Here is a 57,671-nt window from a genome sequence, read left to right on the forward strand (position 1 = left end):
CACTTTAAATATTCGAAAACTTAGTTTACCATGTACCTAATCAATCATACATAAGGCGCTGTTATTTTCATCTGATTCGATTACAGCACATTAATTTACCCAAAAATTTACTTCATAATACAAAAAATATAAATTGTACTTTTTGTTATAGCTTATTCACCTAACGGTATTATGATTACTAATTAATATTATATAATTTTAACTTGACTCTGACAATATGTTATAAGACATAATTTTTTAAAGTAAACAATGAATAGACTCAACCTTTGGGTAGTAATCATGCCCTTATTGTTCTTTTTCTCTTGTGCACAGGAAAAAGAGGATGATAATATTACTATCAAAATTTCAACATTAGAACCAATTATAAAAGAAAATGGAGATGTGCTTTTAATAGGCGATAATCATGAAACTATTACTACCCATCCAAAATTTTATAGTTTTTTGGTCCAAACAAATGATCAGTACTCTGTCTATATAGCTGATAGTATTGCTGACAATTTATTTTTCTTTAAATGGAAAAGTTTTAATCCCATCCACTACTTTGAATATCGTGCAAAGTTCGAATCTCAAAAAGGGGAAACATTGGGTGATACGTATTATTTCAACATCAATGACCTTCCTCAAATGGAATTTGAAATGGAGGCGTTACCTGACTCTATCAATGTAAGAGATACGATCAAAATACAAGCAAAGAATGTTTATGATAGAGAAATAGAAGCCTACTGGAGAAGTCAGAATAATTTGGAATGGAAAAAAGCATTGGAAACCTACTTCGATTCTACCGACGTTCTTCATATTGTTTTATCTAAATGGGATTATCTAAATGACCACAGTTCTAAATACTTCAAAATTGAGCGTACCAATTTTCCTGATTCTACCACTGTATACCTTCCTAATGAAATCCATTATAAATACGCCAAAGTAACGGGTACTGATAAAAGAAGTGCATGCTATGGGGATACGGTCACCGTATTTGGTCACTACTTTAATGATAGTATGTCTATTATTAATGAAAAGTACCCTACGGTATTTGATGTCACTCCAAACTCTTTCAAATTTAAGATACGACAGTCAGACTTTACAGAAATCAAACCCCGATTGAAGGTTGATGATTTATACGAACTAGACATTCCTAGTATCAAAATTAAGACACCTCCTATCGATTCTGTTGTAGTCAACAATGAAGTGCCCTTTACAATAACGATTTTCAGTGAATATTTAAGAGAATACAATCCAAGGTATTCCCTATTCCTCAATGAACATCAAATATCCCTCTTTGATGTGATCAAAACACCTAATTCCATCACTATAGAATTACCGGAAAAGCCGTTTCCTAACCGCAAAATTGATGTTACCATCATGAATGACCTTTATTCTGAGGTCATTGCCAAAGATATTTATATCAACTCTGAATTCAATTATGAAAATAGTAACCCCGTGAGCTTGAGTAAAAGGTATGCTTCATTTCTTAAAGACGGAAAGGTATTTTTTAATTCAGGTTGGAACATCTATCAGTTTGATGATAAAGAAAAAAGCATAAAAACAGAAAAGGTCAATAATACTTCTACTGTCAGTGATCAACAATTGGTCAGTTATCACAATCAAAGATTGTATAAGTATACGGAAGGGCGAATTGATTATTTTAATTTCAATTTAGATGAGTGGCAAGATTTCATCAGTTTTGATTTTGATGAAACTTCTACCTTCAAAAGCTTTTTTGTTACTGATGACTACCTTTTCCTAGGTGATGGAAAAACTAACGGTGATAATAGTGTCATAAATTACAGTAATGACTTTTACATTTATGATTTCAACGATAAAACTTGGAGTAAACACACTACTACACCGCAGGAAGAAGACTTTGATGTGATTAAGACTTTTGTTGTAGAAGGTAAAGCCTATATACTTGGTTACAAAACGAAGCTCAACGGTTATGAAGCTGCTGTCAAAATTATTGACCTTACCACATTGGAAGTTAGTTGGGTTGAAAGCCACTTTGGAGTGTACCCTAATTATATCGTTGATAATGCCTTCTTAGACAATGACCGAATCCTGTTCCAATACGAGAGAAATGATAAGTTTTATGTCAGTTATTTCGACTTGAATACTCAAACTTTCCATTCTCTCTATGATTTTGATGCCATACGACTAAGTCCTTATGGTACTCGAAATATCACGATTTTCTCTTACGGAGAAAGTTATTTTCATCCCACTCAATATGGAAGACTATCCAGCAAACTGAAATAAACGTACTGACCAACTACTACAATGAATTTCAAACTATTATTTATACTTCTGATAAGTGGTCCGTTAGCCGTTTTTGGACAAACGTATACGCTTCAAGATAAAGATGTGACAATGGCCAATGGTGTCATTCAGTCTTGTACTTATTCTTTTGAAATAAAAGATATCATTATCCCCGAAATATTGAATAATGAAACGGTAACAGGTATTGCCAATTTACCGGAAAGGCAAGGTGTTTTTTATAACAAAGGTATCCAATCTGTTTCCTTTCCTACTTCACTCGTAAAAGTGGGTAATTATGCTTTTGAAGCTAATACCATTCAAGCACTTGATGACCTTTCTAGTATCATCTCTTTAGGTGAAGGAGCCTTTAAAGACAATCCTATTACATGGGTTTCTATTCCTGAGGGCCTCCGCTTGATTGGTAAAAATGCTTTTGATGATGGATGTTCTATTCAATTATTTGATCATTCTTCTTCAGGATTTGAGGGTTGGATGAATGAAGACCAGGAAGAAATAACTGTTTTACAGCAAACCTCTACATCAAAATGCTTTTATGCTCTATTCTCCTATACATTGACAGATGAAGATGTGGTCATGGAGGAAAATCAACTTGTGGAAGTACATGTTCCCAATGGTTTTAATTCGATTATTATTCCTGAGCAACTTGATCAACAGGAGGTACAGAAAATCGGTCATGAAGCATTGAATAATAAGAATATAATTTCAATTCATTTTCCTGAAAGTATTTTAGAGATTGGGGATTATAGTTTCTCCCACAACCACCTTTTGAAGGTCAATTTAAATGACAACATTACAAAAATTGGAGAGGGTGCATTTCTCAATAATCATCTAAAAAGTATCAATATCCCCACTGCCATTGATTCCATTGGGAGCCATGCTTTTTCAAACAATAAGCTGGAGTATTACATTCTACCTACTGAGCAAAGTAATACTAACTTTTACGGCTATCTGCCTTCTTCAAAAGAAAAGATTTACACTTCAGCTGACACCGTTTTTGATTTAACAAGTGACTTAAAGTGCATATTGGGACAAGTACTCACGGATGAAATGGTAGAAATGGAAGGCAATACGCTTAGGCGACTTTCTAGCGACTTTACTTTAGAAAACGGTTATATTTCAATTCCCGACTATCTTGATGGTACTTTGGTAGAACACATCAGTTCTTATACATTTCGTGATAAAAAAATAGAAGGTATACTGTTTCCCAAGGCATTACGTAGTATTGGAATGTATGCTTTTGAAAGGAATAACATTCGTTTTGTAGACTTGCCTGATAGCCTACGTATAGTAGATAAAAATGCTTTTTACAATAATGAAATTACAACGATATCATTTCCAGACAGCTTAAAAACAATTGGATACCACTCATTTAAATACAACAACATTACAGAAGTCCTACTACCTGATAGCCTTGAGTTGTTATCAGAAGCTGCCTTTGAATATAATAAAATCACAAAAGTAAAGCTTCCAAGAAATGAAAACCTGGAGTATGGTCGTTATGCTTTTCAGTACAATGAAATCACCGACTTGCTGATCCCTAAAGAATTCACTGCTGAAGGGAGTTCTCTATTTAGGTTTAATCAGATCCAAAATGTCATCATTGAAGAAGGCATAAAAGTTTTACCGTACAATTGCTTTGCATACAATCATCTTACCTCTGTTATTCTCCCAAAAACAATACAACAATTAGGTAGGGGGTGTTTTATGAAGAATGATAACATAACGGTACGACTCCCCAAAATTGAAGATGAAAATTTCTTTGGATGGCTCACACTTGAAGGAGATCAATTGGAAGGAGACGTAAGTACAGAAGAGTATTTAGAAAGTGAAATAAGTACAGTATATAAATACAGATTAAAGCCTGAAGATGTAGTATTGCAAAATGATACGATTGTAGACCTCAACTCCTCCAATTTATCAGGTATGAGGTACCTCATATTTCCTCAAACTATCAATGATCAACCCATAAGCGGTATTTTACTTCAAAACCGAAATTCCAGATATGACGAGTTCCTAGTCATTGAACTGGAAGAGGGATATGAATTTATTGGTGATTTTTTCAGAGGTCTAAATAAAATTGTACTTCCTAAAAGTCTTAAAAGGATAGAGAGAAGGGCTTTTGATTATTGTCATTTCAAAGAATTTAATGCTCCAGAAAACTTAGAGATGATTGGATATGAATCATTTAGGGGGAGTAGTTTAGAAAAAGTGATTTTCAATGAAAAACTAAGATCTATTGATCATTATGCATTCGAAAAAAATGAAATAAAAGAGGTGATTTTCCCTTCAAATTTGAAGTTTTTGGGTTATGGTGCTTTTAAAGAAAATAAAATTGAAAAAGTAACACTCAATGAAGGGATAGAAAACATTGAAGAACGTGCTTTTTATGATAACCAACTATCTAACCTTGAGTTACCAACTTCTATTAAATACATAGGAGTCAATGCTTTTGCAAAAAATAATATGAGTTCCTTTCAGCTACCCTCTAAAGAGGGTGATGATGATTTTGTGGAATGGTATCATGAAGATGGCGACTTTTGGAAAAATTACTTTTATAGTAAAGAAAGCCTCACAGTTGGTGTCAATGACAATATGAAAATTTATGCCATAAACTGGGTACAGCTTGATGAAGAAAATACAAAATTATATGATAATGGCAACCTGTTTGTTTCACTTGGGGCACATCGACCAGTCAGATATTATATTATTCCTCCAGTGATAGGAGACTCTACCCTTACTCATTTTCATTATAACATGAGTAATAGAAATATAAGAGGGGTAGTTTTTGAAGAAGGTATTGAGACTATTGAATCAAATGCATTTCAAAATAATGAAATAGACACTATTCAATTCCCTTCTACTTTGAAGCAAATTGGCTTAGAAACGTTTAAAAATAATCTAATTGAATCGGTGATTTTACCTCACTCCATCACTTCTATTGGTCGTGGTGCATTTATAGGAAATCATTTAGAATCCATGATATTACCTACGCCAACTGAAGACTCGTTGGTTTGGGTTGTTAATCAATCAGACACCTTGAAGAGCGACTTCGAGATCATTGATTTCTATGCTTCTTATTCATTGGACAAAGAGAGGGAAAGAGAAAATGTAGTTACCAATCTTGAAAACCCTTATGTTCATACTCGTATCTTCCCCAACCCTATGAGCGATGTGCTCACCATCAGCAACATCCCTATTGGAACTCAGATCAGTATTATCACCACTACAGGAAAGGTAATTTATAAGGAACAAACCACTACATCAAAGGTACAATTGTCTCCAACACTCCCTGCCGGAGTCTACCTTTTGCAATTACAATTGGATCATCAAGTGACTACTAAAAAAATTATTAAAAGATAATATGAAATACATTATTCAAACTCTATTGTTGTTTCTTATTATTCCTACCGGATATGCACAACAATCCATCACACTCACTTATCAAAATTGTATAGTTGAAAATGGAACACTTCACACGGTTTTTATTCCTAATGGTTACGATAAGGTAACTATCCCTTCTGCCATCAACGGTGAAGCCATCAAAAGAATTGAAAATGAAGAGAAGGGCGTATTTCAAGGAAAAGATATTACTGAAATCATTCTACCCGAAGGGCTGGAATATATTGGAAAGGAGAGTTTCAGAGACAATAACCTTTCTTCTGTTACGCTCCCTCAAACGATTCGTCATATTGGTTGGAAGGCTTTTGACGACAATCCTTTGAGTACAATTCCATTACCCGATCTTGAGGGTACGGGATACTATGAGTGGAGAAATGGTTATGGTAAAATAGTTACTGAAATAAAATATCATTATTACGAGCATTTTGCCACTACGGATTATATCATTCCAGAGGAAAACATAGTGATGGAAGGTAATACATTGGTCAATCTCAGCAAAACACTTCCTACTAGTACCACTGCAAAATATCTTGTTTTCCCAGAAAGCGTAAACGGTGTGGAAATACATTATATCAACACCTCAGAAAATGGTTTGCTGTTTAAAAATAAAGGTTTAATCAATGTACAATTACCAAAGTATTTGATAGAAATTGGTGCTGATGAATTTTCCGACAACACCATCAAACATCTTCAACTTCCTTCGGGTTTAAAAACGATTGGAAAAAATGCTTTTAGAAATAACCTTTTGCAAGAAGTAACACTTCCCTCTTCTTTGAGATTTGTAGGAGAGAGTGCCTTTTATGAAAACGAAATTCAAGAACTTCTTCTTCCCGAAAATGAAGAGGGATTACAATGGTCTACCCCTTCTCCTATCACTGATTTTGGTCCTTATTTCCACATCATAGAAAACTGGTATACGCTACAACCCAAAGATGTGGTAATGGAGAATAATACGATTGTAGAGGTCACTTCAATTTTGGTTTCTAACAATATCATTATTCCTGATTTTATTGGAACTGACACCGTAAAAGCTATTGGAGGTACTGACATAACAGGTGTTTTCAGAAATAAAAATATTGATCAGCTGCTATTATCTGACAGCATAGAAGTGATTGGCGAACATGCCTTTTCGGAAAATAACATTTCAGAGATTCAACTCCCTAAAAACCTAAAGGAAATTAAGGACTATGCTTTTGCTGACAATACTATTACAACAATTATTTTACCTGAGCATGTGAGAACACTTGGTCAGAAGTGTTTTATGGGTACACCTATTACCACTTTTCAACCTAACTCTACTTTAGAAGTACTCCATCAAAGTATATTCCGATGTGCTGAAGAACTTCATATCGACTTTTCGACAACAAGTATCACTACACTTGATTTACAGAATTCTCCATTCGAAGACCTTCATCGTTTTCCTATTCCGCTCCCTACTTTTGAAGAAAACCCCAACTTTAATGGATGGTATACAATTCAAAATGGGGAAGAAATAAAAGTTGAGGAGGCTGAAAATAACAGAGGTCTTTATCAAGCAAAATTCAAGCAAAGCCTAAATGCAGAAAATACGGTGGTGGTCAACGGAGAAATAATCAGTACAACTTTGGAAAGCATTGAGCACTTGGTAATCCCATCTGAAATCAACGGTCAGAAAATTACAAGAGTTGGAGATCGTGCATTTTATAATAAAAAAATTCAATCGTTGACGCTCAATGAAGAACTGACTTCTATTGGTAGTTATGGATTTGGTTGGAATGCTATTCAAGAAGTGGTTTGGTCAGAAAATCTGGTCGAAATCGGTGAACATGCTTTCGCATCAAACAACCTCACTACTTTAGCTCTACCTGAAAATATAATAACAATTGGAGAAGGTTCTTTTAGAAATAATGACCTCGTTCATATCACTTTAAATAATAAAATCACTTTCATTGGTAGAGAAGCATTTAACTGGAATCCTAGTCAAGAGTTTAAACTTCCAAAAAGTGATATCCCCCATTTTTCACATTGGAAAAGTATCTATAATACTTACAGTGCTGGAATTTATATTACACATTCATTTTCTTTAGAAGCGGTTTCAAGATATACTTTAAAGGAGGACGATATCACGGTAGAAGATGGTAAAATCACTTCTTGTGGCGACCTTCCTAAGGTTCACATTCTCTCGATTCCTCCTTACTTACATGGACAAAATATCACTGGTATTGCTGATAAAAGAAAGGGTGAAGGAGTATTTGAGGGTAAAGAAATTCGAGATTTTGAATACGCTGAGATTTTGACTTACATAGGAGATTTTGCGTTTTACAACAACCAACTTACTTCAATTAGACCCAACGAATATACGCACATAGGTCGAAACGCTTTTGCTTCCAATCTTATCTATAAGAGAGATGATTACCTACTTCCTACTTCCGTCAAATTTGTGGGGCATTATGCCTTTTATAATAATACAGGACTGAAAGTAAAACTAAATTCATCAGAGCATAATTACTACAATGACGAAGATGAAATAGTCACTGGCTATATAAAAGATAATCAATCGTATCGTATTGGAAATATAGTGCTTTCTATGGATCAAAAATGGCAAAAAGAAGTGGTGGTTTACCCAACAGAAGTCACCAATTTATTAACGATAAAAAACGCAGACGGTAAATCTTTCAGTGTCTACACCACTGAAGGTCGTTTACTAAAAGAGCAACAAACCATTACCAATTCACTTTACCAAGCTAATCTTTCCACATTAAAAAAAGGGTTATACATCCTCTACCTATTTGATGAAAAAGGAAATAAAAAGGCTTTCAAAATCATAAAAAAATAATGCAAACAAACATCTATTATCAACGACTGCTTTACAGCCTCAGTATGGTCTGTATGCTATGGTCCTGCAACATAAAAGAATATACTATTGATGGTGCAGTACAACTCCCTGATCGGATTATCATGGTTTCAAAGTTCAATCCAGGGTACTATGCTAATTCAACAGTTGATTCCATGATTTTTAAAGTAGTGGACTCTCTTGAAAACCCTGTAAAAAATTGTTACGTGGTCGTCGAGCAAAAACAGGGACATGCTCACCTACTCAATAGTTCTTTTAAAACCAATGAGGAAGGAATAGGTCATTTCGGTATCCGTTTCTCCGATCAGCTTGATACGCTTAGACTAATGTTGAGCATACCTCAGTATCTAAAAATGAAAGATATAGATTACGAGCTGTATTTTAGAACAAAGGGGAATATTAATAATTCAAAGATGAGTATTCTAGAAGGTAATTATCAAAATTATCATTCTAGTGCTCATTACAGAGGGGCACTTAGAGTGGTACTGAAAGACCAATATAATAATCCTATAGACCGTCAGAAAGTCTATTTCAAGACAAAAGGAAGTGATAAAATCATATCCGAAAAAACAACGGATGAAGAAGGAATAGCAAGTTTGAGTGGCTCTTCTTTCCATGGTAATTTTATTGAAGCTTTTAGTGATCATTCTGATACCGTCACTTTTACATTATTTGGTGGTCATTTCCCTAATCTTACATCTCATCTATCTGAAGGTAAAGTTGTTATCTCCTGGGATAAGTATGAGGGAGAAAATTTCAAATCGTTTACTATAAAAAGAAACGATGGGGTGGTGATTGCAGAAATCTTTGATCAGAACATTACAAGCGTCAAGGATACTTCACCTGTGGTAATAGGAAAAAAATATACTTATAATGCTACGCTTAACTTAAAAAATAAAGACAACGCTTTTACAAGTTATTGGGTTAAAGATCTGATTACTCCTACTGTAAGCCATCATGTGGGTAAAGTGTTTAAGTTGTATGATTATAAACACTTTTACAGCTTTGATAAAGACGCTCAAAAAATGCTCGTTTGGGATATTGATGAATTCAAAGTACATCAAGAATTCCAATTTAACAGGCAGATTGTAGATGCTTATCAGACTTCATTGAAAACGCAGTTTTTGGTCAGAACAGAAAATTCACTGCTGGTATATGATGCCGTGAGTAATTCAATTTTAAAAGAACTCAAATTCTCTGATTTTTTAGGTGAAAACCAAGGAACATTTGAATATGCTTATGGAGTGGCCTCTGGTGATGTATACGTTTTCTTTAAAGAAGAGAAAAGCCTTTTTGCCTACTATTATTATGATGCTCAATTGGGTACCTTTTCCGGTCGTAATATTTACGGAAAAGGTAATGAATATGTGGCAGAACTTTGTGCAGAGGACGATGAATACGTTTACCTCAAAATGGCTGGATATGAAAGCTATTCTTACAGGTTTTTGGGTACACTATTAACAGAGAAAAAAGGGAAGCTCAATTCTTCAAAATATAGTAAGTTTTTTAACAGCAATTCATTGTACCATCCTCAAATGAATAGAATCTATAATACCAATGGAGAGGTACATACACTCAATACTCTCACCCCAATTTATCATCAAGATTATTATGCTTCCTGTATTGGTGTAACTAAAGATCTACAAACACTACTTTTTGCCAATCGAAGCCAATTTTACTTTATCGATGTTCCTTCTTTCAACCTTAAATCACAGAAGGGTTGTTACGTCAGCGAGCACATCGATGGGGTCTTTTTTGATGAAAGTGGCTCTAATGTTATTGTTGTTTCAAATAGTGTCGCTTATAAAACTGGAGTATAATGAAAAATAAACAATATCTGTTGTCCCTCCTTTTGGCATTGAACTGCTTATTTTCATGCCAAAAAGAAATTGAAAATATCAATCAAAGTAATACGAATACGCTTTCATGGTACATTAGGCCAGATACGTATCAGAAGGTGGACAGTACTACAGCAATCCCTCTTATTGTCAAACTGTTTACCAAAGACACTTTACATGCTGTCAGCAATGCAGACATCACTTTTGAGTTACAAAGTGATAATGCGGAATTGGTAAGTAATACAGTGACTACAGACTCAAATGGTGTAGCTTCCAATGAAATTTACTTTCTCAATCCTTCAGACTCTGTAACTATTGAAATCCACTCTAAAGCTGCCTTTAGAACATTATTTAAAAGATTTGTGATTACAGAAAGCAGGTATTCTTCTTTAAAAAGCGTGTATCAAGATACCTTGATCTTAATGAAAAATACAGATTATGTAAATAATGGGTTGGGCATAGAAATAGAAGATCATTACGGAAAATTGGTCAAAAAAGAGAAAGTAAAATATGAAGTGATAGAAGGTGATGCATTACTGAATGGTGAAAAAACGATTTTTGCCACTACCACAGACAACGGTATTCCTCAAGATTTACACTTCACAACAGGAAGTCAAAATAGTGTGATTCGCGCCTCTGTTGACGATCAATTATTTATCGATTTCCAATTGATAATCGTTGACCCAATAGATGCACAGGTTCAATTCGATACCCAATACGATCATATCACATGGAGTGAAAATACTCAAAATCTTCCTTACTCTTTTGAATTGTTGTCAAATTATGATTCTTATAAAAATACCTTTGCTGACACATTGAAAATCAGTGGTGAGCAAAATTCTTTTACAAATACTGATATTATATACGGGAAAAATCACACCTATAGAGTGGATATTGTTCCTCACAATACCGGACTTCCAAAAATAGAAGGCATCAACAAAACCATTTCATCGTCCAATGTAATTAACATTAATGAAGGGATGCGTAGTTATTTGACTGATAGTGAAAGCGAAAGAATCTATGTTACTACTAAAAACAACAACAGTTTATACATTTATGACTTTCAAAGAAAACTGATTCACAAGCAGTATATTGGTGTAAATCTTCAAAGGATGTGTTTGTTTGACAACAAGTTATACATTGTCATTAGTGGAGAAGAAAAAATAGGTGTGCTGGATTTGGACTCCTACGCTATAGAATACATTGATTTTGAGAGACACCTCTCTACACATCGCCTTTTTGATGTTCAAATGCAAAGTAAAGGTGAATTGTATTTTTCAGCCTATTCTACAGAAAACTATGGTGCTCCTTTCATCGGTCGTCTCAATTTAGAAACAGGTATTGTAAAAAAATTCCCGGTCAACTATAGTAATGAAACACCTTATATCAAACTCGACAAAGAGGGAAAATTATATTACAGCCGTGGGACTAAAGACCTTCATATTCTCGATAAAGAAACAGATCAATTGGTGGATACAGGTATAGATATGAGTGCACACGCTATGCAGTTTTCAACATCTGGAAAATACATTGGCTACAGTAACGGTATTTACAACAGTAATGATTTTTCTGTTTACCACAACTTAGGTTATTACTCATGGCAGTTTTGTTTTTCGCCTGATGAAAAATACTTTTACCGATCTAACGATAGTAAGCACACTATTCAAAAACACCCTATGAATGCTTTAGGTGATGCTTCTAAAGTAGTTGATATCCAAATCAGTTATATAAATTTTAACCATATGACAATCAATAAATCAAATGATATTATGATTCTAGTCTCAAAAGATAAATTTGATTTTATCTATGGGTTTGATAAAATGTAGGTCAAATTACCTCCAATTCTGTATTTCATAGCAAAGTGATTTTTTCACAAAAAAGTAGCCCTTTCTCTCAAAAATGAATCTTGAGAGAAAGGGCTTATTTATAATGCAATAGTTCTTCTTAAACTCTATTTGACGAAATCGACAATCGTACTTTAAAGTTATTTTAATGAAGCCTCTGCATCAGAAGTTAAGGTAACTTCTAAAGCAAAACCAATCTGATTATCCTTATTTTTAGGTAAAACCACAGACAAGCCTTCTGCTGTCTGCTTCCACTTTAACTTATTATTATAACCCAAAAGTTTAACATCATTGATTTCTTCACCAGCAAAACTCTTAATCAGGGCCGTTTTTCCTCTTTCCAAAGCAATGGCATAAACCTTGTTTTCCTTCGCGGTAAACCAGAAATCAGTCTCCGCAAATTTCTCCTTAAACCCATACCCTTTTTCAGTTGGTGCTTCCTCTGATTCCTGATTGATTTTCCATTTATGTGTTCCATAAATGGCTTTTCCATTCACTGATGTCCACTTTCCTAATGCCTTCAAATTGGCTACATTTTGTGCTGGAATAGACCCATCACCTTTTGGACCAATATTCAGCATATAGTTTCCACCTCTAGAAGCAATCGCTGTCAGCCAGTAGATCAATTCGTAGGGTGATTTCCAATCGTTATCATATTCTTTGTAACCCCAAGAGTGATTGAAAGTACCCACTGTTTCCCATGGTTTACCTTCCATCTGCTCCACCGTTGGGATTTTGTTGTCTCCTGGAATTTTATAATCACCCAAACCATGCCCTACTCTATCCGTTACAATCACATTCGGGTTGATATCGTACACGGCTTTATAGAATTGAAAACTTTGGTATTTCGTTAGGAAGTGGGCGAAATCGTACCACATAAACTTGATATTGGGGAACCTTGTCAATAATTCTCTTACTTGAGGGAACGCCTTGTTGTAAAGGTAATCATCAAAAGTATTCGGTGATGGATCCCAAAGATTGGCTCCCATTGTTCTTCGTTTTTCTCCTTTGAAATCTGCTGGTTCTGGCCAAACTTCACCGGTATAGTCTAAGTAATTTTTGATGTTACAATCATTGGCATCATTCCAATCAATATTATGAGAATAATACACTCCAAAATCAATTTCATGTCTTTGACAAGCATCGTATAACTCTTGAATAATATCTCTCTTGAACGGAGTTGAAGCAATATCAAATGTACTATGTTTTGAATCAAATAAAGCAAAACCATCATGATGTTTCGAAGTAATGACTAAGTACTTCATTCCTGCATTTTTTAGTAATAATACATATTCATCTGCATCAAACATTACAGGATTGAATTGATCCACCAATTGAGAATATTCTTCTCTTGATATTTTTGCTCTTGCTTGAATCCACTCTGCCACACCTGGATCAGGACTTTTGATATCATCAATTTTTTGTCCTTTATACATTCCTCCAAGAATAGAATACAACCCCCAGTGAATAAACATTCCAAATTTATCTTCATTGAAATGTGCTATAGCATCCTTTTTAGATTGATTCATTTGCTCCCAGGTTTGGGCTTGCGTTTGGAATACTGCTAAAAATGCTAGTAGTGTAAATAATATTTTTTTCATTTTGTATCAATGTTTTGAAAATGGTTTCTATTGTGGTTCGATGGGCAGTCACATAGGACCTGCCCCTACAGGGATGATTCAATTGTTACTTCTACCGCGTAACCAATCTGATTGTTCTTGTTTTTAGGCAATACAATAGATAGACCTTCAGCCGTTTGTTTCCATTTTAGCTTTTTGGAATGCCCTAATAATTTTACCACTTTGATTTCTTCTCCTGCAAAACTTTTAATCAAAGCCTCTTTTCCTCTTTCTAAAGCAATGGCGTATACTTTATTACCTTTAGTAGTAAACCAGAAATCCGATGTAGTGAAATTTGCTGTAAATCCATGAGTAGCTCTGTGTCCAGTACCCAACATTTTTTGAGCATCTTCTCCTTCTCTACTTACTTTCCATTGTTTTGTTCCATAGATTGCTTTGCCGTTGACGCTCATCCACTTTCCTATTTCTTTCAAATTGTTGACACTTTCCGCAGGAATAGAGCCATCACCTTTTGGTCCAATATTCAACATATAATTACCTCCTCTCGAAGCAATTGCCGTTATCCAATAAATAAGCTCGTAAGGTGACTTAAAGTCTTTGTCATACTCCTTATACCCCCAAGAGTTATTGAAAGTACCCACCGTTTCCCAGTGCTTGCCTCCCATATCTTCAGGGTTAGGAATTTTGTTATCTCCTGGAATATTAAAATCACCCAAATCATGACCTACTCTATCTGTCACAATGATATTAGGGTTTAATTGATACACTAATTGATAAAATTTAAAGCTCTGATCTTTAGACAGAAAATGTGCAAAGTCATACCACATAAACTTCATATTCGGAAACATCTCCAACAGCTCTTTCACTTGAGGATAAGCCTTATTGACTAAATATTCATCAAAAGTATTTGGACTTGGGTCCCAAAGGTTGGCTCCCATTGGTCTTCTTTTCTTTCCCTGAAAGTCAGCAGGCTCAGGCCAAACTTCACCCGTCACATCACAGTAGGTTTTGATATTACAATCATGGGCATCATTCCAATCAATATTATGAGAATAGTATACACCAAAATCAACCCCTTGACGCTGGCAAGCATCATAAAGTTCTTTGACTAAATTTCTTTTGCTAGGCGTAGACCCCATATCAAAGTCACTTACTTTTGAGTCCCAAAGGGCAAAGCCATCATGATGCTTGGAGGTAATCACGACATATTTCATCCCTGCCTCTTTAATAAGAGCAACATATTCGTCTGCATTAAACTTAACAGGGTCAAACTGCTTCATCAATTGTTGGTATTCTGCTCTAGGTATTCTTGCTCTTGCCTGAATCCAACATGCATCATTAGGTTCAGGACTTACAATATCATCCATTTTTTGACCTTTGTACATTCCTCCCCAAACAGAGTAAATGCCCCAATGTATAAAAAGCCCAAACTTATCTTCATTAAAATGTTCAATTGCTTCTTTCTTCGAACTATTCATCTGTTGCCATGTTTGTGCCTGTACACCTGACACCATACAAACCAATAGCAGAAATAAAATTCTATTGTTAATCCATTTCATTATACTACGCTCTCTTTTAAAATAATGGTTGATAATTTTCCTTTATGATTGAAGTCGATTATCATTTTAATCACACTAAGATGCCTATCTTAAAAAAGAGAGGTTATACTTTAGCTTTCAAAGTATTGCTCTTATCTTATATTATAGCTTAATAGCGTACGATTACAATTGATTAAGACAGTTTGATAAATGAACGGAGTGATGCGTTCAACCTACCTTATATTTTACTTAACGGTAGTAAAAATTGTAATACATACTAAGTACAAATTCAAAATTATCTAATACTAATTCATTTTTGACTTTGTACTTAATTGGATAAAGGTTTATGTAATAGCAACTGATGTTTTTGAGGAGGTAAAGGGCAAGAAATTATTTTTTTTTGGGGAGGGAAACTAAATCATTCATCAACAATGAAGATATTAGATTATTTCGATGGTGAAAGGTAACTCTTGCTAGGCATATTTATCCTATTGCTTTTTGAAAACAATAGAATAAACATACTTTCTAGCATCAATCAATAAGCATGATTTTCTACCTATTCAATATTTAAAGTTGACTTAGGAATTTCATATTCCACCACTACCGATGCGTTTTTTGTACGGTGGGCATCATCAAGGAAATCAGATTTCCATTTTGCCCATATTTTCCATCTATCACCTGATGGAGCATTTTCTGCTGTCAATATCTTTTTATCATTATTATATTTAAAACCTTCCATTGTTACATTTTCAACAGTGACGGTATACGTCTCTGCATGATTGTTTACAGCACTAATAGATGGTCCTGTCAAGAATTTGTTATCAGGCCATAACTTTAAATCATTATAATATTCTTCTGGTACAAAGTGAATCGATTGATTTTTCACCTGAGCAGTTTTGCCAAAAATAGCGTGAATGTTTGTCACCTTCGAATCATTTGAGAAACGACCTGGTGTTTGATCCGGTGCATCATGTTTTACACCAGCTTGACCAATATTTACAGCGTAAGTACTACTTTTACTCACTACTCCATCCACTACAACTTTTCCATTTTTAGCAGAGTGTGGTCCCATCATTAAAGCACTTCTTCCGTTTTCATTGTAAATATTTTTCCCTGTAATATTAAAAACGCCAACATGAGGATTGTTCGCCCCTGTTTCCAATCTTAATGTGACTCCACCCAATGAATAAAGGTTTTCGAAATGTACACCATCGGCACCATGAATCTGTACTAAACCATAGCCAGGACTTGCGTTAAAGTGTCGACAATCACGTACCGTCCCTTTCGTAGCTCTTGAAATTTTCCATGATTTCGTATCCTCAATCGTAAATTTTTTATGTTGTTTTACTGGACTGATGACCATCCCACAATAAGTAGTAAAATTGTCTTTCACATCCATATCCTGCACTAAAAAGTTTTTGACCATGCTGATAATAATTGCTCTACAGCCCTCTCCCTTTTTACGTATACGATTGCTATAATCTACTACAAACCTTCCTTTTACTCCTCTAATACTTACATTTTCTATGTAAGCAGAAGGATTTTTAGCACTGAATTTAGCTGAAAAATTAAACAAACTAGCCTTTGTTCCTTCTGGCCAATAGGGTCTTAATACCGTACCGGACTCCACCAAAATATGGATATTGGATTTAAGGTATACATTTCCAAAAAGGTATTCTCCTTTAGGTATAACCAAGTTACCACCCCCTGACTTTGCTAATGCATCAATAGCATCTTGCACTGACTGACTCTGATTTAAATCGGGTTTATTGGGCTTTACTCCAAAATCTTTCACTAGGTTTTTGGTGAAACCTTTGGGGTTCATCGTTTCGGTATATTGTGCATAAGCACTGTGTATCGATAAAAATACTAATAGTAATAAAATAACTTTTTTCATACTTCTTGTTTCTTGTCCATAACGAATGGAACATTTTTAAATTAATCATCAAATCAGTTCAATAACAAGGTTTATTTCAATAAGTAGTCTTTAAAAAATTGATTGATGATTTCTATTGATGTTGCAAATTATTAGAAATACCAACCAAAGTTGTAGCTATGGGTAACATTTCCGTATTGGTATGTCCTATTCAAAACAACTTTACAGGTTCATTTGTAACTCATCTGTACACGTGGGTACTTTCTCTTTGCTATCCAGCACAAAATCACCTCAACTTATTTAATATTTAACCACATTTTCTATATTACAATACCTTAAAAACTAGCTATTTACCAAAATGTGCACATCAGGTGCCAAAATGTATAAGCGTTAAAGCCCACTCATCAGCGACCTTTGTATTGTAATCATTTGAATCACCTAAATAGTAATTATCATGGCTAATCAATTTGGTAAAAAAGGATGGACTCCAGAGAGAATCAATAACCTAGAAGGTAAAACTTTTGTAATTACAGGAGGAAATGGAGGTGCTGGTTTTGAAGCCACTAGAATTCTTCTGAGCAAAGGAGCTGAAGTTGTAATGCTTAACCGAAGTGCTGCAAAATCTGAAAAAGCAATTGATGACCTGAAAGTACTATTTGGTAATGAGGCGAAAGTCTCTTTCATTGTGATGGACTTGGCAAGTCTTGATTCTGTCAGAAAAGCTGCGGAAGAAGTTAACCAAACTATTCCTAAAATAGATGCTCTAATCTGTAACGCCGCAGTAGCACAAGTGGCAAAACAAGAAATTACAGTAGACGGCTTTGAAAGTCAGTTGGGAACTAACCATTATGGACATTTCCTTTTAAATAACTTACTCTTTGATAAGATCGAAGCCTCCAATGGTAGAATAGTAGTTGTGGCAAGTGAAGGTTATAAAATGGGCATTAAAACGATCCAATTTGATGATATGAACTGGGATAAAAACTACGAAGCAAATGCAGTATACTCTCAAAGTAAATTGGCTCAGATGATGTTTGCTTATGAATTACAAGATCATATCAAAAATGCGAATAAAAATGTTGGTGTTTATGTTTGTCATCCAGGTGCTTCTAAAACCTCACTGATCAAAAAAGATGCTCCATTGATCACCAGAATTTCATGGAAGATTTTGGCCGCATCACCTTTAGTTCAATCTGCTGAAAAAGGAGCTTATCCTGAACTGATGTGTGCCACTGAAGGGGATTTGAAACAAAATGCATTCTATGGTCCAACCGGTATGAACTATTGGACAGGGCCTGTTGGTGAATGCAAATTAGAACCTCATGCACTGGACAAAGAAGTCATGACAAAATTGTGGTCTTTATCAGAAAAAGAGACAAATTGTAAGTGGAACTTCTAAAAATAAAAACACAAATTAAAAATATAAAACAATGGATATCTTAAAAGCAGCGACAGACTGGGGACGAGCGGAATCGCTTTCTATTTCATTTTTCATCCTCTTAGGAATCCTTTTTTTAATCACAGGCTTTGGGTTCTGGCAAATGGGAAAAACTGAATTTGCACGAGCATTTATCTACCCCGTTTCCATTGCAGGAATATTCCTTTTGGCATCAGGGTTAGGATTATTTTTCTCCAATAAAGCGAGAGTAGGTGGTTTTGAAGCAGCTTACAATCAAGATGCCCCTTCTTTTGTAGCGTCAGAAATTGAACGAGTAGACAAAACTATTTCCACCTATAAAACGGCTGCTTTTAAAGTATTCCCAGCCATTGCAATATTGGGTGCTTTGATGATCATGTTTATGCAAAAACCAGTATGGCAAGCGACAGGTGTGGCAATAGTAGCCACTATGATGGTTTTTACTGTGATTGATAGTAATGCCAAGGCTCGACTAGAAGACTACAAAGTAGAACTAGACGCCTTCACTTCTAATCAAAAATAAGATGGAGAATATCGTTTTCAATAACATCACTGATTTCAATAAAGCTCAAAATTTGCCTGCACCAGAAAACCCGCTTTTTACGGTAGGCTGCAAAGTGTTGAGTGAAGAAGAAATTCAAAATTGCGTTTCTTCTCAAACAGAAGTGAGTTATACTAACCGTTTTTATATTATCAGTCTGAAAAATATCGTGTCGGGAGAATTTATTTACGGTAGAACAAAATACGATAGTGAAACAGGTACTATGTTCTTCTCTTCTCCTGATCAAACTTATACGCTTAAAGATATCATCGTCAGTTCTGAGTCTTGGTTTATTGCTTTCCACGAAGACTTTATTGCAGGAACTGAGATTAGAAAACGCATTAAAAATTACAACTTCTTTAATTATAATGTGAATGAAGCACTGCACCTTTCTCCCAAAGAAGAAAATACGATCAAGACCATCTTCAAAACCATTGAAACGGAATATCAGAATAATCAAGATGAGTTTAGTAAAGACATCATCTTGACACATATGGAAGCTTTACTGAGGTATGCAGACCGTTTTTATAAACGTCAATTTCTTAATCGAAAAGAAATCAATAAAGCCCTTTTCACTCGCTTTAAAGAAATATTAGATGACTATTTTGAATCAAATTTATTAGAAGAAAATGGCATCCCTACTGCAGAGTGGATCGCTGGAAAATTAGGGGTAAGTCACCGCTATATGAGAGATACTATTAAATCAGAAACGGGAAAAACGGCAGTAGATCAAATTAATCTATACTTGGTAGAAGAAGCAAAAAGTTTACTTCTTGCTCCAAATGCTTCCATTTCAGAAACTGCCTATAAATTGGGTTTTGAGTACCCTCAGTATTTTTCTCGTTTATTTAAGAAAAAAACAGGATTAAGCCCTAAAGAGTATATTGAATCTGCTAATATGAATTAGTACTTCTTTTTATAATGTATCAATCCAATGCCTATCAATAATTCACTATGTTGATAGGCATTATTGTTTTCAAGTTTATTGATTTAAAATTTCTAAAAAAGACCATTAGATTAAAACACTTTTCATTTTTATATGTAGATAAGCGAATAAGGCTTTTCTGTAAAAAAATAAACTGATTCATGTCTTAAGCTGAAAGCGTGACTTGTACTAGTTATTTATTTTTTTGTGTAAAAGTCCTTTGTTAAATAATTGTTTAGATTTGTTCTTTGTAAGCCAAACACGGCTGATCTAACAAACAACCAAAACTGAAAACATCTTATGTCAAATTGGTACGAAGCAATCAGTGAAAAAACTGATTACATTTTACAAGAAATATATAAACATCCTTTCATCAAAGATCTAATGGAGGGTACACTTTCGAAGGAAGTATTTAATTTTTATATCAATCAAGATTCTATCTATTTAGCAGAGTATAAAAAGATCTTGGCGGAAGTAGGAATAAGATGTGAAGACGATCAAGATACTCAGTTTTTCTTAGGCTCAGCCACGGGTATTATTCATGTTGAAGATGCTTTGCATGAGAACTTCTTAACAGGAGAAGAAAGAACAACTCAAGCCTCTCCTACTTGTGAATTGTACATCAGTTATTTATCGAGAATAGTACATACAAAATCATTGGAAGAAGGTTTAGCAGCTGTATTGCCTTGCTTTACAATTTATAAAGAAGTGGGGGATTATATCCTAGCCAATCAAAATAACGAAGGCGAAAACCCTTACCAAGATTGGATCAATACCTATGGTGGTGAAGCGTTTGCCAACTCAGTCAAAAAAGCGGTGGATATTACTAATAAATTGGCCAGTGAGGCTTCTCCTGAAAGAATTGAAAAGATGAATGAAGCCTTCGAAAAAGCTTCGAAATTAGAGTGGATGTTTTGGGACAGTGCATACAACAAAGAAGCATGGAAAGTATAAAAACAGCTTATAAAAGTGTATTGACGATTGCAGGAAGTGATTCAGGCGGTTGTGCAGGAATTCAAGCAGACATCAAAAGTATTTCTGCTTGTGGGGCCTATGCAGGGAGTGTGATAACGGCCACAACTGCTCAAAATACACAAGGGGTCACCGACATTCATGCACTTCCGGTTGCTCATCTCGAAAAGCAATTGGAAGCGGTATTTAGTGATATTGATTTTAGTGCAATCAAGATCGGTATGCTTCATTCTTGTGAAGTGATTGAAACGATTGCTTCAAAACTTACTGAATACAAGGTCAAAAACATTGTGCTTGACCCTGTAATGGTCGCTACTTCTGGTGATGTTTTAATTACAGAAGATGCGATTGAGTGTTTGAAAAAACTGTTTCCCCAGGTTACGGTTATCACTCCAAATCATAAAGAAGCAGAGTTATTGATTGGGCACACCATCGACCAAAGTAACGTGGAGTCTACAGCTAAAGAAATTGGGACGCAATTCAAAACTTCCGTCTTACTAAAAGGTGGTCATTTTGGTACTTCTGAAATGCATGATGTGCTTTATGAATTTCCGACAGGCAAAACAACTGTAATTAAAAACCCAAGAGTTGATACAAACAATACTCACGGTACAGGTTGTAGCTTATCTTCAAGCATTGCGACTTTTCTTGGAAAAGGAGATGACTTAGAAAATGCAGTGAAGAGAGGCTGTAGTTATGTCAACAATGCCATTAAGGAAGGAAAAGATAAAGTGCTGGGGAAAGGAAATGGTCCGATTAATCATTTTGGGATCTAAGTAATAGAAATTCTATTTTGTGCACCATAGTTCAGTCTATGGTGCATATTTATTTAATCGAAAGAGTAAATTCAATTATTGATTTGATCGAAAAACTAACCATGAAAAACAAAGTCGCATTGGTTCTCGAAGGAGGTGGTTCTAGAGGAATGTTTACTGCAGGAATCCTCGAATCATTTCTGATGCACAATATAAATTTTGATTCCGTGTTTGGGATCTCAGCAGGTGCATTATATGGGGCATCTTTTGCTTCAAAACAGCTAGAGCGTAATAAAAAATTGAACGCTTATAATGAAGACGAGCGATATGGTGGATTCAAACATTTACTGCTCAATGGCTCCTATATTTCATGGGATTTTATTATGGGTGATATTGCCCATCGCCTCCTTCCTTATGACTATGACACACTTCGTACTTCACCCGATTTTCATGTCGGAGTGAGTAATTGTAATACCGGAAAGGCTGAGTTTTTTGTCATCAATAAATTAGACAAACCGGATATTGTCAGCATTCTCACTGCAAGTGGTTCCCTGCCTTTTGTATCTCCGATTGTTAAATACAAAGGCGAAGAATATTTGGATGGAGGGTTGACGAATTCTATTCCCTACGATGTTGCTTTTGAAAATGGTGCTAACAAAATTGTGGTAGTGCTCACAAGACCTGAAGGCTATGTGAAATCTGACATGAAATTCACCTCCTTTTCAAAATGGTTTTATAGAAAACACCCTCATGTACACACCAATTTGGTCAACCGTGCACAGCAGTACAATGAGTCCATCATAAAGCTCAGAGAGCTCGAACAACAAGGAAAGGCATTTCTTATATACCCTGAAAAAGAACTGAATGTGGGTAGAATTGAACGAAAAGTGCATAAAACAGAAGCTATATATCATGAAGCGATTGAGTTTAGTGATCGTTTTATTCCTGAGATGAAACAATGGATGGAAAAGTAAAATCTCTTATTTCTCTTGCAACCAATTACCTTTTATCTTTATCATCCATTTCAATAATTGACCATTAAGAAAATGAACTCCATTAAAGAACTCTTTATAAATAAATACGGTTTATCAACAGAAAACTTTGACCTTTTCTATTCGAATATCACTGAAGTATCAAGGTCTAAAGGCGAAGAAATTATTAGTAAAGGTGAAATTCATCATTCAGTGTATTTTATTAAAAAAGGGGCTGTTAGAAGTTACTATATTAATGCAGATGGTAAAGAAATCACCTATTGGTTTGGTTTTGAAGGGGACGTTATCGCCTCCTTAGGTAACTTTGTAGAGTCGAAACCTTCTTTGGAAACCATAGAGTTATTGGAAGATGTTGTGCTATGGAAAATAGATAGAAGTAAACTTTTAGAACTATATAATACCAATATTGAATTAGCGAATTTCGGAAGACAACTGGCCGAAATCGGTTTGCTGGAAATGGAACAGCAAATACTATTGAACCAAGTGACGGATGCGAAGACGAGATACCTTTCATTGATTGAGAAGCATCCACAGATCCTTAATCGAGTGAAGTTGGGGCAAATTGCATCATATTTAGGAATTACTCAGGTGACGTTGAGCCGTATTAGGGCACAGAAATAAATAAGTCCTTGAACATAAATAAAGATAAGCAAGTGTCTCGTGCACCATAGTTAAAACTATGGGCAGGTGACACCGACTCCAACAACACTAAAGTGTTGCCTACGTTGCCAACCTTCAAGACTTTAGTCTTGGATAGGTTGCAGTATCACCTGCCCATGACTTCAGTCATGGTGCACGAGAATTCGATTGAACAAAATAAGATTGCCCCTACAATTTAACATATGTAAAAAGAATCCTCATTGACCTCCCCTACTTTTGTTCTGTAATCAAAAAATACAAAATACTATGGGTTGGATTTATTTATTATTATCCGGTTTGTTTGAAGTGGCTTTTACTACTTCAATGAAAATGTCAGAAGGGTTTTCCAATTGGAAAGGTATCGTTGGTTTCTTCGTTTTTGGTGCATTGAGTTTCGGGTTGTTGCTCAAATCTATGCAGAGTATTGAGATGGGAACGGCTTATGCTGTATGGGCTGGAATTGGGGCTAGTGGAACTATTCTTATGGGTTTCGTTTTGTTCGATAATCCTTTCAATTGGAGCAAACTTCTTTTTCTCTCACTTATCGTTATCGGAATAATAGGTATTAAACTCAGTCACTAAAATTATTACTATGAAAAATATCACAATCATTGGAGCAACAGGAGCTCTTGGTTCAAACATTACAAAAGAATTAATTAAAAAGGGAGTGCAGGTAAAAGTGGTGGCTAGAGATGTAGAAAAGGCGAAATCACTATTGCCCGAAAAAGCCGAAATTGTTTATGGAGATGTGGCTGATAAAAATAGTCTTAAAGACGCTTTGATCGGTACAGAAACTATTTATTTGAATCTAAATACCACTTCGTGGAATGAAAATGCTACTTTCTACCCCGAACGAGAAGGCATTATTAATGTGGTAGATGTCTGTAAGAAATTAGGAGTAAACCATATTATGCAAATTGTGGGGATCGATTCTTCTCATCCTGAATTTGCGACTACAGGTATGATTTACAAAACCAATTTGATCCGAAAACCTGCAATGGATCACCTGAAAAACTCAGGCTTGAAGTATACCTATTTCCATTGCTCTGTTTTCTTGGATTCTTTCCCTACTTTCATTCAAGGAGAAGAATTTGCCATCATTGGGCATCATCAATATCCGGTATTTTTCACCAATACAATCGACCTATCTAATAACATTTATAATGCTATTGGTAATGAGAAAGCCTACAATCAATCATTCAGCATTCAAGGTACAGAAGGAATCAGTTTTCCAGAAGCTGCTCAACGATTTGTGGATAATTACAACCCAAAAATTAAAGTAGTAGAATATCCTTTAGATATTATTCAACATATTGGTTTACCAAGCAAAGAGGATGAAGATTTTATGGAACATCTACTCACCTATGTTGAGCAATTAAAGGAAGAACAGGTTTCCGAACCAACCTGGGATTTATTGGGTAAACCACAACTTTCGATTGAGGATTTTGTGAAGACGCTTTAAAAACATACAACTCTCTAAGCTTTGAATAAAAGACTAGGGAGTTTTTCATTTATATATTACTTACATTATATAAATTAGATTCTCGTTATCTTCTCATCGATTGATCTACAAGAGTTAAGAGATACTACTTTCAAGATTTCATTTTCTTCATTCATCATCAATATATTTTCTCAAACATAGGTCTAATAGTATTGAATTTTGCTATACAATTTAGATATTAGGAAAAATATCTTTTTAACTAAAGTAAACTAAATTGAGCACACTAATGAAAAGCAAACATTGTCAGTTATGCGAACATAAAAATATGCATATACTTACTGGTACCACATGTAAACTAACTGAAAAGAAACCGAACTTCAATTATAAATGTAAAGACATTAAATGGGGAAAGAATTTAAAAAACTCAATCTCAAATTTGTACATCGACATTAAGAAAAATGATTTACAAACCAATCTAGTGTATTTAAATTTTGTTGTTTTCTTTACCTTATCATTAGTTGCATTTTATTATTGCTATTACCTTTTTGTAAAAAGCTATAATAATGATTTTGTCCTTTTTAGACTACCTCTTCTTGTTTTCGTTGCAGGTACTATTTTGTTGGGGTACTCTTTTAATCCCCTCTTACGCTATATAAGAGATAGGAACGACCTAAAAAGAAAGAAAAAAGAATTGGACCAACTTCTTGAATTATACAGAGTTGATTTTTCTATAGACGTCGATTATGAAAAGGATGCACATGGTAATAAGACTTTTCATTATGATTTGAAGGTCTTCTAGTTTGATAGCAAATAAACATTTAATATCTATTGTTATACACTAATCAATTTCCCTTTATGCAAAAAACAATCAATAACATAGCAGACTCGATTTCTAAAAAACTTGATGCACTTGATCTTCAAAACCATAATAGCACATTAAAAAAGTATTTAAAACCATGCTTTATTGGGGAACGTTCTGAGTCTAGTATAAGAAACATTTCTAAAATTGGAGGTTATCCTCATTTACCAAATGAATTTGAAATCCCAGAATTTGAAGGGCAAAATTTAAAATTCTTTTGTCAAATTAATTTTGCTGAAATTCAACACCTAGATACTTCTGGAATTTTACCCCAGAAAGGTCTACTTGTTATATTTATGTACTTAGAAAATGAAGAAGGCAAATTCACCATTCCCAATTTTAATACTCAACAATTAAGGTCATTTTACTTTGAAGATTTAAAAACAACTAAAACAAAAGAGGATCCATCTCTAAAATGTTCTACACTTAGAGAATGTATAATGAACTTTAAACAGTATATGGATATTCCTGAACCTATGGATTTTCATGTAAAAAATGATACTAATTATATAGAAGAAGACTTAACAATTAGATGGGAATTAATACCTGAAGAATTTGAAATAACTTCGCCATCTTTTAAGTTACTTGGATATCCTACTGACGATGCTATAAACACTTATCCAGAATGGTATTGTTTTGAAAAAAACATTAACCTGATGACTCCCGGTGATAAATCAGAGTTTTACTTAGATGCAGAACAGGAAAAAGATCAATATTGTCTACTCATGCAAATAGATTTAGAGGGTATGGATGCTCTAAATTGGGACGATGAATATTCTGATTTTGGAGGTATCAGCATTGGAATAAGAAAGACGGATCTTATCAATCATAAATTCAATAATTTACTATTTAAATATAGTATAAGCTAAAAGACTGATGAATACAGTTTCGGATCAGAAACTTGCAACCTCCTACAGATTAAAGTACCTTTGGGAATTTAGTTCAGCATTATTTCTATGTAAAAAATACAGGGAAATAATGGTGAGTTAGAGAGGATAAATGAAGTGTTATCTATCATTCCAAAATACTATAAATGGAGACATCAAAAAAGATTCCTGCTGTTATACTTAATGGGTTCTTGGGTTCGGGAAAAACGACCTTATTTAGAAACTTATTAGGCCAATCCAATACAAAAGACATTCCTGTTTGTGCCATCGTTAATGATATGAGCGAATTGGATGTTGATGGTGAATTATTGGGTACTACAGACGCTGTAGAAGAAAATAGCAGTATCATGGAGTCTATCCACAACTGCTTATTGAGTAGTGATAAAGGGATTGAAAAATTAGATCAAGCTATCGAAAGATTATTAGCAAAACATCAACCCAAGTTAATTATCATTGAAACATCAGGTAGTTGTCACCCAATGCCACTTGTGGAATACTTTAAGGAGCAAAATGAGGTGCAATTGATTGGAGTATTTGCCTTAATTGATAGTTTGATGCTCAGTCATGATTTTAATTATGGAGAGCAACTTATTCCTAGACTTCAACAAAACTTAAGTAACGGTAAGAGAGATACTGTTAATTTATTGGTGGAACAGGTGATGTTTTGTAGTCATCTTTTCTTGACAAAAAGTGATCGAATTGAGAAAGATAAGCTTCCACATATTGCGTCGTATATTCAACAAATCAACCCTTATGCCTCCACTCATTCACTTAGTTTTGGAAGGCTAGAGATCGAGGCTTTGTTTGATCTTCCAGAATACGACTACTTTAAAGTAGCTCAGCTTGTTCAAGAATTAAAACCTGTTTTGGAAGCCGAATCTAAAGATGACCGCCCCTACAATATGGCAACGAGAGTAATCAAAGATGATCGCCCTTTTCATCCTCAACGCCTTTGGAATATTTGTCATGAATACTTAGATCAAAGAATTTACAGAAGCAAAGGCTTTTTCTGGTTAGCAAGCAGAGATAAACATTCATTACTTTGGAATCAGGTTGCAGGTGGAATTAGCCTAGAAATCATTGGGTCTTGGCGATCTGGGATTTTAGAAGATCCAGATAATGGTCTTATAGAAGAAGAGATTATAAAACTAAAAGAAATCGTTGCCCAAGAAGCAGGACGTTTTGGCGACCGCCATTGTGACCTTACAGTCATCGGCGATGAATCACAAGTGGATCGATTTACTGATGCGTTAAAATCTTGTTTCCTTACAGATAAAGAAATTGAACTTTGGGAAAATGGATTTTCATTTGAAGACCCTTGGCCTAAAAATATTGTCAGAATTAAAAATGTATAAGTGCTATTCACTTAGCAATAGCATCTTATTTTAATAGAAATATACCTTCAAATTGGGTTGCAATGCTTTTTATCCTAGAAATCACTTTTTGGGGTTAAACATGAATTTATCACATGTATTAAGCATTGCAATTCAACTACTTACAAAAAACAAGACCCTTCGCTTTCTTCTAATAATACAATAATTGTAATTTTCACATATTAATGAAACAGTTGTACATATCTAATATTCAAGCAACTGATATTAAAAATATTACTACATTTACATTAACAATATTTAAATACTATTTTGCTATTTTAAACTGCTCAAAAGTCAATGGGACACAAAATTATGAATGAACTTTTTTAGTAAAAAAAAGGTTAGCTGTAATATTAAAGATGTAGTTACACATTATTAAGAAAACCTGAAACAGGTCAACAATCAATTATTCTATTACTTATCACTATTTTGGTACTTGTTCTTTACACTAGAAGAACAATATTTTAAATGTAAAATTATGTATAACAATAAATTATTCAAGAAGATTTTATTCTTATTATTAATTTTCACTCCGCTTTTTATCATTAATGCGAACGCTCGTGGTATCAATGTAAATGACATCGATGCTGATCATTACATTATTGATTTTACGCATTTCTTATTCTTCTCTACAATAGGAATTATTTTCACAAAGAAAAACTGTAGAGCAGTTTGGTTTTTACCAGCTGTATTTCTACTCAGTGTTTTCGGTGGTTATTTTGTTTCCTTAGATCATCTGTTCCTTGTTCCATACATTGAACAACTAATCATCTTGTCGTTAATCATACCGGGAGTTCTACTCTTTTTCCTCAATAAAGTTTCTGCCAATATGGTGGCCGCTGCACTTGTTTTAATCGGGTTTATTCAAGGTTATTCTGCCACACATGTAGAATCTCCTTTCTTAAATGAAACAGAATACGGTATCAGTTTCCTCGTATCGACACTTGGTATTCTTATGGTCGGTTACGCACTCGGAAACATCTTTATTGAAAACGATAAGAAAAGAGGTTTCAACTTACGTCTTGGAGGTACAATTGCACTTATCATTAACTCTATTCTTTGGTTAAATGCTGTCATTTAATTAATAGATTACTCTCCAAAATTTTAATCCCCAACTATACGGCTTTTGATCGTATAGTTGGGGATTTTTTGTTGAAACGCTACCTAGTTTAAAATCTTTGAAGCGAGAACGTGGATGTTTTAGTAATACGTCTGTATAAGATGCACAATATTAGTATCAATTAATCGGTTTCCTATACTGCGACGGTGTTTGCCCAAATTGTTTTTTAAATGATCTTCTGAAGTATTGAGGATCATTGAAGCCTACCTCATAGGCAATTTCAGAAATGTTTAAATCTGATGTTTTCAGAAGTTCTAAAGCTCTTTGGAAACGGATATTTCTGACAAACTCCACTGGAGGCATACCCGTTTCAGTTTTAATTTTTCTGTAGAATTGAATATTACTCATGTTCATTTCCTTCGCTAATTCTGGTACGGAGAACTCCACTTCGGTGATATTTTTCTCTACAATTTTTCGCACCTGATCTTCAAAAGAAAGATTGGCTTTTGAAGTTCTCTTAGAAGGTTTTTTCGGTTCGGCATTGAGTAAGCTTGTTCTTGCTTTTAACAATTGATTGACCCTTACTTCTATATGTTTTGGTGCGAAAGGTTTAGCAATAAATGAATCTGCCCCTGCCTCCAATGCTTTGATCCGCTCTTGTGTATCGGGATTTGGTGAAAGTAGGACGATTGGAATTTGTTTGGTTTGTTCTCCAGATTTAATTTTTTCTGAAAGTTGTAAACCATCTATCCCTTCTACGTACATTTCAGAAATAACTAATGACGGGAAGTACTTCAATACCTTTTCGTAAGCATCCAATCCATTTTCGGCAAAAATAATTTTATATTCTTGTTCTAAAATACTGCCTAAGTATTCACGAAGTTCTCTTGACTTTTCTACAATAAGAATAAGGTCTTCTTTTTCTGTTGTATCATCTTCTTTATTGAACGATTGTGTTTTAGGGAACTTCAATCGTTCAGTTTCAGAATAAAGTAACTTCGAGATAACATCTTGGTCTTTGACTTCCTTCTCAGTTGAAGAGTAATAATCGTTATCTGATGGAATAAGTACCGTGAACTTAGAACCCAATGAAGGTGTACTTTCCACTTCGATGATACCGTTCATCACTTCAATAATCGATTTGGTAAAAGCTAAACCTAAACCAGACCCCATATCTTTCTTTCCTTGTACCTTATAAAAGCGATCAAAAATGGTTTCGAGATCCTCATTATGAATACCTACACCTGAGTCCTTCACTTCTACCTTTAAGTAATTCTTCGACTTCTTCTGAGGTACTTTTCCTTTATAATTCAACAGTTGTTGTTGTACATCTTCATGTGAAATTGTAGAAACATTTACCCACACGCCACCACTGTCCACGTTGTATTTAAAGGCATTGGAAAGCAGGTTATACATTACCGCTTCAAACATAAAGCGATCTATAAACACACTTTTCTGAAGTTTTTCATCAATGGATATGTTATAACTGACCTTTTTTCGCTTTGCGGTATGTTTGAAAGCTTCGGTAATTTCTTTGACAACCAAATCAGTCGTTTCTTCTTTTATATTCAATTTCAGCTGACCATGCTGACTCTTGGTCAAAAACATAATTTGATCCGTCAACCTTAACAACCTTTGTGCATTTCTGTATGCTACCGTTAGAGTACCTTGATACTTTTCCTCTACAACACAATTCTGAGCAATTTGCTCAATAGGCCCTAACACCAATGTAAGTGGAGTTCTTAATTCGTGAGATAAATTGGTGAAGAAGTTTACTTTTCTTTCATATTCAATTTTCTCTTCAAGTACTTTTAGGTGTTCGTATTTTTCCTGATTGGCTTGAATATCTTTCTTTCTTCTCCATCGCATAATCACCACTGTTGCTCCTACAAAGAAGCATAAGTAAAAAATAAATGCGATGGGCGATTTGTACCATACCGGAACAATTTTAATCTGTAATGTCTTGACCTGATCACTCCATACTCCATCCACATTAGAAGCCATCAAAGTGAATTCGTAGTTCCCTGGCATTAAACCATTGTACGTGACAATATGATTGTTGTCTGTTGTTTCAATCCAATCCTTGTCCAATCCATCAAGCTTATATCTGAAGATTTTCCCATCACCTTTAGAATAATTCAAAGTAGATAAATGAAAAGAAAAAGTATTCTGATCGTGGGCCAATTCAATGGAAGAAACATTTTGAATCACATCCTCCAAAATCACTTTGGAATTCACCTTTTCTTTGGAATGAATCTCTTTCTTTTTTAGATAAAACTTTGTAATAACAGGAGCCCAAGTATTCGGGTTTTGTTTAAATGATGACACTTCCAAAAAGTCCACTCCCTTATCTCCTCCTAATAAAATATCTCCTTTTGCAGTGAGCTTTTTGGAGGCATTATAATACCTCTCATTCGATAGCCCATCATCAATACTGTAAGTTAAAAGTCTATCATCGTTCCATTCAAAAACATTCGTCAAAGTAGTACCCCAAATTTCATTTTCTTTGGTTTTTACAATGCTCGTAATGATGACTTTCAAAAGCTTCTCAGGGATATTTTTCTGGCTGAAATGACGCTTATTTTTGATAAATTCAAATAATCCATTTTCGGTTGAAATCAATAAGGTATTGTCATCTTTTTCTATAATATCTGAAACTAAAGAAGTGTTCATTGTCGGCGTTTGAACGTTGTATTGTTCAAGTTCAGTGATAGAAAAACGTCTATCATAAGTCATTTTCCATAAGCCCTCACCTCTTGTACCTATCCAAAGTACACTATCGTTTTCAGGGTAAATTTTGACAATCGGAGCTTCGAATAATCTCCTTCCTTCTCCTTTGTTTAAAGCGACAAATTTATTGTTTGCCTTATCATAATATCCTATTCCGGATTCCCAAAAACCCAACCATAAAGTTTTATCGTGTGGGTTACTGGCGATAGACATGACATACCTGTTGGGGATTTCATTCCACTTTTCATACTGCTGTTGTATTTTTGCAGTCGTGGTTTCAATTTTATACACTCCCTTCCCTGCCGTACTGACCCAAGTTGCATCATCAAATTCCTCAATACCTGTAATTTGCTCAAACCTTTCTTCGTGTTGCACAAAACGATTTGAAGAATCCAATTCAACAGTCGTGTTATAATATAAATCACCTGTAACGGTGCCAACCCATATCTTTTCGTCGACTTCCTCGACTGAGGCTACAGAGTTAATTTCTTGATCTAAAAGAGAGTGTATAGGTTTCTTAAAAAGATCATAATAATATACTCCAAAGTGTGTACCGATCCACAATACTCCTGCTCGATCTTCAAAAATAGTAGAGAAGCCTTTTTTCCCTTCAACGGCTTCCATTTTCTCCAATTTTTGAGTTTTTATATCAATAGAATAGATGTCCCTTGCAGTCATAAACCACAATCTGTTTTTATCCGATGGCGAATGCTTTAGATAGGATTTATTATTACTGGTAAGCTGATTGATTATTCTTCCTTCAAGCTTATTTTTATTGATATTTACCGTAAAAACACCCTTTGCATTGGAACACCAAATTTGATTTTTATCGGATTGAATAATGCTGTAAACCTTTCCATAAGACTCTCCCAACAACACGGAAACATCTTTTGTTTTAATGTTCATACAGCCCATACCATGCATGGTACTAAACCATATAAAACCTCTTTTGTCATAATGTACCGACAGCACTAAATCTTGCTTATACATTTGGGTATCAAACTCATTTCCTAGATCTTTGATTTTATAGGAAGTGAATATTTTATTTTTCTGATGGTAGAAGACCAATCCGTTTTCTTTGGTGCCTATCCAAACATTTCCATTACCGTCTTCCGTAAGAGAGTTGATACGTTTTACATTGAGAGTTCTAGCTGATTCTGAGAGTTGAGTGAGGTGTGTAAAACTATCTTTCTGCTTATCATAAATGAAAATACCATTGTTTGCCGTTCCGATCCATATTTGACCGTTGGAATGTTCTAATAAAACAGAGACTTTTTTCTCTAATAAAGGTTCGTAACTTCTTTCTCCAAAACTAGTAATTTCATAACCATCATATTTATACAATCCATCCCAAGAGGAAATCCAAAGATACCCCTCCTTATCTTGAATGATATTGGTAACGGCACCCGCAAAATTTGGCAATTTTGAAGGTGTACTCCAAAGTTGAAATGGAATACTAATGATAAGTAGTAATGTAAAAAATAGTTTCATCGAATCTTATTTACTCTCAAAATTATACTGTAAAACTAACTAAAATTTAGGTGAAGTACATTGTAAACCAAATTATCGTCAACTTTCAATCGACCTTTCTACAAGCATTTATAGGGTCTACTTTCAAACTTCCTTATTCTTCATTTTTGTCTTAACACAAAAACGAAGCAAAAAAGTCAAGGCTTAGAAGTCAAAAGCTAAATTCCATTCCTCTCGCCTAAATGATTTTAAACTCGCTGCGCTCAAACAACAAAATCATTTTTAACGGCTCAATACATGAAATTCTTAACGCTTTTCCCTTCAAGGCCGGGGTAGTACTACCAAACGAATTAGGTAGAAGGTCCACTGGCGCGAATGTTAAGCGCTAGCGTCATTCGTGTCCTAAAGATCAGCAGAAATCTCCCGATTTCTAAATCTAATAAATAGTTGAAAACTTAGTTTACAATCTTTTAGTACATGGAAAGAAGAAAAAGGATATTTTTTAGGGAATTCATACCTCTTACCTAAAAAAGTTCAATCACTTTTTTCCTAATACTTATATTTCAAACCCTAAAATAGTTATATCGTCCCGTTGTTCTTCTTTTCCTTGATGTATTCTTAATACGTCCAATAACAATTTGTACTGTTTATCAAAATGCAACTTGATTGTTTGGGAAAGGATCTTTTCAAATTTCACGGTTCCAAACTTTTTCCTGTCAATATCACATTGGTCAATGTAACCATCAGTCAGCATATAAAATCGATCTCCTTGTTGTAGTTGGAAAAACTGATCAGTGAATTTGATATCCTTCTTCCTCAATTTTCCACCAATCGATTTCTTGTCTCCTACAACTCTCTTCAATTCCTCGTCATTAGAAGAATACAAAAACATGGAACCTTTGGCAGATGCAAAACATAATTCAATATTCTCTTTTTTATCAATTCTGACCACACTCAAATCCATTCCATCCATGTTCTTAGATTGCTCTTGCTTCAAGGCTTTGCGAATGCCTTCATCTAAGTGCTTTAATATTTCTGAAGGGGTTTCGATATTGTATTCATTGACAATTTTATTCAATAATGAAACACCAATCATCGACATAAATGCACCAGGAACACCATGTCCAGTACAATCCACCACTGCGATAAAAAGTCTATTTTGATCATCCTTTGCACTTACCCAATAAAAATCTCCCGAGACGATGTCCTTTGGTTTGAAAATAATAAAATGGTTTCGAAAGAAAAAGTCATACGACTCCTTGATCGGTAATATCGCCTCTTGCATGGTTTGAGCATAACGGATAGAGTCAGTAATGTGTCTATTCTTTGAAACGATCTCCCCGTTGGCTTTTTGGAGTTGGTCTACAAGGTTTGAAATCTTATCATTCTTTTCTTTCAGGTCCTTATTTCTATCTGAAATTAATTTGTTGGTAGTCGACAAATCGTCTCTTTGTTTTTCCAACTTTTCAGCCTGTTGTTGTACCTCATTATTGATTTCCACAAGGTCATTATTCTTTTCTGCCAACTCATGTGTTCTGTCCTTTACGATTTTCTCTAGTGCTTGTTGCTCTTTTTTATAAGAGCGAACTTTCCATCGATACCCAACAATTATTGTGACCAAAAGTATCACCAAAACCAACAGTCTAAACCACCACGTTTGCCAATATGGAGGTTGAATGACCAACAATACTTCTTGCCCTTGTTCATTCCAAAGTCCATCATTATTCGTTCCCTTCACTCTGAAAATATACTCTCCAGGGTCCAAGTTGGTATAAATCGCTTCTCTTTTTCTTCCCACATAATTCCAGTCTTTATCAAACCCCTCCATGATGTAGGCGTACTCATTTTTCTCGGGGTTGATCATGTTCAAAGACACAAAACTAAAAGTGATCACATTTTGATAATGATTCAATAGAATTTCTGATGTATTGGTAATGCTCTTTTTCAGTACTGAAGTGCTTGAATCAGGAAGAACTTCTCGATTAAAAATAGAGAAGTTGGTCAAAATGACATTGGGTTTGAAAAGATTGGTTCGGATCTCTTTTGGGAAAAAGGCATTGGCTCCATTTGTTCCTCCAAAGATCAACTCACCATCCCTAGTCTTGCAATAGGCCATTGGATTAAACTGATTCCCTTGTAATCCGTCTTCTTTTGTAAAATGTTTGAAGGTCTCTTCTTTGATATTAAACTTCGAAATTCCGGTGTTTGAACTTATCCAAAGGTTATTACTTTCATCTTCCAAAATGCCATGAACAGCATTGCTCATCAGTCCTTCTTTTTCGGAAAATCGTGTCATCAAACCTTTATGGTAGCCTGTAATCGGATGCTTTAATTTATCTTTTGAAATTTTATTTAAGCCTCCTGCTGAACCGATCCACATTGCCCCCTCTTTGCTTTCATGAATAGAATAAATCCAATTGTGGGCCAAAGAATTATTATCCTTTTTTTTATGGTTAAAACTCACCCAACTGTTTTCATCAGGATAGTAGATTGAAAGTCCACCGTAAGTCCCAACCCAAATCCAACCTCTTGAATCTTCAAATACATTGAGCACCCAATTACTCGCTAATGATCCATGCCCTTTTGTATTTTCTCTTGAAAACACACGAAACGTTTCTTTTTTTCTATCAAACAAAGCTAATCCACCTCCATTGGTTGCCACCCAAAGCTGTTTTTTACTATCCTCATAAATAAATCTCACATCATCATGAGGAAGGCTTTCCCCATCCAAAGGATTGTTTTTATAGGTTTTTACCGACTTAGTTTTAAGGTCCAATTTTGACAATCCTCCCAAGTAAGAACCAATCCAAATCGTCCCTTGTCGATCCTCCGAAATTGCAAGAATTGAGCGTTTCTGTAATTTATGAGGATTACCATCTTCAGGTTTAAAATGTTCATAGCGATTGTTTTTTTGATCCAATTTAGAGATGCTTCCTTCTCTAGTTCCGAACCAAAGATTACCCCTGCTGTCTTCTAAAATAGATTGTACTGTTTCATGATTTAAACTATTATAGTTCATCACCTCTCTTCGGAAGGTTCTGAATTTTTTATAGTTCGGTTCTATATAATCAACACCATCTCCATAAAACCCGCACCACAATATATTTTGCTGATCATAGTGTAACGATAATACGCCATTGGAAGCGATACTATTCTCTTTCAAATCACTATTTCTGAAAACACTGATCACTTGGTAATTAAAAGAGGAGAGTAAATGCAATCCGTCTGAAGATGCAATCCAAATATTTTGAAAATGATCGATTACAATATCTTTTACACTAGGATGTTTTAAGGCTTTATTGGTAGGCAGTAAATAATTGACTTTTTTATTATTCGGTTCTACTAAAAACAAACCATTTTGGAGCGTTCCTACCAGTATCTTTTTATTGTCCGTCAATGCCATTTTGGTGATACTACTTGCCTTGTTCTCAGCATAAAAAGACTCCTCTTTCTCTAAAAAAACATTGGAGAAAGTATTCGTTTTTTTATCATAAACAGTCAATTGAAGGTCATTGTGTCCAATCCAAAGATTACCATCATGATCTTCAACTAATGCTGTTATTGTCCCCAAATAAGGGTTTTCTTCTGTACTTAATATATTTTGAATGATGTTTCCCTTTCGATCCAATTCAAATAGACCTGCCCTTTTGGTTCCTACCCAAATGTGACCGTCTTTACTTTGGAGAATAGAAGTGATTTCAAATGAGAAGTTAGATTTGTTTAGGGGTGATTTTGAAAAGACCCTTGTAAAATGTTCACCATCTTCATTCAGCCGATGTAGGTTTGTAGTAGTACCCACCCACAAATGCTCTTGGTCATCTTCGAAAATCACATTGATATCATTACTTGATAATGAATTGGTCTGATCCGGTTTGGATCTGTAGACTTTCATCTGGTACCCATCATAGCGATGTAAACCATTTTGTGTTCCTAGCCACAAAAAACCTTTCTTATCTCTGTATATATTTTTGACGACCTTATTGGTCAGTCCAGATAATTCAGAAATATGATGGAACTCTTTTTCTAGTGCAAATGAGTGAAAAGTAAAAAACAGTAATGTAAGTGTTGTTAATAAGTAATTCATTTCAATATTTAAATGTGTGCTAGTTTCTATATGGTTTGGGCACCATGACTGAAGTCATGGGCAGGTGATACAAACTCCACCAACACTGAAGTGTTGCTTTCGTTTTCAACCTTCAAGACTTTAGTCTTGATAAGGTTGTGTATCACTTGCCCATAGTTTTAACTATGGTGCACGAAACACTTTTAATGCATCACCGATGCCTTTTTTGAGGTATTTCGAAGGCCATTTTTATCATTAACAATGGCATCACCCCATTCTGATAATTCCTTTCCTTCCCAATCTTTAGAAAGATCCAAGTACTCCACTCCTTTAGAATTTCCTTTCCACGACCAAGCATACCAACCAAAGCCTAAGCGTTCGCATTCCGATAAAATATGTTGGAATGGAATCTGATAAGGCACTTTTTCCTCATCTTCTCCATGTTGAAAACCAAACTCACCTACAATCAACGGAAGTTTCATTTCAGAAGCTTTTTCAAGTCTTTCAGTAATGGTCTTTTTCTCTCTGTACATTTCATACATATGGACTGAGAAAAGAATATTTTTTTCAGGATCTGAATCCAAAATCTCTTGACCGTATTCAAAGATGGACTCTATATTTTGTCCCCAACCATTTCCATCAATTACAATTGTATGTTTCAAACCTGCCTCTCTCATAATTGCAATCGCTTTCTTGTAAGAATCTCTGTAGACTTCACCTTTTCCACTCCATTCGTTCGCGATATTAATCATCAGAGTCTCTTCAAATTCCATCAATATTTTTTTGATCTCCGGTCTGACATAAAACTTTGCCAATGACAATAATTTATCTGCATCTTCATTACCCGTTGCATCATGTAATTCAAGCATTGGTATCATGCCGTTATTTAGACATGTCTTGATCATGGTTTTCAATTGCTTTTTCTCCACAACATTATTCCATTTTTTACGATCATAGTTCGTTTGCCATACCAATCTTACTGAATTGGAATGATAGTCAGCGATGGCACTTAAGGCATTCAAAGCCCAGTTTCTATCTCTGTTGTCAAACCAAAAGTGACTGTTGTTGACTCCTCTTGGAATAAACTCTACTCCGTTGGCATCGTACAATTTTCCATCTTTGATAAAAAAGCCTTTTGAGGTATTGTATTCGGGACGAGAAACTGACTCTGCTAGATTTTCTTTCCCCTTATCAGTGTCTGATGATTCTACTGGTAAGCAACTCGTGATTCCGATTAAAAGAAAAATTAAATATTTATACATGATATCTTAGATTTAAATTTCAAATTAAAATGTCGCACAAACCCATCTTTATCTTTTCAAGCAATTGCCATCTTCATTTTTTACAGGTACTCTTGGTATAAAGAGTTTATAAAGCCTTTTCCAACCTTGTGATAATCTCTTTTACTTCTAAAACTCCCTTTCCCTTTTTATGGATCTTCAAAGTACAAGTAGAAGCTTCTCCTTTTTGAAGTTGAACTTTTCCTAGGTCCAAAATTCCCCAAGTTTGTTCCTTGGCTTCTTGTTCTCTCATGACTCTATCGGGAGTAGGAAGTGCTGTTGGGGTAAAGTTCTTTTTGATCTTTTTCTTGATCACTTTATCTCCGAAAGTGACCTCAATAATATCTCCTTTTACAGCTTTCCCAGCGTATTTAAGTGACAGTTTATAAGTAGATAGGGCTTGTACATCAATAGGCCATTGGATTGTAGCATTTCCATTAATCAAATACCAATCATGGGCCCATCCGTTTTTATTAGCTTTAAATTTTAAGTCACCTTGTCCACTACTTTCATGAACGGCTAACACTACTCTAGGGCTTTCTTTATAACCCATCGGGATTCTTAAATCCGTGAATCCAGCAGAAGTCACATCAGTGTACCAAGTTTCAAAAGCCTCTTTCATCTCCTTGGCTTTCTCTGGTAGTTGCGATTGCAAATCATGCTCTTGAGAGGGATCATCTTTTAAATTATATAAGCCTGTCTCATCGTATTCTTTGGTATATCTAAAATCTCCTTCTCTTACAGCTCCTCTGTCTGCCGTGATTTCAAACCCCGTCATATGAGTGTATAACTTTCTTGAAGTAGGTGCTTTATTTTCCAATAAGTAATCACTCAAATCAACCCCATCAAACACTACCTCTTTTGGCTTTTCAATTCCTGTCAAACCTAAAAGTGTTGGCATCAAATCAATATGTGCTGTCAAGGCTTGTTTGTTATCCGTTGGAATTTTCCCTTTCCATTGAATCGTACAAGGCACCAACGAACCACCTTCATGAATAGAAGCTTTTCCTCCTCTCCAAGGTCCATTATAACGTTCCCCCTGAGGGCCGTTGTCAGTTAGGAATAAAAGAATGGTGTTTTCTTCTAAGTTATTTTCCTTAAGATATTGACGAATTCTGCCGAGGTTATCATCTACATTTTTACACATTCCATAGATGGTGGCGATTTTTTTATTTTGCTTTTCGCCATAACCAAAATCAATGTCCTTGTACATATCATAGTACTTGTCTGGAACTTGATATGGGGTGTGGGGGGCATTAAAAGGGACAAAAGCAAAGAAGGGTTTTTCTTTATTTTTTTCGATAAAATCTAAAGTCGCATCCGTCAAAACATCAGTGATGTATCCTTCCGTTGGAATCATTTCACCATTGTACTCTAATTCCGTATCAAAGTAGTTGCTCCAATGTCCCGAAGTAAATCCCAGGAAAGTGTCAAAGCCCTGCCCTTGTGGATTTTCTGGATAATGTGCTCCATTGTGCCATTTGCCAAAACAACCCGTCGTATATCCAGCAGTTTTGAATACTTCCGCAATGGTCACTTCCTCCGACCTCATGTTTTCTCTACCTCTAGTCACAAATGAAACACCTGTTCTGAGGTGATATCTTCCTGTCAATACACTCGCACGCGTTGGGGCACAAACGGGACTGACATAAAAGCGATTCAAAACTGCACTTTCACTTGCCATTTGATCAAACTGAGGCGTAGATAAATACTCGTTTCCAGTATGTGAGAAATCGCCCCAACCTTGATCATCAGTTAAGATTAAGATGACATTGGGAGATCTATTTTCTTGAGCAAAAACAAAAGAAGTTACTGCAACAAGATAAACCGCTATTACACTAATTATGCTTCTTTTCATTATCGCTCTATGGTTTCTGCTACTTGTATTGTAGTCAATGAATTCATTTTCTTAGCGTACTCTTTGATCACTTCTTGAGTACTTTTATCCTTATCGTACACTCCGTACCAACCTTGTGGTTCATGTGGAGGATCACCGATAAAATCATCTCCTTTTTGCCAATATTCTTTTGGTCGAGTAGGTCTTCCCTCTCCTGAATATGCCCAGAAATTCATCCCAAAAATTGGTGCTTCTTTTTTAGCATATTGATAGACCAAATCAAAAACATATTGATAATATTTGTCTCTCCAAATCGTAGTTGCTTTCGGAGAATAATCGTTATTATCTCTTGCTATACCGAATTCTTCCAAAACTGCCGGCTTCCCTAATCTTTGAGCATCTTTGATATGTTTATCAAGGTATTTTTTGACTTTCAGCTTTGTATCTTCAATGGTATTTTCGGGCTCATCTGGATTATACCAACGCCAGTTTTGAGCCCAAATATGCACTGTCAAATAATCGATTTCTGAAATGTCGTTGTCTCCTAAAAGATTGATTCCTGCATTGGGTCCTGGTGAATCTCCTTCTGATCCCAAGGAAACTAAATGGTTTGTATCTAAGGTTTTAATGTATTTAGCTGTTCTTTTGATCCATTGTCTATACTCATTGACCTTTTTATATCCCCTTGGCTCGTTGCTCAACTGCCAAGACATGATCGTAGGGTCTTCTTTATATTGTACACCTGATATGCTGTTTGTCCTACCAATCAATACCTCCAAATGTGCTTCAAACATTTTGTTGGCCTCTTCATTGGAATAAAACTGAGTAGTAAAATCGGTAAATTTCTCCCATTCTTTGGAGATCTGCGGATAAGGCACCTCACCTTTCCCTGCCCATTGAAGGTATTGTGGCATTCCTCCAGACCAAGTCCAGAAATTGTTTAATACCATCACTGCCTTCATTTCTCTTTTTCTCATCTCTGTCAAAAGAAAATCAAGTCCTTCAAATACTTCTTCATTGTATTTTCCAGGGGCACTCTGCATGGTTGGATGCACTTGGAATGCTTGGTTTTCATCTCCTTCTGATGACGCCAAAATTCTAAGGTTCGTAATTCCCATCGCTTTCATCTGATCTAATTCATTGATCAAACGTTGACGGTTTCCTTCTTTTTCCATTCCAATATTCATCCCATACCAATAGTTGGCACCCATGAAATAGTAGGGACTCCCGTTTAACACCAAAGCCCCATTTTGGATAGTCACAAAGTTATTTAATGCCGTATTTCCGTCTTCCTTGGTTTGCTTCACACATGAGGCGCCCAAAAGAAGGAGGAACAGTAATAATGTATTTAGTTTTTTCATTTCTTTTCTATTTTTTGAACTCACTTTCAGATAAGTACAAAAGGTGTTTCGTGCACCATAGTTAAAACTATGGGCAAGTGATAAGGCAACCTAACCAAGACTAAAGTCTTGAAGGTTGAAAACGGAAACATCACTTTAGTGTTGTTGGAGTTTGTATCACCTGCCCATGACTTCAGTCATGGTGCACGAAAGTTTATCCTATTTTTTGTACTTAAATGGTTTGCACTTTCTTTATTTTTTCAAATCGCTTCATCCCCTCAATACACGCTCTCCCATTATGATAAGGAGCTTTCCAAGGCCCTACTTTATCTTCCTCTAGGTTTGGAACATTGTTTTCATCCACTCTCCACCACCATTCACCATGTTCCTTATTGATGATGTGTTCTTGAGTGTATTGCCATAATCCATGAGCTACATTAAGGTATTTTTCCTCTTGTGTATTTTCATAAGCATTGATAAAACCGACCATTGCTTCCACTTGTGGCCACCAATGTCTATCTGTATCTGTAATGCCTGAAGGATTTCCTTCATTGACAATCGCACCATCTTCAGCAATGCCTTCTGCCATGGTTACATCTGCGATTTTCACCGCTACAGCTTTCACTTTTTCCAATAATGCTTCATCACCTAAAGCGACTGCCGCTTCCTGTAACAACCATGCTCCTTCGATATCATGACCATAGCTGATTTCATCCGATTTCAATTGCCAATTTTCATCAAAGAACAGTTTGAAATGATAAGTATTTTGGTCTAGTATTTTATCTAAGAAGATGATAATTAAGTTTCTTAATTGTCGACCGACTTTAGCACTTTTAGAAGCGCTATACAAAGTTGTATAGGCTTCCAAAATATGCAGATGAGTATTATTCGTCTTTTTCTCATTTTTGTCTTTATCGCTCAACCTGAGGTTTTCCATCAATTCCCATTCTTCTGAGAAGGCTTCAAAATATCCGTTTAACTCCTGATCAAAAGCATGTTTTTCAATGGATTCAAATAATTCCAAGGCTAGTCCCAATGCTTCTTTTGATCCTTTTGCTAGTGCGTATTCTGAAAAGGCATAAATCATAAATGCTATCGCATAGATCTGCTTTTTCCCGTCTACTTTATTTCCTAAGTAATCCAACATCCAATAAACACCACCATTTTTATGGTCGATAAAATGCTTGATGATATAATCATAAGCGTAGTCACACATCTCTAAGTAATGTTCGTCGTTGCATTGGTTGTAAGCTGATGCAAAAGTCCATAAAATTCTGGCGTGCATAATTGATCCCTTATCGGCCTTTTCATTGACTTGATTGTCATAAGAAATCTGCCCAAAGAATCCACCATTTTTAGTGTCTTTTGTGTTTTCCAACCAATACTTGAGTATTCCGTCTTTTAGTTCTTGTTCTAATGCTATTTTGAATGCCTCTATGTTCATGGGAGTGGTATGATTTTAAAGAGAAGTGAGAGGAAGGAATTATGCTCCTTTCTCACTCTCTTTCTTCTAAACTATACTATAAACCTTTTATTTGATGACTTGTGAATCATAGGTGATAAACCACGGGTAGACACATAGGTCTACCCCTACAGGCAACCTATTCGGTCACCGTTTCCATCAAACCTTTTACCTCATCCAAAACCTTCTGGTTTCTGTCCACCATGTCATGGATGGTTTGTACTGATGTTACTGAACGGTATCCGTCTTCTGGTGTGTTTTTGCAGTAATCCACTAATTGATCAATTGTTGATGTGGCTACGTGCATTCTTGTGTCTGATGATGCATAATAGATTTTTACTTCACCATTTTCATCGGCAATCCATCCATTGGCAAAGGCTACGTTGGATACATCTCCTACTCTCTCATCACCTAGTGGAGCGATGAAATGACCAGCTGGGCGATGTGTTACTTTTGTTGGATCTTCTAGTGAAGTCATAAACATATAAAGTACGTAACGAAGTCCTGCCGCTGTATTTCTTACGCCATGTGCCAGGTGCAACCAACCTTCGGAAGTTTTGATTGGTGCGGGACCTTGTCCGTTTTTCACTTCTTTGATTGTATGGTAGATTTTTGGCTCAATCACTCTCTCCTCTTTCACTTCTGCATTCTCCATTGAATCCGTCAATCCCCATGCGATTCCTCCACCAGAACCTGTATCAATAAACCCGTCTTGTGGTCTAGTGTATAACGCATATTTTCCGTCTACAAATTCAGGATGCAATACCACGTTTCTTTGCTGACCTGAGTAAGAAATTAAATCAGGAAGGCGTTCGAAGTTGACTAAGTCTTTGGTACGTACAATTCCTGCCGCCGCTACTGCTGATGAGGTATCATTTGCAGGTGCGTTTGAATCTTTTCTTTCTGTACAGAAAATACCGTAAATCCAACCATCTTCGTGTTGTGTTAGACGCATGTCGTATACGTTTGTATCAGGTTCTTCTGTTTCCGGCATTAATACGGGCTTATCCCAAAAACGGAAGTTGTCAATTCCATTATCGCTTTCTGCTACTGCAAAAAATGACTTTCTGTCTACACCTTCTACTCTGACCATCAATACATATTTTCCATTAAAACGGATGGCTCCAGCATTGAAAGTGGCATTCATTCCAATACGCTCTTGTAGGAAAGGATTTGTTTCTTCATTTAAATCAAATCTCCATGCAATAGGTGTATGAGCTGCCGTTAAAATTGGATTTTCATATTTTGTGAAAATGCCATTATAAGCTTCTGTAGGTTGATTGGTTTTGCTTAATAATGCTTCTTGTTTTTCAATCAATCCGATTACTTGCTCTCTAAAATTCATTGTATTATTTTCTTTATTTCTTTAATGTTTTCTATCACTTATTTTCAACCCATTACATGGGCTAATGATTGTCTGCCTAATTCGCCTCCGCTAATTCTTTTTCATCGATAGATTCAGGCACTTCTTGAGGATCTTCTGGCAACTTATCATACCAGTTTTTCTTCAAGATCAATGTGGTGATGATCAATATTGCAGCCGTAGAAGCAATACCCATTTCCTCTTTGATGACGATGTAAAGTGGAAGTAAGGTGAGCATTGATTGCCAAACGATACCAATCACTACATTGAACATATCTTTCTTAAAGTCTTTATTGGGTTTGAAATTTGGTTCTTTAGCAATCACCTTTTCTTTGATTGGTCCCCAATACCCCCAAGGTCTCACCGACTTATAGAAGTTGATCAATGTTTTTTCTTCTGTTGGTTTTGTCAATAAAGTACCAGCTACTGAACCGATTAATGATACCGCAAAAAGTACTGGGAAGTAATACAGTTCTAAGGTCTCTTTAAACACAATCGGGAAGATCATTGAAGCGGCAATACCTGCTGCCATTCCCCAGAAGAAACCATGTCCGTTGAATCTCCACCAGTGCCATTTTAAGAAGTTGGCTGCGATATATCCACCGTATAATGCCGACACGATCCACTGTAATACTGAGTTGATATTTTCCACATACAAACCGATGATGGTACTGATAATCACCACTGCAGCAGAGATGATATAACTCGCTCTCATTTGTAGTTTACTGCTTGCCTCTGGATTGATATATCTTAGGTAAATATCATTGACCAAGTAAGCCGGTGCTGCGTTGACTGTTGAGGCGAAAGTGGACATAAATGCGGCTAATAAACCGGCTAATAATAATCCCATTAAGCCTGATGGCACGAATTCTTTGATGGCCATCGGTAAGATGTTTTCAAAATCAAAACCGCTTCCTGCTTGATTAATATCTCCACTGAAATACACGACTGCCAAGATGGTAAAACCACCAATCATCAAATACCTTGGTAAGAACATTACGGCAGATACAAATCCACTCATTCTAGCCGCATCTTTTGGTGATTTAGTCGATAAGACTTTTTGCATATCAAAATTCGGTGCAGGACCTGCCATTGAAGCGAAAAATCCTTTGAAAAGCATCATCATAAAGAAGATGGAGAAAGGTGTGAATCCATCACTTTCTATTTTACTGTTTACGGATGGTATATACGCTGACCAGTCCATGTGTAAATCAAAATTGAAGAACGGAGAATTCCAGCCTTCGGGCACCATACCCATTAGTGTGTCTGCGTTGACTTGGTACATCGCAATGCCTGCAATCACAATCGCTGACACGGTCATAATTCCAAATTGTAAAACGTCAGTCCACACAATCGACAGCATTCCACCCATTACTACATAAAAAGTAGCAATTGTTGTAAATAAAATACCGTAGGCATAAGGCACTTGCTCTGCCGTTAAGTCCAATGGAATAAATTGACCAACATACGACCATGGAATGAAGATTTCGATGAACTTGCCTATTCCAATAAATCCGTAAGATAAAAATCCTAAACAGCTTAGTAATGCAAAGAATACGACTACCATGTGTGAAAGCTTTCCTCCAGGACCATCACCAAAACGGGTTCTGATCCACTCTGCTCCTGTCAATACATTGGATCTACGCAACCAAATCGATAGATAAATCATCATAAATATTTGGTTGAATGCTGGCCATAGCCATGGAATCCAAACACTTTTCATTCCGTAGACAAAACATAAGTACACCATCCACATCGTTCCTGAAATGTCAAACATTCCTGATGCATTGGATAAACCGAGTAAGTACCACGGCAATGAATTTCCTCCTAAGAAATAAGACTCCATGTTTTTCGAAGCCTGTTTCTTCAGGTAAATACCAATCACCACTGTAGACAATAAGTACAGTCCGATGATGGCTAAATCAATAGTTTCTAATTGCATAATCCCCCCTACCGGTTATTTTGATTTCTTTTTATTCAAATCTGACTCTAAAAGAATGCTTTCATCTTCCGTAAACTTTTTAAAGTCAGGTGCTGAAGAGTGTCCTTTGTATGGTGCGTAGAAATGATCTCTTTGTTCCTTTTCGTAGTTAGCATTTCTCCAAACCATCACGTACGCCGCTTTTCTTGTCCATTCATTGTGATTCAGCATTGGTAAAAGTTTCTTTGTAAAAAAGTGGTCATCTACCATCGCTTCAATTCCTGTTTCTGTAAAAGCACAAACTTTTCCTTTTTGATCTGCTAATTTTGCGATGATTTCCAACTCATTAATGATCCATTTTTCTCTTGCATCATCTGCATTTTTTCTGAAAGCACCGTAATCATCAAAACCTAAAATATCTACATATTCATCCCCTGGATAACGGTCTAAATACATTTTTTCTGTTTCAAAAGAGTCTGTAGAATACACATAAACCACATGATGAATTTTCTTCTTATCTCTTAAATACTTCACCGTAAACTGCCACAACTTGATATAATCTTCTTTGGAAACATTTTTTCCACCCCACCAGAACCATGAGCCATTGTGTTCGTGCCAAGGTCTGAATAGCACTGGAATCTTCTCTCCAGCTACTTCAAGATCATTTAAAAAATCAGCCACTAAATCCAACTTTTGGATAAACTCTTCATGGTATTTTCCACCTTTGAACATCTCATGCACCACGCTTGTTTTGTCCCAAGCACTCGTCTTTGTCTTAAGGTTGACCATGTGCCAGCTTAAAGTGGTAATACCGCCTCTACCATGTGCTTCTTTAATATATCTTTTGATGTCGGCAAAAGGAATTCCGTCTAAGTTTTTCTCGTTTCCAATTTCACCAATATCCCAACCGTAAAGTCCTGGATAATCGCCTGCTACTTGCTTCACATCTGAATTGTTACCCCACCAATGATAGCCATAAGCCAAGTCATCTTGATGTCCAAAAATGGTCTGATTTTTATTTGACACCTCATGTAATTGCTGGTATAATGCTTTGGTTGGTTTAGTCGCCTTTTTATCATTCAATTTCACACTATCTTGAGCTACACTAGAACCGATAGAAAAGAAAAAAGTTATAAAAGAAACTATAATAGTCTTTCTCATTTCCTTGTTATTTAAAAAATTAATTATTCTTATAAATACACTGTAAACTAAGCTGTTAACTCACTGACACTTGAGCTTATCACACTCTACTTTCAAACCTCTTTCTTCTTCATTTTTGTCTTGAAGCAAAAAATTCAAGGGATCGCTACCAAACTTAAAGGATAGAAAACCCAATGGCGCGAATGTTAAGCGATAGCGTCATTCGTGTCCTAATGATCAACAGAAATCTCCTGATTTCTACTAACCATACATAAATGAAAACTTAGTTTACAATGAGTACAGCTGACTTAGCTGATCCATCAAAGAGGAATACATTTGATCACGTCGTAATAGTACGTTTTGCTTCCTTTCGTTTAATACCTGAAAAGCCAAATCCCACGACTTGCAAGGATATTGATAATCCCATTGCTTTGTATCTGCTCGGTCTACCCAATAGTGTGGTCGTTCTACAGGAAATGGTTTGATGTAATTTCCTGTCCACCCTCCAAACTCAGGATAATTGTGTTTGATTTGTGGGTCTACCAAAAACATGATGGGAATGGCTCCTTCTAGGTTAAAACGTGTTTTTTCACTCTTTGAAATAAAATCACCTAACTCACCATACTTAATTATTCCGTTGTATATTCTTTGAGGTTCATTCCCTTCGGATAAACCTTTATAAGCCCAGTCGTTTTCAATCCACCATAGCTTGGTGAATCGTTCAAATACTTCCGTTCTGCCCCATCCGTTCCAATTCAAATTTCCACACACATCTTCATCCGGTGGTTTTACGCCTGTCCCAATAGAGATCAATCTGATATTGTCGGAAATGTCTGGAGCCAATAGTAAAGCCTCTTTCACCACCTCCATTGTACCAAGTATCAGTACATACAAAGGGGTGTCATTTTGGCTTCTTGCCTCTTCAATAATTTTTTGAACACCGGTATCTCTGTCTTTCTGAAGACTTACTTTTAAACTGTCCGGTAGTTGAAATTGCTGTTTATTAAAAGAAAAGGAGTCATTAAAAAAGTCTTTCTCATAACACTGAAAAATCTCCTTCACTTTATTTACACCAAAGGCATTGTACCTGTCTAAAACTACTCCTTGAACAGTCACTTTATTTAAGTACCACATCAAGTACGTTAAAGCCTGTTCGTCCTTCATTGAAAAGTCAGCATTATAGATATCAGTTGTAATAATCACTCTTGGCTTCTCTGTCACAAGATCTCCTGCGCCTCCTTTTACGGATGTGCATCCTGTTTGTATTAAGAGTAAAAAAATTGATACTATATAAACGTATTTTCTTTTCATGACGAAGTACTTTTCATTTCACTTTCCGATGTTGTTAAGACAAAAGTACTTCAAGAGACAGGTTACAGATATGGAGTTTTCTCTTTAAAATAGAACCAATACTAAAGGGTGAAGATATTAGCAAATTTTCATTTAGTTACTTTTTTATCAAAAACAGCCATTATGATATCAAAAACAAAGATTTTACGTTTCATTTTTTGACAATCGATTCTTTTAATGAATGAATTATTAATCGAAAAAAAGCACTTATTTATTACATATTTTCTCATTAATCAGGGCTAGATATCAAAAATCATTACTTAAAACCTAAAGATTTATTATCATTGCTTGAAGCGTAAATCATGATGATTTTTCACATCACAGAGGAAACACATAAAGCGTGGACTTTTTCATCAAAAAAGTAATTTTTTCACCTTTTTTTAAACTTAAAATTGAGCACCACAATTCATATCAAGCAGTCAAATGAATAAAATCTGCATACCATCAATTAGTGTCCACCCTACATTTGTAATGTACTTCGACACTGTAGTCATTCATTATTACAAGGCTAAACTTATTGAAGTGAAATAAGCATAATGAAATGGAATAATCATCTAAAACATTATTACTGCGATGTTCAGAAAATTCAGATTTGAGAATGACGGATTTACTTCAAGAAACCGTATTTATAAAACAGAAATGATAATTATTACTTCAGCGTAGTCGAGTACTTCTGGAACATGAGTATTTGAAATTGAAATGAACGATACCTCTGTTCCAATAAAATTATTTTTTAAAATATTTTGAGTATGAGAAAAATTACTTCTTATCCGTTATCCCGCTATGTGGGGTTAGTTATTTTTCTTCTTCAAACAATTACCACAATAACGTTCGCCCAAGAACAAACTATATTGACAGGGGTTGTAATGAATGAAGAAGACAATTTTCCATTACCTGTCGCATCCATTAAAATTAAAGGCACTACCAAAGGTACTGTTACAGATTTGGATGGTGCTTATTCTATTCAAGTAGAAAAAGGTCAGCAATTGGTGATTTCTTATTTAGGAATGGAAACACACACATGGACTTACAATGGAGCAAGCAAACATGATTTCTATTTAAAATCTGACGCCGCACTTCTTGAGGACGTTGTGGTAATAGGTTATGGAACAGTTCAAAAACGCGACTTAACAGGTTCTATCAGTAAAGTAAAAGAAGATGAAAACGTTGTGAGACAATACAACGACCTTGATCAAATGTTACAAGGTAGAGTCTCAGGAGTACAAGTGATTGGTAACGAAGGAGCACAAGGTGGTGCTGTTTCTGTAAAGATCAGAGGGGTTAACTCGTTGAGAGGAAACAACGAACCCCTTTATGTAGTAGATGGTATTATTATTAGTTCAGCAGGTGATACGCCGGTCAATGTACAAGGTGGTAACTCTGCCCCTAGTGCTCAAAATGGTTTGGCGGGTATCAATCCCAAAGATATTGAGGACATTGAAATCCTTAAAGATGCTTCTGCTACCGCAATTTATGGTTCTCGTGGTGCCAACGGTGTGGTTTTAATCACGACTAAAAAAGGTACAAAAGGTGCCGCTAAGGTGAATTTCTTTGCGAATACATCGATCTCTGAACCTTCAAAAACAATTGATGTATTGGATGGATTTGAATACGCTCAGTTTATCAATGATGTGAACTTATCCAACAATCAAGTTCCACTTTATCAATTAAACCCTGAAACTAGAGAGGTGTATCAATTGGCAAGTGGAAACTTACTTCAACAACACAATTGGCAGGACGAAATCTACAGAACGGGCGTTTCTTATAATGCTGGAGCTTCTATCAGTGGTGCCAATGAAACAACTGACTATTATATCTCAATGGGATACAACAACAAGCAAGGTGTTATTCCAAATTCTTTTTCTCAGAGTGGTGACTTAAGAATTAATTTAGGGCAAAAGATCTCTGAAAAATTACGTTTTGAAGCCAAGACTACTTTAAATATTCTAGATGGATCGTATGCTCAAACAGGTGAAAGAGCAGGTGGTAGCCGTTCGTTGATAAATCAAATGGTTGGTAAATCGCCTCTTACGGGAATGAACATTGATGGTGAAGATGATGGTGATGCTGTTGAATTAACGCCTTGGGATTTCATGAATAATAATGATGACCTTATGAAGCAATTCAGAACGATCATTGGCGGTAAATTGGAATATAAAATTGTAAAAGGACTTAAAGCAACATTAAGAACCGGAGCCGATTTAAGAAATCAAGATAGAAGCATTTGGTTTGGTCCTGGTACTTTCCAAGGTAACCAATTAAATGGCTATTTAAATACAATTCAACAAAAAAGAAGCTCTTACAATATTGATGGTATTGTGAACTTCAACAGGACTTTCAATAAGAAACATAGAGTGGGTGCTACTGCCGTTGTAACGTATGATTACATCAATTCGCAAAACACTACGTATGCCGTCAGCAACTTTATTGATCATAGTTTCAGAGGAGATGCTCCTCAATACGGACAAGATATTTTATCTCCTCAAAGAACATTGACTTACGAAGAATCAATCTTCTCTTACTTAGGGAGAGTGAATTATACTTTCAACAATAAATATATCATGACAGCCAACTTCAGAGCGGATAAATCATCCAAATTTGAAGAAGGAAAACAATGGGGATTCTTCCCTTCTGCATCAGTAGCATGGTATATTTCAGAGGAAGATTTCTTAAAGACATCAAGCAGTCTATCAGACTTAAAGCTAAGAGCAGGATGGGGACGTACGGGTAACCAAGCCATTCAGCCTTTCCAAACATTGGCCAATTATACCAACAACCTTTACCCTGACGGTAATAACGGCAACCAGGTAGGTTTGATTCCAGGTAACTTAGCCAACACCAACTTAACGTGGGAAACAACAGATCAGATCAACGTTGGCTTAGATTTTGGTTTCTTGAAATCTAGAATTACAGGTACGGTGGATTTATACTCAAAACATACTATGGACCTGCTTCAAAGACTTCAAGCACCAACTTCAACAGGTTTTAAAAGCTACTATATCAACAGAGGTGAAATGTACAACCGAGGAGTTGAACTTAACCTAAATACGGTGATTGTAGATAATGATACTTGGGGTGTAAATATCGGTGGTTCATTGACTAAAAACATCACAGAAATTGGAGAATTGGGAATTCCTGAATCAACGATTTATATCGATGGTCAGCCTCAACAAGTACAAGGATATTTAGGCAATGAAGTATCAAGTGGTGGTACACTTAATGGTCCTGCCAATATCTTCGTAAAAGGAATGCCAGTGGGGGTATTCTATGGATACAAAACCAACGGAATTTATGCCACTGATGAAGACGCTAAAAGTGGTCCTACATTTAATGGCAATCCTAATCAAGCCGGTGATGTTATTTTTGTAGATCAAAACGGAGATGGGAATATCACTTCAGATGATAAAACTATTATTGGTGATCCTAACCCTGATTTTATGTACTCCATCAATATGGAATTCAGATATAAAATCTTCCGTTTAAGTATGCTTTGGAATGGCGTTTATGGCAACGAAGTCTTGAATGCAGACTTAGCTTGGACAGCTTATCCTTCGCCAGTTTACAATAGCTGGAACGTAAGACCAGAGGTATATTACAATGCTTGGACTCCTCAAAACACAAACACTGATACACCAAGAGTGGGTTACGGATACGGCAACTCAATGGGTAGTCATATCACAGACCGAATGATTGAGGATGGTAGTTACCTAAGATTATCCAATGTGACATTTACGGTAGATCTTCCTACTGAAAAATGGTCAAATATAGGTGCAGTAAGCATTTACTGTACAGTTAGAAACCCAATCACAATTACCAATTACTCAGGTTATGATCCAGAGGTCACTTCTTTCCTTTATGATGGTACCATCATGGGAACAGATTGGGGTGCCTATGCCAACTTGAGAACTTACTTGATGGGTATTAATGTCACATTCTAATCAATGAACTAATGAAAAAATCGATTATAAATAAAATTGCCTTATTGATTCTTACAGCCTTTAGTTTGAGCTGTTCCAATGAGTTTCGCCCCCCATTTTTAGATACAGAATCTACTTACAGTACACCTTCAGGACAGTTTGCCGCTTTGAATGGTATGTACGGCACCATGATCAGTTTTCAAGCCTATGCCAACCAAATGCAAGCTTTGAACCTACATTCGGGTTTCTTTTACTCAGGCAGAGAATCGGATAACTTTGGCATCGCCGCTCTAAATCCGTTTTCAGATAACGATTACGTTGAAAGTATGTGGCAAGGAACTTACGGAACCATCAACAGTGCCAATGACTTTATTTACAACGTGAACAAAGTCTATGACAACAATGTGGATGTGATGTCTGATGATACTAAAAACTACCTCGGCCAAGCCTATTTTGTAAGAGCATTCTCTTATTTCAATGCCGTACAAATGTGGGGTGAAGTACCATTGAGAGTAGAACCTACTAATGAAAATACGGTGCATGTGGGAAGAACTAACAAACAACTCATTTTTGATCAGATCATTGAAGATTTGAATTTTGCCAAAACATTGATGGCCAATGATACACAGACATTAGGTTATCCTAAGAGTTATGCCGCTAACTTCTTACTTTCAAAAGTCTATGTGTACATCGCCTCTTGTGTGAATGCTGGTGATGAAGCATTGAAAATTGAAGGCTATACCAACAGCGGTGATGATTATTGGTTGATGGCTTATGATGAAGCAAAAATTGTAGAGAATCAATATTCGTTGGTTCCGAACTATGAGGACCTTTGGCACGAACAAACAGGAAACAATACTGACGAGTCGATCTTTGAATTACAATTCAACATTACGGCCGTTAATAAAACATTCATGTTTTTCTATACTCCAAAAGTCTATACACAAGGATTTAGCCACAGTGGTAGAATACTCACTAACCCTGCCGCTTACGATCTTATCTACAATGATTCTCCAAACGATCCTCGATTGAAATCAACCTTTGTTACTTCATTTGTTGGTTTTAGAGATCAAGGCGGTAATGTGACGGAAAACCCATACGTAACGAAGTGTTACCCTGAATCTACGATCAGAAATAACAGAACAAATGGCTTTACCCCCGTCTTGAAATTGATGGAGAAAGACCAATATTCTACAACCATCACCAGCAACAAAAACTGGATTGTTTACAGATATGCAGATTTATTGTTGATGTTAGCCGAAATCCAAAACGAAAGAGGTTTGGGAGCTGATGCTTTGCAATATGTGAACCTAGTGCTTGATAGAGCGAGAAACAGCAATGAAGGATCGGCTGAGCCTGCCAATTGGGACATGATGCCTCAGACGGAAATGAGACAGAAGTTATTCACTCAAAGAAGAGCAGAGTTATTGGGTGAAGGGCAAGATTGGATGGACACTAGAAGAAGAGGTTACCAATTCTTCAAAACCAATGTAATTGATCCTCAAAATGCATTTAGAATGGGTGAAAATGGAAATACCAACTTAGATCCTGCGTTCCCTGATGATCCTAAAGCATTACGTTTACCAATTCCTCAAGTGGAAATCAATACCAATCAGGCGATTTCTGGAAGTGATCAAAACGAGGGATACGGCGCCATTTAAGAAACTAAAAAGAGCAACAACATGAAACGATATATATATAATCCCCTAGTACTATTCATCTTGGCTTTCTTCGCCTTGAGTTGTGAAAAGGAGAAAATTCCAGGCCACTTGGAAGACAATGTGATGAATCCTCCGGTCAATTTGGTGTACAGTGAAACATCTGCTGGCTTTTTGGATACTATTCAAACCGAACTGCCTACTTGGGATGGAACCACAAACGTAAAGTTTGAAATCGATACAATTACATCTAGTGATGAGGAATTCAACTTATTTGCCTTCTCTAAGCTCGTGTCTATTGACAACGCTACAGGTGTAATTACGCTTTCAGATAAAGCACCCATCGAACTAGTAGGTACTTACTATTTTGGTGTAAAAGTATATTATTCAGGTGGATTAGTGACACACGATAGTGCTTCCATGATTGAAATTGTAGAGCTTCCTTTCGCCATCAATTATGAAGGTCAGCCTACTTCATTCAACTTCACTCACCAAGGTGTAATGGCGTCTCCAACCATTACAGATTTACAGGATCTGACAGTAGAAGGTTATGAATTAGTCCCTGAGGTACCAGGCATCAGCATCAACGAAGAGGGGCAAATCATCAAGGAAAATAACGATACTCCTGACGGCGATTATGCTTTTGAGGTAGTAATGACCACCGACAAAGGCGTGAAGCGATTTGACAGTGTGTATGTCACAACGGTGCTTCCATTGAATATTGATTTAACCTATGAAGCACAAACGGTGAATTTCAACTACGTAGGTGAAATTGCATCGCCTGATATCAGTACTGTAGAAGACCTTGACATCAACGATTTCACCTACAGCATGACTGGTACTGACGGCAATGCAGTAGAAGGCCTAGTGATTGATGAAAATACAGGTGTGATTTCGAAAACGAACTACAATACACCTCCTGCTACCCATCAACTGACCGTGACTGTTACAACACCAATTGGCGATAAAATATTTGCAGATGTAATGACCGTAACCGTTGGCGAAAGACCTGAATTAACGTACTCAGGAGCCACTCAAGGCGGAGCAACTTTAACAACAGCAACCCTTTCTCCATGGTCAGGAATGAGTGCTTCTATCAATGTGGACGTTACAACAATTGGTACTGATTTAGAATTTTCATTCTTGGATAACCAATTTACAGGAATCGCCATCGATGCTACAACCGGTGTGATTACAGTGGCTGAAGACAGCAATATTCCAGAAGGAACTTACCCTGTCAATATCAGTATTTTGGTAAAAGATCACGGCTTGAATGAAGTGATGAACTACGAAAATGTATTCAACATCGTTTCTTCTTTAGAAGCAGGAAAAGCAGAGGAAGTCTTGGAAGACTTTATGGATGATACAACCTATCCAAACAACCTCAAACTCGAAGAAGATGTAAATGGTTTCCAAAATGCAGACTTTGGTGATAAAGCCTTTACAGCCGTTCCGTTCTGGCAAATCAGAACGCAAAAAGGTCTAAAAGGTGCCCAAGGAACAGTGGAAGGTTCTAAGATTCCTGCAGGTCAAGACTTCGCATCAACAGCATTAGTAAAATCAATTCAAATTGATGCGGATGTAAGAGGTCTTACTGTAAGTTTTGATGAGATGTACGGCTACAACGAGAGCAATGCAGATCAAACTGAAAAAACATTGACGTACAACTACGATCAGGATATCGATGCCGAAATCGTAGAATCAGGCTGGACAACAATTCCGTTTACAGACGGCACTAGCTTCTCCACTACCGCAGGATGGGGAACAGGCACGCTCAACAACGTAAAAGGTGCATTGACCGCCGAAAACATGAGAAGTGGTCGTATCAATATCATGATCCGTTTCAACCTCTACGCCGGAGCTCCTGCCAAAAACCCTTGGCTCGTCGATAATTTTGAATACACGCTTTATAAAAAATCAGAAGCAGTATACGAATAATCAATCTTAGAGAATTGAAATAAGATCTCAACCGACATCAAAAAAGCAGTCTACTCAATGTGATGAGTGGACTGCTTTTTTTGTTTGTTTTGTGGGATGGGATGTATTTTCTTCTCTCTATTTCAAGTGTCAAATTATTATTGATAATTTGTCAATACATACTCATAAAAAACTACTATTAATTATATTTATTTTTGTAAAAACAAATAACAAAAAATGGAAGCTCTTAACAGACTAATTTTAATAGGTAACGGATTTGATAAAACTCATGGAATAGCCTCTGGTTATAACGATTTTATAAACAGTATCTTCAACGTTGAGGATTATAAAAAAAAATTAAATGACAGTTTTAATAAAAACAAACAATATAAGGGGGGGTATTATAAAGAGATTGATTATAATTTATTTACAATAAATATTTATGGTGATAATATTGATGACCCACCTAAATTAGATGATTTATTTGATAAGTTTGGGCAAGAAATACGTCAAAAAACTCAAGAAACAAATATTAATATTAGTGCGAGGTTTAAAAATCAACTTCTTGCTCGGGTAATTCTAAAAAACCATATAAACTGGGTAGATATAGAACAAGAATATTTTGATACTTTAATCGAAGTGCCAAGTCAAGCAGAAACATTAAACAAAGAACTAGATGAAATAAGGGACCTCCTTGAGGAATATCTGAACAAAACTTACCAAAATACTACAATAAAAATCAATGCACATCTTCTAAAATTAATGGTTCCTGAAACAGGAGAAAAAGAATATGATGCAATTGCAAAACATACTTTAGCTTTAAACCTAAACTATACTGAAACACTTAAAGTATATAATCTCCAAGAATACTTTTTAAATTATAGTGAAATTCATCTTCATGGTAAACTGAATAGTAAGAATCCTTACAGACCATTATTTGGATTTGGAGATGAAGAAAGTGAAGAATATAAAATTCTTGAAAAACTAAAAGGTCATCAGGCCTTACAACAGGTAAAGTCCTTGAGGTATCTAGAAAATAATAATTATAGAAAAGTATTAGATTTTTTAAGTCAAGGTGATTTTGAAGTAATTATACTTGGACATTCATGTGGTCTCTCAGATAGAACTTTACTTAAAACCATATTTAATCATGAATCCTGCGTTAGAATAAAACCTTATTATTTTT

34 protein-coding genes (1 of these 34 running past the window's edge) are annotated in these 57,671 nt (G+C 35.7%); 21 read left to right on the forward strand and 13 right to left on the reverse strand.

The features are described from left to right. The first annotated feature begins 249 nt into the window (after positions 1 to 249). Genes PL77_RS22335 through PL77_RS22355 form a run of 5 tightly spaced genes read left to right on the forward strand, consistent with a single transcriptional unit; the run spans position 250 to position 12,164 of the window. The gene (locus PL77_RS22335) at positions 250 to 2,247 is read left to right on the forward strand and encodes a hypothetical protein (protein ID WP_044210478.1); all 1,998 of its coding nucleotides are present in this window, start codon (positions 250 to 252) and stop codon (positions 2,245 to 2,247) included. Positions 2,248 to 2,268: 21 nt separating this feature from the next. Continuing rightward, positions 2,269 to 5,628: a leucine-rich repeat protein gene (locus PL77_RS22340; protein WP_044210480.1), complete on the forward strand. Its 3,360-nt coding sequence runs from the start codon at positions 2,269 to 2,271 to the stop codon at positions 5,626 to 5,628. 1 nt (position 5,629) lies between these two features. Continuing rightward, the gene (locus PL77_RS22345) at positions 5,630 to 8,482 is read left to right on the forward strand and encodes a leucine-rich repeat protein (RefSeq protein WP_044210483.1); all 2,853 of its coding nucleotides are present in this window, start codon (positions 5,630 to 5,632) and stop codon (positions 8,480 to 8,482) included. Further along, positions 8,482 to 10,320 (forward strand): Ig-like domain-containing protein, encoded by a 1,839-nt coding sequence (locus PL77_RS22350; protein ID WP_156152491.1) that lies wholly within the window; start codon positions 8,482 to 8,484, stop codon positions 10,318 to 10,320. Before PL77_RS22345 ends, PL77_RS22350 begins: the two co-directional genes overlap by 1 nt. Then, positions 10,320 to 12,164, forward strand: a complete 1,845-nt coding sequence (locus PL77_RS22355) for an Ig-like domain-containing protein (RefSeq protein ID WP_044210486.1) — start codon at positions 10,320 to 10,322, stop codon at positions 12,162 to 12,164. The genes PL77_RS22350 and PL77_RS22355 overlap by 1 nt, the downstream gene beginning before the upstream one ends. 158 nt (positions 12,165 to 12,322) lie before the next feature. Here PL77_RS22355 and PL77_RS22360 read toward each other — a convergent pair whose 3' ends face one another. From PL77_RS22360 to PL77_RS22370, 3 genes are all read right to left on the reverse strand, one after another. Continuing rightward, complete coding sequence (locus PL77_RS22360; protein ID WP_052444643.1) at positions 12,323 to 13,783, reverse strand: alpha-L-fucosidase; 1,461 nt, start codon at positions 13,781 to 13,783, stop codon at positions 12,323 to 12,325. 65 nt (positions 13,784 to 13,848) lie between these two features. Beyond that, the gene (locus PL77_RS22365) at positions 13,849 to 15,321 is read right to left on the reverse strand and encodes an alpha-L-fucosidase (RefSeq protein WP_082026686.1); all 1,473 of its coding nucleotides are present in this window, start codon (positions 15,319 to 15,321) and stop codon (positions 13,849 to 13,851) included. Positions 15,322 to 15,856: 535 nt separating this feature from the next. Then, on the reverse strand, positions 15,857 to 17,197 hold the full coding sequence (locus PL77_RS22370) for a hypothetical protein (protein ID WP_044210488.1): 1,341 nt from the start codon (positions 17,195 to 17,197) through the stop codon (positions 15,857 to 15,859). 433 nt (positions 17,198 to 17,630) lie between these two features. Between PL77_RS22370 and PL77_RS22375 the strand changes: the two genes are divergently transcribed. From PL77_RS22375 to PL77_RS22435, 12 genes are all read left to right on the forward strand, one after another. Then, complete coding sequence (locus PL77_RS22375; RefSeq protein ID WP_044210490.1) at positions 17,631 to 18,575, forward strand: SDR family oxidoreductase; 945 nt, start codon at positions 17,631 to 17,633, stop codon at positions 18,573 to 18,575. 31 nt (positions 18,576 to 18,606) lie between these two features. Further along, positions 18,607 to 19,116 carry a hypothetical protein gene (locus tag PL77_RS22380; protein ID WP_044210493.1) on the forward strand — a complete coding sequence of 170 codons (510 nt, stop codon included), beginning with the start codon at positions 18,607 to 18,609 and terminating at the stop codon, positions 19,114 to 19,116. A gap of 1 nt (position 19,117) precedes the next feature. Further along, the gene (locus tag PL77_RS22385) at positions 19,118 to 20,041 is read left to right on the forward strand and encodes an AraC family transcriptional regulator (protein ID WP_044210495.1); all 924 of its coding nucleotides are present in this window, start codon (positions 19,118 to 19,120) and stop codon (positions 20,039 to 20,041) included. Positions 20,042 to 20,359: 318 nt separating this feature from the next. Then, positions 20,360 to 21,013: a thiaminase II gene (gene tenA, locus PL77_RS22390; RefSeq protein ID WP_044210496.1), complete on the forward strand. Its 654-nt coding sequence runs from the start codon at positions 20,360 to 20,362 to the stop codon at positions 21,011 to 21,013. Further along, on the forward strand, positions 21,001 to 21,807 hold the full coding sequence (gene thiD / locus PL77_RS22395; protein ID WP_044210498.1) for a bifunctional hydroxymethylpyrimidine kinase/phosphomethylpyrimidine kinase: 807 nt from the start codon (positions 21,001 to 21,003) through the stop codon (positions 21,805 to 21,807). Before tenA ends, thiD begins: the two co-directional genes overlap by 13 nt. Before the next feature lie 101 nt (positions 21,808 to 21,908). Continuing rightward, positions 21,909 to 22,760, forward strand: coding sequence for a patatin family protein (locus tag PL77_RS22400; RefSeq protein ID WP_044210563.1), 852 nt, complete (start codon positions 21,909 to 21,911; stop codon positions 22,758 to 22,760). A 72-nt stretch (positions 22,761 to 22,832) separates the two neighbouring features. Next, the gene (locus PL77_RS22405) at positions 22,833 to 23,399 is read left to right on the forward strand and encodes a Crp/Fnr family transcriptional regulator (RefSeq protein ID WP_044210501.1); all 567 of its coding nucleotides are present in this window, start codon (positions 22,833 to 22,835) and stop codon (positions 23,397 to 23,399) included. A gap of 285 nt (positions 23,400 to 23,684) precedes the next feature. Beyond that, complete coding sequence (locus tag PL77_RS22410; RefSeq protein WP_044210503.1) at positions 23,685 to 23,999, forward strand: multidrug efflux SMR transporter; 315 nt, start codon at positions 23,685 to 23,687, stop codon at positions 23,997 to 23,999. Positions 24,000 to 24,009: 10 nt separating this feature from the next. Then, complete coding sequence (locus PL77_RS22415) at positions 24,010 to 24,879, forward strand: SDR family oxidoreductase (RefSeq protein ID WP_044210505.1); 870 nt, start codon at positions 24,010 to 24,012, stop codon at positions 24,877 to 24,879. An 834-nt stretch (positions 24,880 to 25,713) separates the two neighbouring features. After that, positions 25,714 to 26,586, forward strand: coding sequence for a DUF1963 domain-containing protein (locus PL77_RS22425; RefSeq protein ID WP_044210513.1), 873 nt, complete (start codon positions 25,714 to 25,716; stop codon positions 26,584 to 26,586). Between the two features lie 164 nt (positions 26,587 to 26,750). Continuing rightward, entirely contained in the window at positions 26,751 to 27,959 is a 1,209-nt protein-coding gene (locus PL77_RS22430) for a GTP-binding protein (protein WP_044210516.1), read from the forward strand. 496 nt (positions 27,960 to 28,455) lie between these two features. Next, on the forward strand, positions 28,456 to 29,058 hold the full coding sequence (locus PL77_RS22435; protein WP_044210518.1) for a HupE/UreJ family protein: 603 nt from the start codon (positions 28,456 to 28,458) through the stop codon (positions 29,056 to 29,058). A 156-nt stretch (positions 29,059 to 29,214) separates the two neighbouring features. Here PL77_RS22435 and PL77_RS22440 read toward each other — a convergent pair whose 3' ends face one another. From PL77_RS22440 to PL77_RS22485, 10 genes are all read right to left on the reverse strand, one after another. Beyond that, positions 29,215 to 33,258 carry a helix-turn-helix domain-containing protein gene (locus tag PL77_RS22440; RefSeq protein ID WP_044210521.1) on the reverse strand — a complete coding sequence of 1,348 codons (4,044 nt, stop codon included), beginning with the start codon at positions 33,256 to 33,258 and terminating at the stop codon, positions 29,215 to 29,217. 535 nt (positions 33,259 to 33,793) lie between these two features. Beyond that, positions 33,794 to 37,321 carry a two-component regulator propeller domain-containing protein gene (locus tag PL77_RS22445; RefSeq protein WP_044210523.1) on the reverse strand — a complete coding sequence of 1,176 codons (3,528 nt, stop codon included), beginning with the start codon at positions 37,319 to 37,321 and terminating at the stop codon, positions 33,794 to 33,796. 182 nt (positions 37,322 to 37,503) lie between these two features. Beyond that, entirely contained in the window at positions 37,504 to 38,562 is a 1,059-nt protein-coding gene (locus PL77_RS22450; RefSeq protein ID WP_052444646.1) for a cellulase family glycosylhydrolase, read from the reverse strand. A 106-nt stretch (positions 38,563 to 38,668) separates the two neighbouring features. After that, positions 38,669 to 40,438, reverse strand: coding sequence for an arylsulfatase (locus tag PL77_RS22455; protein ID WP_052444647.1), 1,770 nt, complete (start codon positions 40,436 to 40,438; stop codon positions 38,669 to 38,671). After that, complete coding sequence (locus PL77_RS22460; protein ID WP_044210525.1) at positions 40,438 to 41,778, reverse strand: glycoside hydrolase family 2 TIM barrel-domain containing protein; 1,341 nt, start codon at positions 41,776 to 41,778, stop codon at positions 40,438 to 40,440. Before PL77_RS22460 ends, PL77_RS22455 begins: the two co-directional genes overlap by 1 nt. 211 nt (positions 41,779 to 41,989) lie before the next feature. Then, on the reverse strand, positions 41,990 to 43,201 hold the full coding sequence (locus PL77_RS22465) for an AGE family epimerase/isomerase (RefSeq protein ID WP_044210528.1): 1,212 nt from the start codon (positions 43,199 to 43,201) through the stop codon (positions 41,990 to 41,992). Positions 43,202 to 43,358: 157 nt separating this feature from the next. Beyond that, on the reverse strand, positions 43,359 to 44,564 hold the full coding sequence (locus tag PL77_RS22470; RefSeq protein WP_044210531.1) for a glycoside hydrolase family 130 protein: 1,206 nt from the start codon (positions 44,562 to 44,564) through the stop codon (positions 43,359 to 43,361). 76 nt (positions 44,565 to 44,640) lie between these two features. Then, positions 44,641 to 46,524 (reverse strand): sodium:solute symporter family protein, encoded by a 1,884-nt coding sequence (locus PL77_RS22475; protein WP_044210533.1) that lies wholly within the window; start codon positions 46,522 to 46,524, stop codon positions 44,641 to 44,643. A 15-nt stretch (positions 46,525 to 46,539) separates the two neighbouring features. Continuing rightward, positions 46,540 to 47,664, reverse strand: coding sequence for a glycoside hydrolase family 26 protein (locus PL77_RS22480; protein ID WP_044210536.1), 1,125 nt, complete (start codon positions 47,662 to 47,664; stop codon positions 46,540 to 46,542). A 267-nt stretch (positions 47,665 to 47,931) separates the two neighbouring features. Beyond that, on the reverse strand, positions 47,932 to 48,954 hold the full coding sequence (locus tag PL77_RS22485) for a nucleoside hydrolase-like domain-containing protein (RefSeq protein ID WP_044210537.1): 1,023 nt from the start codon (positions 48,952 to 48,954) through the stop codon (positions 47,932 to 47,934). A 788-nt stretch (positions 48,955 to 49,742) separates the two neighbouring features. Here PL77_RS22485 and PL77_RS22490 point away from each other — a divergent pair. The 4 genes from PL77_RS22490 to PL77_RS31570 form a co-directional block, all read left to right on the forward strand. Continuing rightward, positions 49,743 to 52,931: a TonB-dependent receptor gene (locus PL77_RS22490; protein WP_044210539.1), complete on the forward strand. Its 3,189-nt coding sequence runs from the start codon at positions 49,743 to 49,745 to the stop codon at positions 52,929 to 52,931. 11 nt (positions 52,932 to 52,942) lie between these two features. Further along, the gene (locus tag PL77_RS22495) at positions 52,943 to 54,571 is read left to right on the forward strand and encodes a RagB/SusD family nutrient uptake outer membrane protein (protein WP_044210542.1); all 1,629 of its coding nucleotides are present in this window, start codon (positions 52,943 to 52,945) and stop codon (positions 54,569 to 54,571) included. 21 nt (positions 54,572 to 54,592) lie between these two features. After that, complete coding sequence (locus PL77_RS22500) at positions 54,593 to 56,506, forward strand: Ig domain-containing protein (RefSeq protein ID WP_044210544.1); 1,914 nt, start codon at positions 54,593 to 54,595, stop codon at positions 56,504 to 56,506. Between the two features lie 216 nt (positions 56,507 to 56,722). Beyond that, a protein-coding gene (locus PL77_RS31570; RefSeq protein ID WP_052444648.1) for an AbiH family protein crosses the window boundary here: on the forward strand, positions 56,723 to 57,671 show its 5' portion. The gene runs 134 nt beyond the window's last position; only the first 949 of its 1,083 coding nucleotides appear in the window; the start codon lies at positions 56,723 to 56,725; its stop codon lies off the right edge, out of view.

Source organism: Flammeovirga sp. OC4 (assembly GCF_000812565.1).
Lineage (GTDB): Bacteria > Bacteroidota > Bacteroidia > Cytophagales > Flammeovirgaceae > Flammeovirga.

Coding starts and splice junctions, on each gene's coding strand:
- PL77_RS22360 (WP_052444643.1), bottom strand. CDS start 13,783: ATGAAAAAAATATTATTTACACTACTAGCATTTTTAGCAGTATTCCAA.
- thiD (WP_044210498.1), top strand. CDS start 21,001: ATGGAAAGTATAAAAACAGCTTATAAAAGTGTATTGACGATTGCAGGA.
- PL77_RS22495 (WP_044210542.1), top strand. CDS start 52,943: ATGAAAAAATCGATTATAAATAAAATTGCCTTATTGATTCTTACAGCC.
- PL77_RS22410 (WP_044210503.1), top strand. CDS start 23,685: ATGGGTTGGATTTATTTATTATTATCCGGTTTGTTTGAAGTGGCTTTT.
- PL77_RS22430 (WP_044210516.1), top strand. CDS start 26,751: ATGGAGACATCAAAAAAGATTCCTGCTGTTATACTTAATGGGTTCTTG.
- PL77_RS22435 (WP_044210518.1), top strand. CDS start 28,456: ATGTATAACAATAAATTATTCAAGAAGATTTTATTCTTATTATTAATT.
- PL77_RS22485 (WP_044210537.1), bottom strand. CDS start 48,954: ATGAAAAGAAAATACGTTTATATAGTATCAATTTTTTTACTCTTAATA.
- PL77_RS22370 (WP_044210488.1), bottom strand. CDS start 17,197: ATGAAAAAAGTTATTTTATTACTATTAGTATTTTTATCGATACACAGT.
- PL77_RS22480 (WP_044210536.1), bottom strand. CDS start 47,664: ATGAGAAAGACTATTATAGTTTCTTTTATAACTTTTTTCTTTTCTATC.
- PL77_RS22380 (WP_044210493.1), top strand. CDS start 18,607: ATGGATATCTTAAAAGCAGCGACAGACTGGGGACGAGCGGAATCGCTT.
- PL77_RS22385 (WP_044210495.1), top strand. CDS start 19,118: ATGGAGAATATCGTTTTCAATAACATCACTGATTTCAATAAAGCTCAA.
- PL77_RS22500 (WP_044210544.1), top strand. CDS start 54,593: ATGAAACGATATATATATAATCCCCTAGTACTATTCATCTTGGCTTTC.
- PL77_RS22455 (WP_052444647.1), bottom strand. CDS start 40,438: ATGAAAAGAAGCATAATTAGTGTAATAGCGGTTTATCTTGTTGCAGTA.
- PL77_RS22405 (WP_044210501.1), top strand. CDS start 22,833: ATGAACTCCATTAAAGAACTCTTTATAAATAAATACGGTTTATCAACA.
- PL77_RS22345 (WP_044210483.1), top strand. CDS start 5,630: ATGAAATACATTATTCAAACTCTATTGTTGTTTCTTATTATTCCTACC.
- PL77_RS22335 (WP_044210478.1), top strand. CDS start 250: ATGAATAGACTCAACCTTTGGGTAGTAATCATGCCCTTATTGTTCTTT.
- PL77_RS22475 (WP_044210533.1), bottom strand. CDS start 46,524: ATGCAATTAGAAACTATTGATTTAGCCATCATCGGACTGTACTTATTG.
- PL77_RS22465 (WP_044210528.1), bottom strand. CDS start 43,201: ATGAACATAGAGGCATTCAAAATAGCATTAGAACAAGAACTAAAAGAC.
- PL77_RS22425 (WP_044210513.1), top strand. CDS start 25,714: ATGCAAAAAACAATCAATAACATAGCAGACTCGATTTCTAAAAAACTT.
- PL77_RS22450 (WP_052444646.1), bottom strand. CDS start 38,562: ATGTATAAATATTTAATTTTTCTTTTAATCGGAATCACGAGTTGCTTA.
- PL77_RS22445 (WP_044210523.1), bottom strand. CDS start 37,321: ATGAATTACTTATTAACAACACTTACATTACTGTTTTTTACTTTTCAC.
- PL77_RS22440 (WP_044210521.1), bottom strand. CDS start 33,258: ATGAAACTATTTTTTACATTACTACTTATCATTAGTATTCCATTTCAA.
- PL77_RS22400 (WP_044210563.1), top strand. CDS start 21,909: ATGAAAAACAAAGTCGCATTGGTTCTCGAAGGAGGTGGTTCTAGAGGA.
- PL77_RS22375 (WP_044210490.1), top strand. CDS start 17,631: ATGGCTAATCAATTTGGTAAAAAAGGATGGACTCCAGAGAGAATCAAT.
- PL77_RS22355 (WP_044210486.1), top strand. CDS start 10,320: ATGAAAAATAAACAATATCTGTTGTCCCTCCTTTTGGCATTGAACTGC.
- PL77_RS22460 (WP_044210525.1), bottom strand. CDS start 41,778: ATGAAAAAACTAAATACATTATTACTGTTCCTCCTTCTTTTGGGCGCC.
- PL77_RS22340 (WP_044210480.1), top strand. CDS start 2,269: ATGAATTTCAAACTATTATTTATACTTCTGATAAGTGGTCCGTTAGCC.
- tenA (WP_044210496.1), top strand. CDS start 20,360: ATGTCAAATTGGTACGAAGCAATCAGTGAAAAAACTGATTACATTTTA.
- PL77_RS22350 (WP_156152491.1), top strand. CDS start 8,482: ATGCAAACAAACATCTATTATCAACGACTGCTTTACAGCCTCAGTATG.
- PL77_RS22415 (WP_044210505.1), top strand. CDS start 24,010: ATGAAAAATATCACAATCATTGGAGCAACAGGAGCTCTTGGTTCAAAC.
- PL77_RS22470 (WP_044210531.1), bottom strand. CDS start 44,564: ATGAATTTTAGAGAGCAAGTAATCGGATTGATTGAAAAACAAGAAGCA.
- PL77_RS22490 (WP_044210539.1), top strand. CDS start 49,743: ATGAGAAAAATTACTTCTTATCCGTTATCCCGCTATGTGGGGTTAGTT.
- PL77_RS22365 (WP_082026686.1), bottom strand. CDS start 15,321: ATGAAATGGATTAACAATAGAATTTTATTTCTGCTATTGGTTTGTATG.